Consider the following 54716-nt stretch of genomic DNA (forward strand, 5'->3'; position numbering starts at 1 on the left):
CCAGGCTGTTGAGCACCATCACCATGCTGGCCACGCCGCAGTAGGCGGGATTGGCCTGGGTGAGGAACTGCTCGGCCAGCGGTCCGTAGTCGGCGCGATCGACGCTCTGCATCAGCAGGGTCTGGCCCTGGGGCTCCGGCAGGGGGATGGAGATCCCCGGCTGGGCAAGGGCGGTGGGGCCCAAGGGCAGCATCGCCATCAGAGCGACACCGAGCCAGCTGCAGAAGGCCACGGTTGCCCGCCGCTGTCCTTTCTGGTGGAGACAGGACCTAGTGGAATGACTTAGTGATCGCGCCATTGAAATAGCGGTTGATCGCCTTCGAGGGCTCGGAAGCGAGGGTGCACGGGGCGGTGCGCTGGATTCTCACCAGCCTTGGCTGCAGATCATTGCTTCTTTTTCCTACGCCCACTGCACACTGCGCTGTACAGAGTCATATCAGACCTTGAGCCCACTGCGCCTGCCTAAAAGGGGCGTGGCGTTCAGCATTGAAATTGCTGATGTGAGCCGGCCTGTTTTGTTGCTGCTCATGTCCCTTCTGCTCCGGAGCCCACTCCGGGACGTTTGTGACCTTGCGGATGCAGCGCTTGTACCGGAGAGCTACTAGAAGTGATCTGAGTGGGCGACTAGAACTGACAGTCACAATCAAAGCCCTTCTTGATGGCACCAAAGGGCTAACAGGTGCTAGCCTTAGTCTTATTGGATGAAATCGACATGCCTTTGTCTGGAGCCGAACTGTTGAACAAGGTGAAGGAGCTAGGTGATGTGAGCAAATCCAAGCTAGTCAAGGCGGCCGGCTATGTCAGTATCAAGAAAGACGGCAGCGAGCGCCTCAACTTCACCGCCTTTTACGAGGCGCTGCTAGAGGCTAAAGGCGTCAGCTTGGGCTCAGCCACGGCCGCGGTGGGCAAGGGCGGCCGCAAGCTGAGCTATGTGGCCACGGTGCAGGGAAACGGAAACCTGCTTATCGGAAAGGCCTACACCGCTTTTCTGGATCTGCAGCCCGGCGATGATTTTGAGATCAAGCTGGGTAAGAAGCAGATCCGGCTGGTCCCGGTTGGCGCAGACGATGAGGAGTGAGGGAGGACTTCGCCTTTGACAAGGGCGGTGTTAAAACTTTTGGTCCTGTTGGGTTGGCGTGATGCACAACTTTTACTATCGTTCATTCCGATGACTTAGGGCAAATTGCAAGAAAACCTGCTTGTCAAGGACTGCCTGCGGCATCACGGCGGTGCCTTACTGTTCATGGCACCGGAGTGGAGCGAGGCCCAGCGAGGGGTGCCCTGCCAGATCGTGGATGTCTTTGCGCTGAAGGTGGTGACGGGTTATACCCGTGATCCACAAGGGAAGTTGCTGCTTGAGGCACATCCATCTGTGGCGGCTGGCCGTAGCTGGTCGCTGGCCAAGGCCTGTCAGTTGGCGCGTCTTGACGCCAGACCCGAACGGTGGGTGGTGCTGCAACGCAACAACAGAGCGTGGGGGCTGTTCTGGGCAGGCGGAGGACTGCACCGTTGCCGGCAGCAACTGCTTGAGACCTCGGAGTCGCCAGCACTGAGCTCCGCGCTCGTTCCAGTGACGCCAGAAGCGGTGCTGCGGTTGGTCCTCAATTTAGAAGTGGAGGACACACTCACTGAGAAAACCTTCCAAGCCGTTGTTCCTCCTGCCGCGGTGGGTGGTTCCGAAGTTCTTAAGGCCGTTCTATGGACGTCCCTGGCCTGGCTTGTTCTGCTGGGTCTGACAGCTGCCGGCTTCCTGGGAGTGCTGCGCGAGCAAGACCGCAAGCTGGAACTACTGCTGGAGCGGACACCAGCACCGGCTGCCAATCGCTAGTGACTACCTGGCCCGATGTCCACAGCTCGCTCCACATCAACGCCCTGTGCTGGGCAGCCCAACTGCACCGCCGCAAGGGTAACTGGTGTGAGTATTTCCAAGCTGAACGCCGTAAGCGGTCTGGTGTGGAAAGACGGTGGAGATGAGGGGCATGCGATCGGCGGCTAGCTGCACGATTCGATTTAGGACGCCGACCAGGACGAGGTAACGATTGCTGTGTGCTATGGCCAGAGGCTGGTAGTTGGTGCCTTGTTGAGTGGGGTGGTGGATCAGCTCCCGACTCACCAGGTGCTCACCTGCCAGCTGCATCAGGGCCTGTTAGCCTATGACGAGCACTTCATCCACCCCTGTCAGAGCTGGGACAGATGACATAGCTTTGCAGCAGTACCAAGTCCACCCGAAGAGGTCTGCCAACCGTCACGTGAGGCTCTCCAACGAGTGAGTGAACGGGACTGACGGGATTCGAACCCGCAACTTCCGCCGTGACAGGGCGGTGCTCTAACCGGTTGAACTACAGCCCCAGTCCGGCTTTTGGCCGATCTGCGTTGCGCATGCAACTCCTAAATTATCCGTGATCTCGGGCCCCGACGTCAACTGCGAGCAGGGGATTCAAGTCGGTATAGCTAGCTGCATATGGTGTTGGTGGTTTGGGGTTTGGGATTTGGGGTTTGGGGTTTGGGGTTTGCCGCATCAAAAGCTTGAGAAAACTTTAACTTGCCGGCCGAGCCTTCCCCGTAACAGAGCTGATTTCCGGCTGATATCGCTTCGCAAAGCTGCTCAGGCAGCCTGATTACGCGCTTTTGGTACGTTGTCAGCGCTATTGACAGCCTTCTTGGCTACACCTCTTGGAAACCTACTATGCATGCCTCTATCGCAGGTTTGAGGAGGTTCCCAAGCGGATTAACTTTTAGGTGACCACATGCAGCCCAAAGACGGCACTGACGTTTCAGTGCCTCTCAGCTTGTTCTGACTCAGGTCTCCCCATTGTTTGATCCAGCCAAACACTTTCTTGATCTCCCGGCGGGCATTGATCGACTTGGGATACTCCTCGTGGCGCGTAGCGGCGTCCCATGGAGCGGTGTTTCTGATTCAGGCCCCAGAACAGTTTCGGGTCCACAGGTATCGGGGGTGACGGAGATGCTGCTCAAGCAGTTCCTAGGTGCCTTGTCCGTGATGGAGGCCGCATGGGACGAGGTGCTGGCGTTTCTGGACTTCCCTGAGGAGCACTGGTGCAACGTCTGGAGCACCAATCCGCTTGAGCGCCTTAACAAGGAGATCAAACGCCGCACCAACAAGGGCACCTTCCCCAACTCTGCAGGGCTGATGCAAGTGGAGCGATACTTAAGAGGAATAGATCTGACTTGGCTCATTATGTTGTAATAAAATAAAAAGAATCTTGGAGCTAGTGGCGCGAACAATTCTCGAATTTATAGCACTTCACTTCATTCCAGACGAGCAAGAAGTTGCGTACTGTCTATATATTTATTAACATACTTTTAGGTTTTCTAATATAAATCCAATAGCTGTCAAAGGGATCTGTCAATTTAGCATAACGCTAATCAAACGTTACTACAGAGGGTGGCCACATCAAGACCTTGACCAGCGGGAGGTCAGCCTGCTAGTAGACTGAGCTTACCAAGAAATGAACATTATGCACGTTAGAGCTGCCTCTGTCGACACTACGGCAGGTCTGGGTGGGCGATTTGAAATATCAAAAACAAGTGTGAATTATTCGGCACTTGTTGAAAGTATTAGCCTTTCAAGCAGGTTTGGAGTTGAGGCAATCAGGTTACTGACTTTTCAAAGTGTCAAGAACTGGCAGTCGATTTGCCCATGGTTCATGCTTTGGAAGGAGCATTGCATGCGCTTCTTTGACCTTGAATTAGCCGATGAACTGCTAAAAGACTACATGCCCGATACTGAGGAACATCGACTCTTTCTGGCTCAGTCATATTGCGCAGTTTTGCTTGACCTGATTCTTGATAAGGCAAATTGTAAAAGTCAAGCAGGAAAACCCATATATTCAGGATCTTTGTTTGGATGGATTGCGATTGAGGACATTTCTTGTATAAATGAAATTTCGAAGAATCTCCCTCCTCACATATCAACATTTTTCGAAGGATCTGGCGCCACCATCAAGCAGTGCTCGGACATTCTGGCGAGTATTTATCAGGAGATAATGCCTCCTGCACTACGTCACCTACTTGGAGAGTACTATACACCTCCGTGGCTTGTTGATTATTGCATTGCACATGCCGAACACGCCAGAAAGTCAGCTACAGAGATAGTCTCTATTCTCGATCCATCCGTAGGCTCGGGGGGATTTCTTGCACATTATATAGCTGAGCTGCAGAATCAGGGGGTGGAGCTTCAGGTTGAATTGACTGGCTTTGACATTAATCCTTTGTCAATTCTATTTTGCAAGGCAAATCTGCTTATTGCAACATCGAGATCGCAGGGCAGAGCATTATCAATAGTATCTCATATGTATCTTAGTGATGCAGTGGTTGATCCAATACTTGATGGCGAAGGTCCTCTCTTTTGCTCTGTCAAGCGGCATCAAGCCAATATTCTCGGTCATTTAGTTACAGACGATCTCACTCTAAATGCATCTGTTGAGCTTATTGTTGGACAGTTTGATCTGCTGCCAAGGGTTAAGTGCTTATATGAGTTATCTGTTCATCATTATGTAAGTGAGATATTTTCAGCGACACGTGCAACAGTCTCAGATGTAATTATTGGAAATCCACCGTGGATATCATGGGATGGCCTTAGCTTTCACTATCGAGAGCGTGTAGCTCCACAGTGGGCAATGTCATCGTTATTTACCAGCAAAGGATGGAACGCAAAAGTTGCTGCAGGCAAGACAGATTTTTCATCATTATTTGTATATCGCGCGGCAGAGAGACATGCATCGACAAATGCCATAATGGTATTTGTGCTACCACTTTCTCTTTTTCAAAGTAGATTGTCTGGTGAGGGATTCCGTTCATTTGAAACTGCAGGTGGTCGTCGGTATCCAATCGTTTCATTGGATGACTTTGCCTCTGTCAAGATATTTCGAGATGCAGTCAATAGGACAGCTGTTGGAGTTTTTGCTGTTGACCGGGAATGTTCTTTCCCAATATTATATAATTATTGGTCGTCGGGAAAGGCGGATAATATTTCTTGTGTTCAAACTTTTGGCGGACCTCTCAATCCGGCCATTCATGATTCTCCTATTGTAAGGTTTGAAGAAGGCTGCTCAGACTTACAAGTACTTATTGGAAAGAGTGACTACCGCGCAAGAGGAGGCGTGAATACTGGTGGTGCAAACACAATTCTTCAAGTTCATGTATTGGCAGACAAAGGCTCAACGGTCACAATTCAGAATACTGGTAAATCCAGGAGAAGTTTCAGCAAAGTCATCACTTCCGAGGTCGAATCAGATGTGGTCTTCCCTCTTCTTTGTGGAACTGACATGAAGCGCTGGAAGTCAACACCTAGCAAAAGTATTTTATTGCTATACTCTGTCGAACAACCCAAAAAGGCTATTTCTGAGGCTCTAGTTCGAGACCATTATCCCAAAGCCTACGGTTTTGTCTCTGAGTTTCGAGACCTACTTACAGAAAGAAAAGAGTATCATCGGTGGGGATGCTCGGGGCCTTTTTTCGAGGTTTATCGGATTGGACCATATACATTTAGTCCAATTAAAGTCGTTTGGCAGCATACGGGATATTGTAAGTCGTTGAACATTTCAGTTATTGACGATAGGGGTAAAAAAGTAACTATACCAGATCAAAAAGCAATCATAATTTCTTGCAGCTGTCTCGACGAGGCTCATTATATATGTGCTTATTTGGGGTCGTCTGTTACGGCTGATGTATTAAACAAATATCTTGGGACAGATGCCTCCACGCATATTCTGGACTATGTATCACTGCGACATTATGATGCAAAATCAGACGATCATAGAGAGCTTGCTGAGTTATCATTAGAGGCGCATCGCCTTGCTGCCATAGATGCTTCCACCTTGGAAATAGAGCTCAAAATAAATAAAATCGTAAAAAGTCTAATGCAAATTTCTGTACTTTTTAATGAAGAGACCGACTAATCTCGTCCGTGAAGTCAACTTAGGCCTCTTAATGTCACTTCCCACTCTGAAAGTACTTCTCTTCCGAAAAAAATCTGGTCAACGTGCCGTGTGTGCAGCATATCAATCATGCGACATAAGTATGAGCGACCACAGTCCCACCACGTAAACCTATCGTCGATAAAAAGAAAATGTTTAATCCTCACTCCAAGATTCTTTTCTGCAAGCTCAATCTCGTAACCATCTAGCAAGGTTTCGTATACTCCATCTGCAACTCTGCTTCCAAATGTTGTGGTTCCATAATATTCTTTAATTTCCCAGACTGCTTTCGGATCTCTAGTGTCAGGTATGGCTCCATCAAATCTTCGAGAAAAGATTCCCTCAAGCCCATCCTTAGATGTCAACACAGAAAGCCTCCTTGCATCGTCGATAAATCCATTTGGCCCTAGTATACTCTCTGCAATCATCGCAACTAAGCAGGCAAGATATGCATGATGCCTTTTTATACCCTTTTGCTTGTTCATCGGAAGAGCTTTGGTTGGCTTGGTATTTTCTCTAACTTCCTGAAATGCAAGCTCAGCTTCTGCTCTATTCATAAAAAGAGGTGCAATAGTTGTATTTAATGTGTGCGCGCGCCAATTAATGTACATCAGCACCTCTTCAAGAAGATGATCCTGTGGAAGAGTAATAGCCTCTCTTCGGTACACATCTTCCAGATCAGTTTTTGTATATGTACGAAGTGACCCACTTCCGCGCTTGCTATACCCTGCTTGTTCTGACGAGAATTTTACGTTCGACCAGAACCGTGGGCATTTGTCAAGAAAGCGACTATCAGGCTTCATCTTAGAGTTTTTTGAAGAGTTCTGATGGGTGAACCCTGAGTGAGTGAGATATCTTCAGGAGGTTGTCCAGGCCAACGTTGCGCTGGCCTCGCTCAATGCCGCCTATGTATGAGGGGTGCAGACCTGTAGCGGCTGCTAAATCTTCTTGAGTCCAATTCATGGAGAGTCTGATCTCTCGGATTCTTAACCCGACTCTTTTCCTTTCATCCAACTCACACATCTCATTGGCCTTGGCAATTTAGTCAAGTCTTGACTATGGGTCCAGAGACTATGAGTACAGATGCTGGCCGGATAGCTTTTGTTCAATTTTTCGTTTTTACCGCAAAGCAAGATTGCCTGCTGCCTTTTGTCCAAATCGTCGAGTACGCGTAATATTATGTTGTCGAGTTATCTTGATTATTTCTTTGTGAACTGGATGACCGACTAATAAGCTTTTAATGTGCTAATAATGGTCGTTGCAATTCTTCCCGCCTTCAACTTTTAGGTCGCGAATGTGGTGACCCATCGCGAAAGCCAACCAGCAATATTTACCAATGACTGTGAATGCGCCCTTTGTATTAAGCTAGAGCAGCTTAATACTGGTAGTTGCAGACCCTCATTGAATCCCGGCAATACTCAGTGAGGTATTGCGGTCTTCATGATCCCGGCACCCTGCAACATCTTCGTGCGCGAAGCGTCTGAGGACATCCCAAGCGCAGGCGGATGGGATTTTGGCAAGTCGGTTGAACAGATTCAGCGATGACAGCTTTCCGCAACTTTTTAGCACCGTGAGGCGATCCTCAGCAGGGTGCGCGGCCTACTTGACTTGCTCACCACCGATCGGCGATATCTGCTGTAGAACGGGTAGATCGCTGGCCAGCTCGAAAGGCTGACTCCCTAGAGCCCCCGCAACCGTTACGTGCGCGGTGCGCTTGAATCGATAGCTGGTAATCATTCCTCATAAGCACTTGCCCACCGCTGCTGCCGATCAACATAATTTTGCGTCGCTTGGGCGTAATGGGTAAGCGCCCATGTGAGCTCAGATTGCCGAGGAATGCTTCGGGCGTCTTGAATGGGCCACTTTCAGATTCTTTCAGCCACTCGGCTTGCGATGGGACTGTCACTGCCCACAGAGGAAGCGGACTCCTATGTCGTTCTGAGTCCTGATCGAACTGACCGCTGGGTCTGGAACCTGTTCGAGAAGGCCATTGGCTGGTGCTTCCGATTGCACTTGGATCCCCAGTTCTGGCGGGTGTGCACTGGAAAGAAGCTGAGCTTGCCGATCAGCGCACAGACGGAAGCATTTACCCACATCTTCCACTCGATGCCAACCGACATTGTCTTCGATCAGCCCAGCTAGGCACGATGACTCGAGTTCGACAGCAAGTATAATTCGATACTTTGAAATGTTGGTATCGTGGCCAGTCCTTCAAGTTGGGTTTAGTGTGCCAGATGCAAGCTTATCTCCAATCGCAGGTGAATCAGGTAGAGGAATCTTCTTATTAAGCAGCCTACAGCTTCACCCTGACTTCGACTGGCCGCTGGATGATACCGTCACGATCCAGGGCTATGTGATTAGCTTCGCGACGGTTGATCTCAGCTGCTCGCATCAGCACATCCAAAGGCGGCTACTCACGCCGATCGAGGGTTGAACAAGTGCTTTCATCAACTGCTTCCAGGATTAATCGCAACAATCTCCGGACAGATCAGATCCGCCGCCTGCCGCGCCTCGCTGAGCACCTAGAACAACACCTTCGGCGATTCCTTGAGCAGCTCGATCCAGTGGTTGAGATAGGCGGCATGGCTCTCGATCTCGCTGCCGATCTCCAGCCGATCACCCAGCAGCACCGCCCCCAGCTCAGCCACCAGCTCCTCGCGGGCACAGCGCGCCTTCCCAAAGGCACCGCCGAGATCCCGCTTGAGGCGTGATTCATGGCCGGTGGAGTGGATCTGCTCATGGGCCCAGGTGGCGCAGAACGCCGCTGGTGAGTGGAAGCTGGCGCGATCGGGCAGCTGGATGCGATCGATCGCCGGCAGGTAGCAGGCGCGATCACCCCCAAAGCTGACCGGCACCGGCCAGGCACCCAGCACGGCCTCGGCGGCCTCCAGGCGCTCGGGCTCCGGCTTGGGCTCCACCCCTTCTGCGACCTTGCGGGCTTCGATCAGGGAGGGAAGTGCCTCGCCCTCGAGATCGGCAGCATTGAAGACCGCCACCGGCCGGTAGGTGGCCCAGCTGCGCAGGGTGACTTCCCCGGCCTCGCCTGGCTCCTCGCGACTATGGAGCTGGGGCCGCAGGATGTGAACCGCCTTGCTGCCCTTGCGGGGGAAGATCCCGAGCCTTTTGGCTTCGGCAAAGCCGCACCAGAACGGCAGTGCCGAACCTCGGATGTGCATTCCGAGCGTGAGCAGGATCGGATTGGCGCCGCGGTAGCGATGACCCGAGATCAAGTTGACGTGGTGGCCACCGCCGCTGCCATCCCAGGGCCGCCGCCAGGGGGCTGAACCGGCCTCCATCAGCTCGATCAAGGAGGCGACGATCTTTTCCTCCGCCGTGGGGCCAGTGAAGGATTTGCGTGAGCGGGATATGGACGCGGCCATGAAAGGCAAAGCGCGGGACGCCCGAGTGGTGCCCCGCGCAGGCAAGGGCGGCGACGGCGCCCAGCGCCGAGCCGCTTGCGTCAGCCCTTGCCCGTGGGGCGACCATGAGGAAGCCCGCGCGACCCCACCCCCAGCGCTCAGGTGATCCGCAGCAGATCACCGCTGCTCCACCCGCCTGTGCGCCGCACCCGTGACGGCACAGGCGGTGTGGTCTTCGTCATCTGCCGATCGAAGCTGCCCCGCGAGGGGGCCATGGCGACGGAGAAGGCGACGCCCGCTGCTCCAACGACCTGCTGGGGCCAGATGCCGGTGCGAGGTTTGGCGTGAACCCGGGCGACCTGAGCCGGGGCCTTCATCGACCTGGAGCTGATCATGGTGGCGGGCATGGTTGCTCTGCATTTGTTCAGGCTCCATTGCCACGGCCGCTGCTGGCTGCCCGGTGCTGGCAAGGGGTGTTGACGTCCTGCGGAACTGCTGATGCCTCCGGCCATTCGTGGCTCTGCCAGCCATGGATCTGCCAACCATGAACCGCCGCCACAGGGACCACCTGGCCACTGGCGTGTGACGGCCAGGATCAGTGGCGGCCTGGTGCAGATCAGCAACAACCAAGAGTCGCGGGTGATCCGCAAGGCGGAGGTGGAGGCCTACCTGCGCAAGGACAAGGCCTGGTGACAGGCGGGGCCTGAGGGGGCCAAGCCCAGAGGGGCAGAGCCCCAAAGGGGCCAGTGCTGACCGGCCCCTGGCGCCCTCAGGCCGCAGCCAGTGACTCTGTTGCCATGGCGGCCTGGACCCGCTCGATCTCCGCTTCATGGGCGGCCTCCAGTGCAACATCGATCTCTTGGATGCGGGCCAGGAACTGCTCCATCGCGGGGATCAGCTCTTCCTCCAGCAGGGTGATCTCTTCCTCGCCATAGGGGTGATCGATCCAGAGGCGGCGGATTGGCTTGCCCCGGTGGGTGCGCAGCAGCCGGGTGAGCGCCAGGTGGCAGCAGTGGACGAGGGCGACGGGATCCTCGCGGGAGAGGGAATCGAGCCAGAGGGACATGGGACCTGGCGCCGGAGCGCAGCGATGGGACGCCAGCAGCACCGCCGGATCTGGCAAGGGGCGCGAAGCGCCTCGCGCAGCCCTTGCCCCGGCGAATGATGCGCGATCCCACCGCCAGCCCCAAGGGGCAAGCCCTTAAAGGGGCGGGCCCCACGGGCGTGAGCTCCCCGAACTGCTCCCCGAATTTGGCCTGGTGCTCCCTGAATTTGGGCCGCGACTCCCCGAATTTGACCCCGCTCGGGGGCTTTGGGGCCGGCCTGAACCGGCCCGCTGGCACTGGCGCTCTGGGGCGCTCAGGACAGCTCGGCCCTGAGGGCGGCGAGGCCCGCCTGCCGGCGCCGCTGGACGGCCATGGCGCTCATGCCCAACTGCTGGCCGATCTGGCGGAGGGACTGGCCTTCCAGCACCGACAGCCGGATGATCGCCGCCTGGCCTGCCGAAAGCCGATCGAGCAGGGCCTCGATACCCACGCCATCGGGCTGGCCCGACTGCTCGGGCGCCTCCAGCTGATCGATCCAGAGATCACCGCTGGGCATCGGGGTGTGCAAGCTCTGGTGGCTCCAGGGATGGCCGCCTTTCTCGTGCTGACGCCGCGGGACCCGGACCAGGCGGCCGTGATCTCGGAGGTGGTGGAGCAGGGCGCCTTTGATGCACCGCCTGAGATAGCCGGCGGCAGAGGCCGGCTCGCTGACCTGCCGGCAGGAGAGCCAGAGCTGCATCCGGGCCACCTGGCGGGCATCCTCCAGCTCGATCACCCGGCTGCCAGCAGCGATGCCGCGGGCGATGGAATCGGCGAGGGGCAGGAACTGCTGAAAGAGGGCATCGGCCTGGGATGGGCTGCGGGCCATGACCTGATCGCGTAGGACGCGCGACCCCAGGCCTCAACGCAGGAAGAGGCCAAGCTGAGCAAGGCCAAGCAGCAGGCCAACCCACCAAGCCCCACCGATCTCTCCTGGCACCCCAGACCCTGCCGCCATCGCTGGCTGAACGTCTCCAGCCGATCGAGTGATGCCTTGGTGGGGCCTAAGGCCCTGGCGGCCTGTTGCTGTCGCTCAAGGCCTTGCCGCCGAGCAACGCCAGCAAGGTGTTGAGGGCAACGCCGAATGCGGTGTGGACCGCGTTGTCGAAGCGAGTGCAGAGCCCCCCCTGGGGCACCAGTTGTTGAGCGCTGCGCCAGGCGCAGACACCCGCGCCAAAGGCGTAGAGCGAGACCTCAGCGATCAGCACCACAGCGACCAGCCGCAGCAGGAACCGCTCGCGGTTGAACGGCCGCTCCTCCACCGGCTCAGGGCTCCTGGAAGACACCGACATAGACGGTGCCCTTCTTGTAGAGGGGCAAGACCTTGTCGCGCAGGTCGATGTTGTGGAGCCGCACGCAGCCGAGTGTCGGCAATAGTGGCTGGTTGGCGGCCCAGGCACCGGGCCAGCCGCAACCGGAGCCGCCGCCGTGGAGCATGATCCCGGCCCGGCCGACCGTCACCTCCTGGTTCTCCAGCTCCACCAGATCGAAGCTGTACCAGCCGTAGGACATGGCGGTATCGCTGCAGGTCGGGCTGGGGTTTTGCTCGTAGTCGGGATAGAGCTGGCCGAGCCGATACAGCCCCGGTGGGGTGTCGGTGCTGGTGTGTTTCCAGTCGTTGTCGGCACCCTGGCCCCGGGCCAGACACGGCACCTTCCACAGGAAGGCACCGGAGTGGTCGTAGGCCTTCATGTCCTGGTCCCGGTCGTTGACGAGCAGATAGGAATCGCCTGGTTTGACCGGTGCGGCGATCTTGGGACCCACCAGGCCGGCTTCTTCATCACCACGGGGATCGAGGCCTCCGCTGGGAGTTGGGGGAGCCGGTGGAGCCGGTGGCTTCTCGCTGAACTTGAGGGCCCAGACGGCTTGCTCGTCGAGCACGACCTCGCTGCCTGGGAGATCTGCAATGGCGGAGTGGAGGAGCCAGACACCGGACACCTGTTGGTGTTCCCCCTTGAAGGCTTCCCAGCGGTCCTGGAACCGCTCGGGGGTCATGGTGCTGGACATGGCGGCAAGGGGCTCTCAGGTCCAACCCATTGCCATGTGCGATAGCGGTACGCTTTGACGTACGTGCCTGACGCTCTGCTCTGGTGGCCAGCATTTCCGCGACAGAAGCTCGCAAGCGGTTGTATGCCCTGATCGACGAGGTCGGCGACTCCCATGAGCCGGTGCAGATCACCGGCAAGCGCGGCAATGCCGTGCTGCTCTCGGAGGCCGACTGGAATGCCATCCAGGAAACCCTGCACCTGGTTTCGATCCCGGGGATGCGCGAGTCGATCCTCGCTGGGTTGGCCACACCGGCAGAAGAGCTCAGCGAGCAGCCCGGCTGGTGAGCTGGAGCGTTCGCTTCACCAGGCAGGCGCAGAAGGACGCCCGCAAGCTCGCTGCCGCCTCACCTGCCTTGAAGGCCAAGGCCGAGCAGCTGCTGCAACTCCTGGCAGAGGATCCCTTCCGGCAGCCACCGCCCTATGAGGCGCTGGTGGGTGATCTGCGCGGAGCCTTCTCCCGTCGGCTCAACATCCAGCACCGGCTCGTCTACGAGGTGCTGCGCGAGGAGAGGATCGTGAAGGTGCTGAGGCTGTGGACGCACTACGAATAAGCCCGGCCGCAGCCGGGCCGGAGCTGCGCTCAATAGGGCAGCTGCTCCAGCTCCATCCAGGCCGGGAAGCTGGCGGGCGTGAGCAGCTGGCGCTCAAAGAGGATCTGCTCGGCGAGATCCGCGAGCCGGGGCAGTGGCACCAGGGCCGTGCGGCAGCAGAAGCTCAGGCGATCCAGCGAATCGGAGCTGTGGCGCTCCAGAGCGGAGCGGCGGAAGGAAGAAGCCATCGGGGCGTTGAGAAGGACGCCATGGGAGCGCGGGGTGGGGTCAAGGGCGGCGTAGCCGCTTGCGTCAGCCCTTGAGGCCACCCCGCACCATGAAGCGGCCTGCGCAACGCCAACCCACCAGGAGTCATCGCGTCAGGGATTGGACCGGCCAGGGGCCGGCCCGCCGCATCAGTGGCGCGAGAGCTGTTGCATGCGGGCTTTGTGCTCGGCCAGCCAGGCACCGACCGGATACTTGATTTGATCGGCAGCCATCTGGGCCTCGATCTTTGGCCTGAGGGCTTTCATCGCTGCCTTGCGCTGGGCCAACACCTGCAGGCGGATGGCGAGCTTGCCGGCCTGATCGGCCGCTCGATACTTCACAAGCTGCGGGTAGCAGAGGCTGCCGGTGAAGGCTTCATCCACCGGGCAGTGGAGCCGGCCGAGCGGCTCGGCTTTGCCCTCCAGCCACCCAAGGGCACTGCGGCCTTCCCATTCGGTGAGGGGCCGCATGGCCAAGGGCTCCTGGCAGGCGCACTCTCCGGGCCAGCGCGCTCCCATGCGCAGGCCGATGGCGGGGCCATGAATGACCGGCCGATCGAGGAACGGCCAGCGCAGGGAATCGAGCTGGCGTTTCTTGGCCCACTGGCCGCCATGGGCAACTTCAACCGGGCCGACCCGTGTGAATTCCAGCTCCTCTGGCGGGCAGCCGACCAGGCAACTCAGCAGGGTGTGATCGAGATCTGGCGTGGGGCAGACGACAAGCCGGATGCGCGAGAAGGCGTGGCTCGGGCGCTCCTCGCGGGAGATCAACAGCAGATGGATGGACACGGCCGGATAGGGCGATGGACCCGCAGCGCCACCACGGCGAGGGCAAGGGCGGCGTAGCCGCTTGCGTAGCCCTTGCGCCGCCGTGGACACTGCGGATCCCCTGAGCCCCAACCCTTTTGGGCCAGGGGTTTCACGTCCTGGCCTGTGACGGTGACATTGGGGTACCGCCGATCACTGGAAAAGCCCCCCTGGTCTCATCCGGGCCTGCTGGAGCGCCGGGTTCAGATGGCCGCCTGTGGCAGCTCCCCATCCACCAGAAACAACTCCCTGGCAAAGCGATGGATCCGCCCATCGTCATGACTCAGGAAGGAGGCGTGATCAGCGCAGATCTCGCAGGTGATCTCCACCTGATCAAAGGGTGTGGAGCCGAGGGCCGCCGGGGTGAACACCCCCACCTGGACCAGCGGCTCTCTTGAGCGAGCGCTGAGGTATTCAAACGCCTCGATAGCGGCCTCGCGCATCCAGTTCCCCAGCCGTTGGCTGGCTCCGTAGTGACGCGGGTCGCGTAGTGCCGCCTGGGCGCCTGCGATGGCAAGGTTTTGCAGCTGCAGTCCGCGGCAGGTGTCGATCTCCACCGAGAACAGGGCCTGGCGGCGGCGAATCGGTGCAGTGGGGGCGGTCACCTGGCCCTCCCAGAACAACAGGGCGTAGTACGCGCCTTCCACCAGCGATCCGGAGCGGCTGCGTGAGCCATAAAACATCCCCCTGTGCTCCCGCCCCCCAAAGCGCGAACCATGGAGCAGGGGCGGATAGCGGAACGGGGTGGTGAGCAGCGGATGGCTGGGCGTGGGCGGTGAGAAGGAGGGCAACGGGGGCTTGCTGGATTCCACCAGGCCCTCCAGACGCGCCAGCTGCTCGAGGTCATCCACCAGGGGGCCAAGCGTGTCGATGCCCTGCTGCTGCACCAGTCGCAGCACCGTTCCCTTCAAGGGCACAACCGCGGCGGCCTGGGCGATGGCGAGCAGATCCATCGCGCTCAGATCCGGGCGCGCATGGCATCGAGGTACTGCACGATCTCGACGAGCGCCTCGGTGCGCTGCACCTGCTCGGCCGGCACGCCGCCGGTGTGGCGATTGGCGGTATGAAACCAGTGGCGCATCTGAGCAGGGTCGTTGCCCACCAGCACCGCCAGGCTGCGGTAGAGGCGCACCACCAACAGTGCCAGCTCGCCGGTCTTGGAGAGCGGCTCAATGCCTTTGCCACGGACAAAGAGCGAACGGTCGCGACCCAGCACCCGCGCCAGGGCGGAGCGGCTCAGATCCAGTTCTTCCGCAGCCCGCACCACCGCCTGGAGCAGAAGCTGGGCGTCAGTGAGCGGATCCGCTGAGGCGGCGACTGGTGGCGAGCGATCAACAAGGGGCATGGATCTGATGCATTTGCATCAAACCTAACCCTCTTGAGTCAAAATCGACAGGCTTTCTGCTTCTGCTTCGCCGCCCAAGGCCACCCAGATCAGCCCGAAACGGCAAGAAGCTGAGCGCTGCTTCTGGTCACTGGCAGAGCCAGGCGAAGCGGACGATCGAGGTGCCTGCCATGGCGACTGAGTCACCAACCCCCGTGCTCGCCCATGGCAATAGGTGGTGACGTTGCTGGGGTCAGGCCCCGGGAGTGACCATGGGCCTCACGTTGATCGAGGCGATGAAGCACGAAACCCGAGTCGATCGGCTCGCGGTGACCAAGACCTTCACGGAAGGTCAGCTGCTTCGTCGTTTGCCGTTCCGCAACCTCTCAGGCGGCGCCCTGCAGTTCGCCAAGGAAAAGAAACTGCCCCGCGTCGGCTTTCGTGCTGTGAATGAGGGCTACCGCCGTGATTACGGGGCGGTGGCGCAGGAGAGCGAGTTCGTTCACCTCTTCGGTGGTGATCTCGATGTGGACCGCTCGATCGTTGATCTCAACGGCCCTGAGGCCCGTGCTTCTCAGACGGAGCAGAAGGTGCGCTCGATGCGGCTCACCCTGGAGGCGGCGATCATCAACGGTGACGCCACCTTTGATCCACGGGCGTTCAACGGCCTGAGCAAGCGGCTGGTCCCTGGCGGGGCTCAGACCGTCGACAACATCAGCGGCACCGTCAAGCTCACCAAGCTGGAAGCGGTGGTTGATTCGGTCAACGCCCTCGGCGGTGAGAAGGTGCTGCTGACCAGCAAGGCGGGCCGGCGCCAGATCAGCTCAGCCTGCCGCGTTGCTGGCGGCGATCTGTATCAGGTGATCGACGGCCGCCACTGGTTCGAGGACACCGAGATCCTGGTGGTCGATCAGGACGCCCAGGGCCACGAGGTGCTGGGCTTCGGGGAGGCGGCCAACACCACGTCGATCTACTGCGTGGCGCTCGGTGATGAGCTGATGACCGGCATCCAGGGCCCGTTCGAGGGTCGCTACGGCATCTCGGTGCGGGACTTCGGCGAAGTACAGGATGCTCCGGTGTTCCGCACCCGCGTCGATTGGTACGTCGGTTATGCGGTGGTCAATGACAAGGCGATCGCTCGCCTCTACAACATCGGCCCAGCTGTGGCCTGATCCCCCTCCCCATTCACCTTCTGAGAGGACACGACCATGGCCCTGCAGGGCAACAAACTGATCGACGCCGCCACGACGCTGGTTGGCTGGGTCAACTACAACGCCACTGACCCCTTTGAGCGCACCCGCGTCAGCGCTGAGGTGGTGCGGCTGACCACGCCGCTTGATGCGGCTGGAGCCTTCACGCTGCTGGCGAGCCACCCCGGTGCCGTTGCGGCGGTGACGGTGGTGCTGCAACTGGCGCCGCTGCTCAAGGACGGCACCGTCGGCACCTGGGTGACGGCGGCCACCGTGGCGATCCCCGCCGCTGGTGGTCAGGTGGAGGCCCCGATCGCGGGCGGCAGTTTGGCGGTGGCACCTGCTGATGCCGCCAACGTCGAGCTGCCGGCCTTCTTCTATGCCAAGGCCACGTTGACGCCGTCGACCCCGAACGGCGCCCACGTCAGCCTCACCTACTGAGGCGGCCATGAGCGACCTTGAAAAAGGCAAGCCGGACCCGCCGTCGCCGCCGGCGCCCAAGCCCCCCAAGAGGAGGTACAAACCGACCAAGCCAGGGCGGCCCTGGGCCCCGCCGCAGCCGGAGGTGGAGGGCACGGATCCAACGGTTCCGACCGCACCGACACCGGATCTACCCCCCGAGCAGCCCACTGATCCACTGACCCCCAGCGATCCGACCGTGGAAGTTGAACTGATGGACTCTGATCCTGTGCTGGAACTGCCGCCTGAGGGGATGCTGCGCATCTCCAAATCGGGTCGACACGATCAGTTCGTGTACCCGGTTCATTCCGAGCGCTGGGCGGCGGACGGCTGGAAGGTGCATCCGCCGGTGAACGTCGATCCGAGCACGGGTGCGGAGGATCGTGCTGAGCCTGAGGTGCCCGAGGCGCCTGTGGATCCTGTTGTGCCTGTGCCGCCCGAGGCGCTTGAGGTGCCCGCAGTGGAGCCACTTCCGGGAGCCATCCCGGATGCACTCGAACCTGTAGTGCCTGAGGTGGCGCCTGCCGATGCGACTGATTTCGCGTCGATGACGAAGGCTCAGATCGTTGCGGAGGTCGAGGCCACCTACGGCGTCGCCCTCGACCCCTCTCAGACCAAGAGCGAGCTGGTAGAGCAAGCCGAGACGCTGGCGACTGAGCCGACGCCCCAGCCGGTGCCTGGCCTTGATGTTCCGGCCACAGAGCCCGAGCCGATGGTTCCGAGCGATTTGCTGGGCTGAGCCCTGCGGCACCGCTCTGCGGCCTGGCAAAGGGAGATAGCGCCACCCTCGTGCGAGGAATCGCCTGTTCATGCCTTACCCCTTGCCTCCAGTCGATGAGAGCGGCCGGGTGCGGCTGCTCCCCCCGTATGGCTGTCCGGGTCAGGAGGAGTGGGTCTTGCACCATGAGGCCGACCGCTGGCTGCAGCTGGGCTTTCGGGTGGGGACGGTGCCAGCCCAGGCGCTGGAGTTGTTCTGGATGCCCTCAGATCGGCTCTGGAGTGATCCGATCGGTTGTGCGCCGATTGCGCTCACGATCGACCCGCTGATCAAGGCGCCCCAGCCGATCCAGGTGAACTGGGGCGATGGAAGCATCGAGACGATCGGCTGGGATGCCCTCTCGCGGGAGGTGCCGATGCCGCGGCATGTGTACCTCGATCGTGTGGATCTGACGGTGATCGTGTCGATCGGCCTGACGGTGGCCAGCTTGCCTGTGGCGCTGCTGGGTTGCCCGGTTCCGCCGAGCGTGGTGCAGCAGGGGCTCTCGGGCGGCGGCGATGGGAGCGGCGGCCTGGCCGGTGTGGAGCCCCTGGTGCCGGGCGACGGCCTCGACGGGCGTGCCTACAACGGTTCGCAGACCGAGCTGTGGCGTCTGCGCTTGCATCCGGACGGCGGGCTGGCGCTGCTGCCGAGCCCTGTTGACGGCAAGCCGGCGCTGGCGGTGATGTACGGCAGCGGCGCCGCCAGTCGCGGCACCCGCTGGTATTCCGGTGATGGGCCGCCGCTGAGCGCGGCGCTGAATCCGCCGCCGGCTCCGGGCGATCTCTACCTCGACCGTCTCACCGGCACGGTCTATGAGCTGATGAGTGGAGGCGGCCTCTGATTGTTGGACTGACGCAAAGACACCGCTCCAGAACGGGACGGGTCAGGCAATAGATGGGTCAGGCCCGTGTTGGTGGGGTCCCGGAATCATCAGTGGCAATAGAGCTCGTAGAGCCAGGAGCACATGGGCTGGGATTCCACCGGTGATTCGATCAAGGGCCCCTCTGGCGCAGCTGGAGCTACTGGCCCTGCTGGCCCTGCTGCTGCGTGGGGTGCGATCACAGGCACCCTCAGCGATCAGAGCGACCTGCAGCAGGCCCTGGCGCAAAAGCTCGATGCCGCTCGGCTGACGGTGGGGCCCACCCCGCCGCCTGCTCCCTCCAGCGGTGACCTCTGGATCGACACGAACTGACCATGGCGATCACCACCCGCGACCAGCTGATCGCCGCGCTGGCGAACTCCCGCCACGCGCTGTTCGATAAGGCTTCTGTGGCGAACGCCGTTGCCGGTCGCTTCTACTCGCTCTGGCGGGCCACTGGCCAGCCCGGGCAGGGTGCGATCCCGGCGGCGCAGGTGGCCTGCACCAAGGCCTTGCTCGGTGCCCTGCCCTTCGACAACCAGGTGTTGCCGGTGGCGAACTACCTGGCCTTGGTGGATGTGGCCACGAGCTTGGCGACGGCCACGCTGGAGATCCACGATCGCCTCTGCCATCAGGGCGGCCTGGTGGGCAACGTGGCGACGTCTCAGACCACCAACCTGCCGCTGACCCTTGCTGGAGTGTCTGCTGAGCGCATCGGCCCGGCGGATCACAGTCAGATGCAATGGTGGCTCGAGTGGTACACAGACACGGGCGGAACGGGGGTGAACGCGACCGTGGCCGTGACCTACAGCGATGACACCACAGGCAACATCGTGGTGGCGCTAGCAGCCACCAGCCGCGCCAGCGGCCTCTATCAGATCCTCCCCGAGGCCGGTAAGACCGGCATCAAGGCGGTGAACAGCGTCATCCTCAGCCTCACGACCGGCACCGCCGGGAGCTTCGGGGTGACCTGCACCCGTTACCGCGCCGGGTTCTTCACGGTGGTGGCGAACAAGGCGGAAGTCTTCGACTGGGCGGGCCTGGGGCTGCCTCAGATCGCCAATGATGCTTGCCTGGCCTTGATCACGCTCTGCACGACCACGACCACTGGAGTGGCCAAGGGTGTGGTGCGCTTCTCGGCTGGCTGAGCTGTGAGCCGTGAAGTTCGAGATCGTGCTTTGCCCTTCACGGGTGGCTCCGATCGCTGGGACCGGGGCCCGGCGGGGCAGATCATCACCGATGAATTCTTCTGGGCGGTTGAGCCGCCGCCGGGGGGCGATGGCTTGCTCTCTTTGTGGAGCAGCGGCGCCTGGCTGCGTCGGCCGGCGAAGGTGTGGAGCGGTGGCGCATGGGTGGAGAAGCCGGCGAAATGCTGGAGCGGCAGCGATTGGTTGCTGACCTGAGCCTCAATAGCCCCCTGCAGCACACCACCCCGTGGCCTCGGCCTTCCGCGATGCCGCCTCGGCTGACTTGCAGCCCTGGCTGGAATACCCCACCCTCGCCTTGATCAATGCCGGCTCGTCGATACCGCCCAGACCTTGGTTCCAGCCTTCGTGACTATGCGCATCTAAGCGAATGGAGAGATCAGCCAATTCCTGAGTTACCACGTCCTCCTGCTCAAGCTGCCGCCGTCCTGGCGGGAGCTTCATGCCCGGAGGCAGAAGCTGCTGCAGCATGTAGCTTCTGCTCAAGAGGGGCCGCCCCGGCTGGTGATCACCACATCCCATTGGGAACAGATTGTCCAAGCATGTTCAGTGATGGTCGTAGCGTTCTCTTCTGATGATATTCACTGACACGCACCTTCGCCAAGCCGCAAGATGACAAGGCTGTAGATGCACGCATAAGGCGGCGGCTTTGGCGCATGGCGGTGTTAGTCAACATTCTCTTCATTATTGATATATTCCTCAAGGCGGTTCCATTTGAAGATTACAATATTAGAGGGTATCGGAGATCGACTGCCTTTGTGAATCATCCTTCGGACTGTCATAATCCAGCGCGATGTTTCTGGAGTGTCGGGGACCACCAACAGTCCCCAGCGCCCAGTGCATGATGCTGCAAGTAGACTGCCTAGGAAGTATTTCGATTTTGCATTCTCGACTTCAATTGCAAGACCGACCATTGGATTGGGGTTGGCTTCCTTGCGCCACCCTTTATCAAAGTCAACGGTCGCAGGAAATTCGCAAACGCCTAGCAAGTCGTTTAAGGCACTGTCAAGATCACTTTCGTGCTGACGAAATCTACAAATATCGGAGCAGGCAACTTCGTGACTCCTGTTGCCCTTTGATGCTATCGGCTCGATTGTTAAATCTACAATGAATGTGCGCTCCTCTGCATCGTCTAGGTGGTCAAACACGTTGAGCTTCCCAATTGGTCTCAATCCCTTCGAGAGGAAGTGCCGCCTGAGTCGAGACGTTATCGCGCGTTCGTTTAGCGTCATTTCAATAGCCTAACGTCCCCGATGACCTATCCCTACTTGCTTCTGGCATCCGAGCCTGCTCCGCAGGCGAAATACTAGAAGTGCCGCAGGCATAGGGATTAGGTCCATCGGTCTGTTCGCTTCTGTTAATTCACTTGAAAATAGTCTCTGGCTCTAACCCCGATGTACCATGTCAAAGTCTTGTTGACGGAGAATCCGATGATGACACCCACGCCAAATGGAATAGCTTTCTCCAAACCCTATCGTGTAAAAGTAATTCCGACTCTTTTAAAAATCTCTTTGACCGCAACTAAGGTGGAGCCCTGTAGATATTTCTGAACCATCTTGGTAAATGCTTTTGACCCAACCTCCTTGGTACCCTTTTGCGTAGCTTGATTGATAGCCCCGAGGCCTGCGATAATGTAACAAAGCCGTCTCTCCTCTTCCGAGAGGATATCGTGATTGTAGATATGAGCGAGGGACATCACCATCTCGACCTGAAACTTCATGCAAAGGGCGATATCGGCAGTTGCACCGCCGGCGACAGCGGCAACTGTTCCGATACCGGGGACAACTCCAGCAAGGGCAGTTGTGCCTCCAGTGAATGCCGCCATGTAGCTGTAGTTCTTGATGACCTTGTTGGCTACCATTTCCTTGACGTCCTCCTCATCACGTTCACCCTGATACCGTCTGCGGTATTTTCTCAGTATCGCGTCTGTCTCCTTTTTTATGTCTTCAGGTTTAGCCAGGACAAACTCTACTGCTTTTAACAGAGTCCATTCCTTTTTTGGGTTATTGCCATTGGGCTCTCCGCCCTCTGGTGCCGTTGGTGCTGTTGGTGTGCTCATATTGTTAGCGAACTTGTTATTGGATGGTTTCCGTGAACCGCCGCTGAGTGTTCACCCCTTTCCGTGAACCACGGCTCAAGGACATTGGGCGCATGGCAAGAACCTAGCCGCATCATAGGCTTTCAGATTCACCTATACAAGCTTTACCGTGGTTCTCGGACCCGAGAACCACTTGATCCTGGAGCTACACAATGTCTGCGGGCTTATGACCCCAAGCGGTCCATGATCGAGAACAGGCATAGATCTTGTTCGTGCTCACGGCATGAGGGCACATCAGATGCTGGATACTGCGGATGTCCTGCTCGATCTACGCAGGTGCTGGGCAGCTTTTCATTTGTCCCTCAGTGGCCCAGATCCTATGAGTGTTCGTGCCTTCTGGTTGATGGAAAGAACGAGCTATCAACTCTGCTGATCAGCAGAGAGAGATTCGGGTAGCGGAATCATCAATGGCAATAGCTGGTGACGTGACGCGGGACCTCGCCCTCAATGCCCTGGAGCAACACCGGCTCGCTGCTTGGCCCGCAGGGCAGCCCAGGTCCAGCTGGAGCGGCCGGAGCGGCGGGTGCCGCTGGTCCCCAAGGTCCGTCAGGCCCGCAGGGAACGCCCGGCACAGCCGGTGCAGCCGGGGCAACCGGCCCAGCCGGCCCAGCCGGAACGGCTGGAGCTCCTGGAGCAACCGGTCCGGCCGGCCCGCAAGGCGCGGCGGGCACCGGCATCAACCTCAAGGGTTCGGTGGCCACCTACTCGGCGCTGCCGACCACCAACCGGCAGCAGGGTGATGCCTACCTCGTCGCGGACGAGGGCGACACGCTCTACTCCTGGGACGCTACCGGCAACGTCTGGGTCAATGCAGGCGCAATCCAAGGCCCGGCCGGGCCGACGGGCCCCGCTGGAACGGCTGGTGCTCAAGGTCCGGCTGGCGCCGCTGGAGCTCAGGGCCCGGCTGGTACGGCTGGAGCAGCGGGCATCCAGGGCCCGGCTGGCGCGGCTGGCACCACCGGTGCGGCGGGCTCCCGCGGCACCGGTGGTTTGTGGGCTCCGGGCCGCCACCGGCCAACATTCCCGGCCAGATCGACGGGGACATGTACCTCGATACGGTCTCGGGGACCGTCTACAAGCTGACGGTGAGTGCTGGCACTCCGGTTGGCAGCCTGCCGGCGATCGGCGGCGCACTCGAGGGCGGCTACTACGGCGGGTTGATCTCGACTACGGCGAATGGTGTGGCGACCCATGCGCTGATCATTTCGCCCAAGTCCACCGGTCAGGCCCTGAAGGTGCTCAAGACCGCCAACACGGCCACCGCCGGGGCCACGAGCACCTTTGACGGCCTGGCCAACAGCAACGCCGCCAATGATGCGGGCCATCCCGCTGCCCAGTGGGCGCGGGCGCTCACGATCGGCGGCTACACGGACTGGTATGTGCCGGCGCTCTACGAGCTGGAGATCCTGTTCCGCAAGTTCAAGCCCGACAACACCGACGGCAACACTGGAGGGTTCGGCGCCAATGCTTACGCGGTGCCGGTGACGACGGCCAACTACAGCATGTCGATCCCGCCGCAGACCGTGGTGGCGGGCTTCTCCATTGGTGGTGCTCAGGCGTTCTTCGAGGGGAACATGTGGACCTCAACTGAGGATCAGGCCACCACTGCGATCTGCCAGGACTGGTATTACGGCTCCTGGGGGCCGATCAGCAAGAGCTTCAGCCAGACGACACGCGCCATCCGCAAGATCCCTGTGGTGCCCTGATGGGTTGGGTGGCGAGGATCGACACGCCTCGGCGCGTGGAGGAGCAGCGGGTCACGGCGACCGTTTCGGCGCCGTCGGTTCTGGATCTGACTTTTGTGGAGCTGGGCACTGATGGCCGCTTCCTGGCGGTCGGTTGTGACATCGCAGCCTGGATCACCTTTTATGCGAGCGCGCAGGCGCGGAACGCTGATACGGCGCGGCCGATCGTGGAGGATCCGCCGCTCTCAGCCGGGGTGCTCCTGGATCTGAGCTTCGATGGCGTGAATCCGTTGCTGCTGCCCGCACCGGGCTCGACCTACTCCAACGGTGAGACGCCGCTGCAGGCGCGGCTTTTTGCTCGGGTGAGGACCGCGCTGAATGTGGCCCATGCGGCGACGGTGACGGTGCGGGCCCTGGTCGAGCACGACACGGCGGGCAGCTGATGGCGGCAACGATCCGCGATCTCAGCCGGCGTGGTGACGAGCCAAACGCCCTGGGTGTGCTGAGCGCCATGGCGGCGTTGGTGGACACGGAGCTGGCCACCTGGATCAGTGCGGCCAATTCTCAGAACCTGGGCCAGTTGCTGAGCCTGCTCACCAACAGCGCGGGGGCGCCGGGCTTCCTCGGTTGGACGATCAAGGCACGGCTGGCTGCGCTGAGCGGTGGCTCGCCGGTGGAGCTGATGAGCCAGTGGGTGTTGAACACGACCACGGCGGCGGTGACCGCCCAGGTGGGCCTGGCTGCGGGCCATGCACCGGCTGGCGGCCTGGGTAATCACGGGTTGCTTTCCGGTGGCCGGGGCACGACGAACACAGCGGGCACGGTGACGCTGCCCATGCCGATTGGTGCGGCGACGGCCTGGAGCCTGAAACCGGGCCAGGAGTTCTTCGCCTTCTCGTTCTCTCAGCACAGCTTCACGAACCGACAGGCCCTGGCGCTGCTGATCGCCAAGGACGTCACCACCGGTGACTGGCACCTCTCGAACACCGACATGGCCGCTGTGATCAACACGGTGGCCTGGAGCCGCAACCTGCCGCAGCTGCTGCTGTCTGGGAGCTTCCGCCAGGAATGGTTCAGCAGTGGACCGCCGTTTGTGCTCAGTCGTCCGGCGCAGTGGATCCCGATCACGCCTGGTGTGGGCTACGTGGTGCCACTGCCGCCGGTGCAGTGGTGGGATCCGGTGGTGTTGCCGGAAGACCTGGCGATCTACAACCGCACCTTCTCCAACCTTGGCTACTTCAAGGCGGCTGATGGCAGCGAATGGCTGCAGCTCGGTCCCGCCCGCCTGGCGGTGCGGGTTGTTAATCCCACCTGACCTGAGACGCCATGGGCCTCGCCACCTCAGCCCAGCAATGGGCCTCCTGGAACTGGACCAGCAAGGCAGTCGATAGCCCTGGGCTGCGGCTGAGTGAGGCCTTCTCGGCGTTTGCGGCAGTGGTGAATGCAACGCCCGGAAATGCCGGTGTTCCGTTGTCGATCGTCAAGGATCACAATTCCGCGACGGGTGCAACGAACTTCGGGTATGTGTGGCGCCTGGGCCATCCGGTCAATCCGGTGCTCTTGAGCTTCTACAACACCAGCAAAGTGCAGGGCTACAACGCAGTGTCGAGCTCAGCCCTGTTGAGGCTGGGCCTGGAGAGCGTCTACACCAACGACAGCAGCAACGGCGGCTATGGCACGTTCGCGACGACCTTGTTCAGCGTCAACGCGGGCCTGTCCCATTACGCGCCGGATGGATCGCCCGCGATTGATTACGGCGCGATGTTGCTGGTGCTGCAGGACACGGCGCCAGGCCGTGAGTTCTTCTGCTACTCGATTGCACCGATCGGCGCGGACACCTACACGCAGAACCACACGATGGTTCTGTTCAGGTCACCGGCAACATCAGGCTGGAATGTGTTCTTTAACCGCTCAAACGCCTATGTCGGCATGTTCTATTCGCAGAACAGCTACATCTGGAACAACAACACGATGGTGGCGTCGTCTGTGATTCCGCCTCCGCCCACGGGCAGCGAACAGCAACTCATTCGCGGTTGCGGGTTGTATGCGACCACCACCAGCGGTGTGTTCGCTCCTGGCACCATCCAGCCACGGGTTGCGCTGCCGGATTGTCTCTGGCTGGGCAGCAACCAGATCAGTGATCCGCGCCGCCTGGGCCGGGCCGCCTCTCCGGCCGGCGGCGGCACCTTCTACCAGCTGGCAGCGGCGTACAGCGGTGCCACCGATCTCTGGTTCCTGCAGCCAACCGGGACGCCTGCGGCGTTAGCGGGCTGGAGCACGGTGGGCTCGTTGCCGTGGACCACGGTCCCCGATCGGTTGAGCTTCTGCCCGCTGGCACCGTTGCAGCCCCTGGCGATGGGGCCCGCTGCTGCTCCTGACTTCCTCACGGACTGGAGCACGGTGGCGGTCGGTGCCGCTGGTGTACGCCAGCACCCGTTCTATGCCAAGCAACTGCAGGGCAGCGACGGGGGTGGTGGCGGCGGCAGGCCCAGCAGTGGGGTGCTGTGGCCCCGTGGCAACGGTTGAGAGCTGCGGCCCTGCGGTGACATGCGGACTGATTCGGATTCGCTGTGAGCGCCGTTACCTGAAAGCGGGTGGCAAGGCGCACGAGCTGCCGAGTCCTGATCACCGGGTGTTCGATGTGCCGCCTGGGATGGCGAACCAGATCGCGCGTTGGTACCGGCAGCAGGGCTGGGAGGTAATCGAAGAGCCGATCTGAGACCCGGCAGATGAGGTGGATGTGCACGGGATGTGCACAACGGGCCTAAAATGGTCAAAAAGAAGGGCTCCCGGAATCTCCGAGAGCCTTTGGTATAACTGCAGTCGGGGCGACAGGATTCGAACCTGCGACCTAGTGCTCCCAAAGCACCCGCGCTACCAAGCTGCGCCACGCCCCGATTTACCCATCATAGGACTCCCCTGCTGCTGCCCCCCCCCCCGTGACACCGCAGCGCCTGCCTTGCGGATCATGAGGGCTGCATCACGGCCCTGTTGGCTGTGCTGATGGCCGCCATGGCGGCATGCAGGCCAGCCAGCTCGTCTGCCTCAAGTTCGAGTTGCTCCACGGCTTCCCAGCCACCGGCGCTCAGGATCACCGGGGCAGCGACCACACCATGGAGATCCAGCCATTCACCGGCCAGCAACACCTGGGCGGGAAGAATGCGCTGCTCGCCCGTAACCATCGCGGCGATGATTTCGGCAACCGCATGGGCGGTGGCAATTTCGGTGGTTCGGCCTGCCGTGAAGTGGATGAAGAAAGGCTTCACGACAGCGCGCAGGTCTGCGGAGAGCGTCTCTACGAGGTCATAGGCCTTCTGCACCTGCCCGCTGCGGATCAAGCCGAACATCTCCATCCTGTGAGCGCGCAGCTCCTGGGGAAAATCGGCCAGGGTTCGCCCGGCGCGGATGCGATGCACCAGGGCTGCCACCGCCTCGGTGGCCACACCCTGGACCCGCAGCTGGCTCCACAGAGGCAGCGCATGATCACCGTGCTGGCCAAGCATCAGCGCCTGCACCTGGGGCCGCCGCACCCCCAGATCAACGGCCAGCTCGGCACGCACGCGCAGGCTGTCAGACAATGCTCCTGCGCCGATCACGTGGCGGCGTCCGAGCCGTTCGGCGAACACCTGCACCCCGAGTTCCACCGGGTTGGACTGGACAATCACTGTGGGTGGGGGGCCGTTGCGGGCGGCCATGGCCTCGGCATAGAGCTGATAGATCGGCAGATTCGCCTTCCCCAGGGCGGCACGGTCGACGGCTGCGCCCAGATCGCTGGACACCGTGACACCAGCCAGCATCACCACCAGATCAGCGGACAGATCGGCAGGGTCGACCACCACCTCAAGGGCTGGGGCCCCATCGACGAACGCATCATCCAGATCAGCGCGCAGGCCCCACAGCTCATCCGCGCTGCGCCCGCCTTGATGACCCACCAGCTGCAGCCGCCCCGTGGCAGGCAGAAGTCGGCGATCAAGCAGCTGGCTGGCGAGTTGGCGGCCACAACTTCCAGCGGCGCCAACAATCGCGACATCCATGCCTGGATCATCTCCTTGTTCCCCTCCAAACTACTTGCAGCCCCAGGCAATTACAGAAACGGCACGGTGGGGTGCAACCGGCTCGTCAGCGGCGAGGAGCAATTCCCCAGGCTTCCTGCAGCTCCTTCAGAGGTTGATCGGCCACGGTGAAATAGTCGATGGCCAGGAGATCCCGGGAGCATTGCCTGCCCCGCTTGAGGGCGGCCACAACCCGCTCAGGAACCCCAGGCGCCGACACACAGTTCTGCTGCCCACCGGCCACCACACTGTCGAACAAGCCGCCTTCGTACATGGCCATCACGCCGAGAAACCAGAGATTGGCTCCCGGCACTGAGCTGCTGGCGGCACCAAAGGCGGCATTCTCCACCTCACCCACCACATCCACCTGGTAATCACCCAGCACATGCAGCCAGTCGTGATGGGCGAGGGCCGCGTTGGCGCCACCCAGTTCGCCGGGGGTGGTGAACCTGTTGTTCTGGTAATGCCGCCAGACGGCAGCACCAAGGCTCCCCGGCGGGGCTGACGCCAGGGCACGCCAGCGGGCCGCCAGGGCCGCATCCGGCTCGAACGTGAAGGTCCAGGCTTTGGGGCCATGCAGCTCCAGCAGCTGCTCAAAGCCCGCCGCCTGGCGGTCTTCCTCCCCCATCCAGAAGAGCCTGTAGAAATCACTCTGGGCCTGCGACCGGCTGTTGAACGCCACATCGCGGGCCATGACCAGGCTGCGGTCATCGACACCCAACCGTGCCGCCCAGCGTTCGATCGACCGTTCAAGCTCTGGCGGCACTGGATTCACCAGCATCTCGGCGAGCACCAGCAGCTCGACCAGCTCCCGTCGTTGCTGTGGCTGCGGAAACAGATCAACCGCCGCCTCCACATCAATTGCTTCCAGCTGTTCGAAATCCAGGGTTTCTCCCAGCAGCTCCTGGAAGATCGGGGCGAGAAAGCGGGGCTGGAAGGCTGTGGACCAGCGATGGCCGATCCGACAGGCACCGGCGATGGCTGCGGCCAGGAGCGGAGCCTCTGCCGGGCGGGTATGGACGAGAAACATGGCGTCAGGGTCGAGAGATGTGATCTGAGCCAGAAGAAGGCATCAGGTGGTCACCGAATGGCTCAATGCAAGCTGGCGCAGATCCGATAACAATGGCGGCTGAATCGGACTTTTGGCGAGATGGCAACACGGTTCTAAGCGGCGTCATCCGAGATGGACTGAAGGATCGTGCCCACGTTGGTAGACGTGGCTGAAGTTATGGCGGGCCGGAAGGCAAGCAGGCTGCGGAAAGGGAGGCTGCCGAAGCGTCATGGACAGGCATCGGTTGACATGATCACAGCAGCAGATTCTCTCGCTTCATCAAAGATGTCCACCTCCTATTCGTACAGCCTCGGGCTGGATGGAGCAGTTCAATGGGCGGCCTCAGCGAGTCTGAGGAGCCGCGGACTTTTGCATTGGTTAACCCAGCTCGAAGTGATGCCATGGGCTGATGGATGACGCTGGATGATCCAGACGAACCGGTGGAGCGTGGCTCGGATTTCAGACGAACTGGGCACCCAGGTCGACGCCCTCCACCAATGGTTGTGGGCCTGGTGGTTGCAAGCCGAGATGGTGGAGGCGTTCTCACCGGGACTGGAGGGCTTGAATGCTGCCGACCAGATCTTCGTGGTGCTGGAGACCGCTGGCCCCAACGTCATTGAGCCCCCCGCCTGCGGCAGCAGGGGGGCCTTCCCTGAGCAGCTGAACCGTTGGCGGCAGGCGTTCCTGGATGCCAACACCAAGCCTGGGCTGAGGTGGCCGAGTAGCAGGAGCACGAAAGGCTCCGAGCCCAGGGCCTGCGGGAGATCAAAACGTGCTAGTCGCTGCATTCTCCGCAGGAGTAAGAGGCACTGCAGCGCAGGGATTAAGCCCTGGCCAAGGAGACAGAACGGGGGGTCTGACGGACAGGCGGGAGGCCTACACCATCGGAGAGGCCTGCGGCACCTGTCCGGAGGACGCGGATGGCTGACCAGCGCTGCGTGCCGGTGGAGCGCGATCGAGTTGACCGGCGGAGCGAATCCCACTGGTGCCAGCCGGCTGAACGCCTATGGCGAACAGGGCCTGTCGCTGCGCACCCGTCCGCCGTAGGCCTTGCAGCAGCAGCAACAGATCGTGGCGGTACTGGCTGATCAGGCCACGTCTGCTCCATCGAAGAAGACTGCTTCCACGGCCCAGAGAGCAACCCCCAGCGGTTGTTGCGCCTGGCAAGGCAGCGCCATTGCCGCGGGTGTGCGCGGCTACCGAAGATGCCACGATCGGCGTTTCGCCCCAGGGCCAAACCCTCCCTGTGGTGTGGTCGTGGGGCAGCCTCCAATGCCCCGGTACGGTGCGGACTATGGGGCTGCATCCCTACCTGGCGGTCGACGTCTCGCAGCACTTGACGAAGCCATAGGCTAAGCGCGGGGGGGCACTTGGTGGCCGGGGAAGATGAGGGGGACTTGGTTGACATCGCCATCGATCAGATGCGGCACCGTGGCTGAAACAGCGTCATGGTCGCTCCCGGCGTCGGGGCTGGGCTGACACTGGCCTGAACAGCCAGCGCTGATCCTCCACGCCCCCCCCTGGCAAGGCCTGGACCCACGCGTTTCGCTGTGCTGCGGGGGGCCACCCTGGAAACACGGCTGGAGGTGATGGTGGTGCTCAGATCCTTCACCAGATCTGGGGGGATCGAACGACCACCTCACTTCGAGCCCCTGATCCGAACGCTCAGGAGCCGACCTGTCTGTTCCTGCCGGCCCATTGCCAGCACACAGGAGGCTGATGGGTCGGTGGCACGGTTCTGGCTTGGTGTCAACACCGCCCCGTTGGTATCACGTTCGTGACGCTCCCCCCTAGGGCCAGAGCGGTGCTGCCATGGCGATCGGCCAGCAGCGAGCCGAGAGCCGCGGGAACGCCCGTCAGCTCCATCCAGGCTGCTGGAGCCGAAGCCCCCCTGCTCGCTCAACCCGAAGACGTCTGTCTCAACAGGCCACCGGAAGGTTCCAGGCCGAAGCTGGCGTTGCCCGTGATTCAGGCGGCTTGAGGGCAGCCGAGACGTAACAGCCCCCCTGGACGTCACCCAACGAAGCGGTGGCCGGGAGGAGACCACTCCCATGCCGTCACGGGTGCCAGGCGCAGCTCAACCAGAGGCCCATGGGCGTCGGCCCGCTGCCCCATGCAGCCGCACAGCCCCATCGTCCTCAGTCTCGATCCCCAGCCTGGAGTCCTCAGCTGGCATCAGCCGTTACCGCTTCGCGGGCCTGCAGCTACTGGCCCCAAGGGATCAGGCTGATCAGCTCCAGGTCGCTCCATCTGCCCGCTGGCCCTCCGGTCGCCAGGTCCCCAGCACCGCCAGGAATCGCTGCTGATCCACCCCCTTGAGCAGCCGCAGAGCCTGTTGGCGGGATTTACCCTCCCGCCAACCTCAAGTGACAGACGCAGGCCCTGACCATGCCCCCCAACCTCGAGCAGCTGGGCCGCGTTCTGTTACGTGGACTCCGCATCGGTGCCAGCACGATTTCGATTCTGGAGCTGCTGCGCAGCGACTGGACCGGCGGCATCAGCGCTGGGGTGGCCTGGCTGGTGTTTCTGCAGGTGGAGCGCCGGCTGTCGCCCGAACCGACGGACACCCAGCGTTGAGAGCGGCCTTGAGCGCTTCGCCGCCAGCCGTCGCCGGTGTCAGGCCGCTGTCTTCCCGCCAGAGATCCGTTTTCTCCCGCTGCAGCCACTCCTCGGCTCCCCTGGAGCTGCGCTGCCCGTTGAACAGCGCCCTGCTGAAACCCAGCGAACCGCCATGCCGGCGCCCATCGGATATGGAGCGAACTTGGTCCCCAGCGCCAGCTACTGCCCTTGGTGGCTTCGGCCGACAGGATGAAGGCATGGGGATCAGTGGAGCTGGTGGGATCACCGCCCTGGAGGTCTTGGTGGTGCCCCCGGTCCTCCTTCGCGCCAGCTCCGCTCCGCTGGCTCGCGGGTGGCCTGCATCGGGGGCTCCACGGTCGGCTGAGCCAGGGGAGTGGCCCGTTGATGGAATCAGCCTGACGGGGCCCTGCACCTGAGCGGCCTCCCGATCGTTCCTGTTCAACTGTTGTCGAGGCACTTACTCAGCTGATCGAGCACGTGCCACCCCACGTTCCACCACCGGGTCGAGCTCTTCAGGTGCCGGGGTCACCGGCCCCAGGCTGTCGCCGGCAGTCAGCGGATCGACTTGGGTTGGCAGGATGGCTGAATTCACCGCGAAGGCCCGTGCGCTCCGCCCCAGCAAGCCTGTCTGTGGCGGCTGCGCTCGCCCTGAAGTGGCCAACGGCTGGCAACTGCGCTCCCTGGCGGGAGGAGCCGAGCGTGGCGGCTCTGTTCCAGCAGGCGAAAGCGAACGGCACGTTCGTACGGCTTGATGAGCGCACCGGTCAGCAGCGTGGGCACAACCAGCTCCGCGCTGAGCAGCGCTTTTCGCCGGCCTCCACGTTCAAGATCCCCAACTCCTTGATCGGCCTGTCGCTGGGGCCGTGAGGAACGTCGACGAACTGATCCCCTCCACCGGCGACGCCAACCCGTTCCTGGGCGAGTGGCTGGAGCCGATGGGGCTGCGCGGGGCGATCAAAGTGTCCAACGTGCCGATCGATCAGGAGCTGCCCGCCTCATTGGCCTGTCGCGCATGCACGCTGCGATCCAGTGGCTTGGCTACGGCAACCGGCAGATCGGAGGTGACGTCACCAGCTTCTGGCTGCGGCTTCCCCTGGCGATCAGTGCGGTGGAGCAGACCCTTTTCCTCTCCAGGCTGGCCCACCAGAAGCTTCCCTTCCCCAGGGGTGCCCAACAACAGGTCACCGAAATCACCCGGGTCGACCCGGCCCGGGCTGGAGCCTTCACGCCAAAACCGGTTGGCAGAACGACCCTGGTGCCGGTTTGGGCTGGTGGGTGGGCTGGGTGCAACGGGGCGATCAGATCACGCCCTTTGCCCTCAACATCGCCATGATCGGAGCAGCCGATGGTCCCAGGCGGGAGCGACTGGGCCGCGCCAGTCTGCAGGCCCTGGGAGTGTTGCCAGGCCCGCCGAGGGGGCCAAGTTCCGGAGCCATGAAGCCCTCTTCATGAAGCCCCGTTGCCCCCGACGAAGACCGTTGTCGACCCGCCGGAGCCTTTGCCATCGATGGTTGGTCGGCCGCTGGTGAGTGCATCGACAACCGGGAGGCTCCAGAGCGTGGATGACCTCCACCTGAGCTGCAGCCAGGGGCGCGCTGACGATCCGTTCCTGCAAACACCTGAGGATCACCCAGTCAGAACCTGGTCGGCTTGATCGGTGTGGTCGTTGCACCCCCGCGCGGTGCCACCTCGGCAGGGGGAATCGGGCGACGATCAGTTCTCGGGCTCTCCTGGCTGTGCCGTGGGCTCCATGGTGATGCCCAGGTCACGGCAGGTCTGGAGAGGATCCACGCCAGGGGCCAGGCCCAATGCCTTGCGCAGCGCATCAAGCTGCCCCACCGACTGCAGATCGATCGAGCTGGCGACCTGCTTGCAGGCCAGCTTCTGCAGGGCCTGGGTATCGGGACGGCCACACCCGGTCAGCAGCGCCACAACGGTGAAAGCACCAACAGTCATCCCCCTGATCATGGCCAGCGATGCGGAACCGACGCCAACGTAGAAACAACGACCCGCCGCTGCACCAGGACGGCCTCGAACCGGTCTTCCCTGTCATCAGCATGGAAACCCAGGGCCCTTTGGGAGCCCCGATGCCATCACTTCTCCGCCCGTGCCCCCCGAGGAGATCCTTAGGATCCGTCCTCCGCCGCTGCCAGCACAGTTGTATGGCCCGACGTCTGCTTGCCCTGGCCATCGCAGCGCTGGTGCCAGCCCCGATGCCCTCGGCCGCGGCAGAACCTCCCCAGGCTGACTCGCCCTCCCAGGTGCCGGCAGCAGCGCCCAGCCCAGCCGAGAGCGCGGCGCAAACCGAGGGCCTGGCGGCTGAGGCCCAGAATCCGATCGCCAACCTGGTCAGCGTTCCCTTTCTGTACAACTACACACCTGGGATTGGGCCCAACGGCGAGCAAAGCCTCAATGTGCTCAACATCCAGCCAGTGGTGCCCTTTGCGCTCAGCAAGGACCTCACCCTGGTGACCCGCTCGATCCTGCCGGTGCTGAGCCAGCCCACCGCAGCGGGCACCCGGAGCGGCATCGGCGATCTCAATCCCAGCTTCTTCTTCGTGCCCAAGGGCAAGGGCCCCTGAACCCTCGGCTTCGGCCCCACGCTGGTGTTGCCCACGGCCAGCGACAGCAGCCTGGGCAGCGGCAAGTGGTCGGCGGGGCCGGCGGCGCTGGCGGTCTACAGCCAGGGCCCCTGGGTGGCGGGAGCGCTGCTGAACAACGTGTGGTCGTTTGCGGGTGCCAGCGACCGGGGCCCGGTGAGTGCCTTTCTGCTGCAGCCGTTCATCAACTACAACCGGCCCAACGGCTGGTATCTGGTGACCTCGCCGATCATCACCGCCAACTGGCAGGCCGCCGCTGGTCAGCAGTGGATCGTGCCGGTGGGGGGCGGTGTGGAGCGGTTGTTCCGCGTGGGTGGCCGGCCGATCAATGCCTCCCTGCAGGCCTACGCCAATGTGCTCAAGCCCACCAACGACGGCGACGTGACGATCCGGGCCCAGGTCCAGTTCCTCTTCCCCCAGCGCGAGGGCGGACCTTGGGTTGGGGAGCACCGTCCTCGCATCCGTGGCGCTCGGGTTTGTCAGCGCTGGCGGGTGGGTCAGAGCCCCCATGACCGGCCCAGACAGATCTCTGGCGCCGCTCCCCAGGCTGCAGCCGACGCCCCAGGCTCGGAGAACCCCAGCAACGGTTGGGCTCAGGTGTGGCTCAGGCCCCATTGCCGGCCCCTTCCCGCCCTGGGCATCGAACTGGTGCACCACCGCCGTCTGGCCCTGTTCCGCCAGCTGCCGTCCAACGGGTTGGCTTGCTCCGGTTCGAACCGTTGCGCGGCGCGGGCCTCCGCACCGAGACGCAGCGGATCCTGGCGCTGCCGACGGCGAGCCATGGAGGAAACCCTTCAGCGCCTGTCCAGCATGGAACGTTTCGAAGGCTCACTGGCAAGAGCCTCTTCCTGCAAGCCAGGCCTCAGCCGCTGAGCCACTGGCGCAGGAAGGTATCGCTCCACGCCGCTGCCGTGGCCCAGTTCTCCGCCTCGCTGCGGCCGGAGCTGAGGGTGGGCTTGAAGCTGTCGTCACCGCTGGGAATTCAGCGCAGCCAGAGTGGTCGGCCGGGCGGGTGGAAGGGGTAGCCCAGGCAGAGGCAGCCGCGCACTGCGGCGCTGGTGGCCAGTTCATCGGTCAGCAGGCAGGCCACCCGCCCACCCATCGACTTGCCACCGATGAACAGCGGCCGCTCAGGCCCCTCCGCCTTCTCCAGCTGCACCTGCTGGCGGAAGGACTCCTGCAGCACTGGCATCCGGTCGGGACCCTGCCGTGGGTTCAGGATCCGCTGCCGGGCCATGGACGGAAACTCGAAGCGCACCACCCGCCAGCCCTGTGAAGCCAGGCCGTCGGGGATGGCGGCCATGAATGTACGGACTGTCCATCGGCGCGCCGTCCCCATGGGCCAGCAGCACGGTGGCCGGCGCAGCGGCGGGACCGTTGATCAGGCGGGGCGCGGAGGTTGGGACGACACCCGTCATGGCCAGAGGCTGCTTGCCCCCGCCTAAACCGCCGGGGCCAGGCCTACGGGCGCCAGACGTCGGGCGTCGAGCCTCCGGTCGCGGCCGTTGTGCGCCTTGTCGACCGCCGTGACCCGCAGGGAACCCTCACGCTTGTGCCCCACAGAGGCCAAGGAGCGGGTCTTGGGCCACCGCCGGGGTGCTTCGCCGGCGCCGGAGAGGCCCTCGATGGTGTCTACACTGCCGCGCACGACGGCGGCCGCCTCTGGCCCGAAGCGCTCGGCGATCAGCGGGGCGAGGCAGGCCAACGGCTTGCCCTTGCGGGCCTGACGGCGGAGCAGCTGGGCAGTCCTGTGCAGAGCCCCGTGATGGCGCTCGCTGAGCGTGGGGGATTGGGTCTTCATCGTCTTCATCATCTGCGGCGAGTCATGGTTTGGCTTTGGCCTCCGCCTTGCGCGTCGCGAACCTGATCGGCCTCCCAAAGGAGATCCATTTCGGCTTCTGGGAGGGGCATCGGCTGGGTTCACCGCCTGCTCGCACAAAGGGCCCGCCCGCCAACCCAGGAACGGGCGGCGCTGGCCCGCTGGCCTGACCACGTCTGCGCTTTCCTGGTGTTCTGCACGCCGGCCCCCCCGCGCCAGGTCGCTCCAGCTCGAACAGCTCAGCCTGCCGCTGGTCGTCATTCAAGGCCAACAGGCCTGTGGGGCGGCCCCAGGCACCCTGGCAGGAGTCCCACCCCCGCGGAGCCTCAAGCGCCCTGTGGTGCATTCCAGCTCTTCACCGCCGGGAGGCCCCGGTAGTGCGACAGCACAGAGAGCGTGGAGGTATCGAGCAGGAAATGCTGGCCCTGGCCGGCAGAGAGGCCGATCCAGCGGGCAACGAACACCCGCAGGACATGTCCATGGGCGAACAGCGCCACGGGCCCGCGGGCGGCCCGCACCCTGGCGATCACCCGATCCACGCGTGCAGCGACCTGGGCGGGGCTTTCACCGCCGGCAGCGCCGTCACGGAACAGCAACCAGCCGGGCTGCTGGAGCTCGATCTCCGCGGCCGTGAGGCCTTCGTAATCGCCGTAACTCCATTCGGCCAGATCGTCGTCGACCTGAACCCGCGCGCCCAAGCCAGCCAGCCGACAGGTCTGCAGCGCCCGCTGACGGGGGCTGGAGAGCACCATGGCCAGCTCCATCCCAGCCAGCACCGGGACCAGGCGCCGGGCGGCCTCTTCGCCGTGGGCGGTCAGGGGGAGGTCCGTGGTGCTCGTGTGCCGGCCCGAACGACTCCAGGCGGTTTCACCGTGGCGGATCAACACAGCGTCAGCGGGCGAAGGCTCCTGGGCAGCAGCCATGGTGTCTCTCGGGAATGGCCATTCTCCCGTGGGTGTAAGTCGACAGGGCCTTCGCGGCCTTCGAGCTCCTGGAAGCGATCCGGTTGGGCCGCTCGCCTGCGCAGGCGGCCGGGAAGGACAACCCCAGCAGGAACGGCCAGGCGGTTGCGTCTTCCCAACACCCTTCCAATCGGGTGAAGGGTGGTCAGCGCTGGCCTGGTTGGGCCCCCGCGTCGGACGCAACTGGTCTTGAATCCCTTTCAGGTCCGTGCATCAGCCCTGCGGATCCGGGCATCTGCGCCCATGGATCAGGCGGCTACGGATCTGGCGCCCACCGACCGGCCACCGCTGCGGAGGGGGCCCGCTGGCCAGGCGGGCCCGAGGCCCCCAGGCCGTGACGTGCTCCCCATGGGTTGACCAGGGCTTTCTTGCCTGCCTGGCAAAAGCTCATGGGCCCAGGCCCCGTCGGGCTGTTGCCTGCGGCAGGGAGAGGCCTTCCCACCTGCTGGTCCGCAGCCAGGGGCCTGGCCGGCGGGCCGTTGATTGATTGGGGTCCCCAACGACACGGCCAAGGCGGCACCAACCAGCTCTGTGCCTGGTGCCGCGCTGATCGAGCAGGGTGAAGGGCTGATCACCGACCCGCCCATTGAGGCCGCTGTGCCCGAAGGCCTGGGTGCCCCGTTCGCGCTGACGCCAGGGGACCCAACCCAGCCGGGGCCGACCCCCAGGACGTGGCTCTGGGTTCCTGGATGCGCTGCCGCAGCTAAGAAACGGCGACCGTTTGTTCGTCCTGCCAGCCGCTGATCGCTCGAACCTTCCCCGTCCAGCTGCCGGACGGCATTCTCCCGTTTGCTCAGCACGCTGGGCTGGCGGAGGATGCAAGGGCCGATCAGGCAGAGCCGAGAGCCGAAACGGAACGGGGGCCTCAAAGGCAGCCCACCCCGGATTCTCAGCGGATGGGGACAGGATGGTGAAACGTTGAGGCTTGTCGTTGGATGCCGATACGTGCCAAACCCCTGCGCGTGTCGGCACCCCGCAGGTTGGGGCTTCCCCTGGCTGCAGGGCTGCTGCTCATGGCCCCCGGCTGTTCCGCCCCACCGGGACCGCCACCGGGCGGTCTGCTGCCGGTGCGGACAGAGCCCGTCAGCCTGGGGGACTTCAACAACCAGCATCGACACGGTCAGCAGCCTCGAGGCCCTCGATCTGGTCCAGCTCTCCGCCCAGGCGAGCGGCAGGATCGAGCGGGTTCTGGTGGGCCAAGGCAGCCAGGTCCGCCAGGGTGACCTGCTGCTGGTGCTGGATCAGGAGCAACAGAGGGCCGATGCGATCAGTCTGCGGGCCAAGGCCGCCAGTGACCAGCTCAACTACCAGCGCTACGAGTCACTGGCGCGCCAAGGGGCCGTCAGCCCCATCCAACGCGACCAGTTTCGCCAGGAGTCGAACGCCTCCAGGGAGGCCCTGATCGCCAGGGAGGCCGACCGCCGCTTCCGCAACCTGTGTGCCCCGATCAGCGGCACCATCGCTGATCTGCGGGTGAAGCAGGGTGATGTGATCGCGAGCGGTGACCCCTTCACCAAGTTGGTCCGCAACGACCGGCTGATGGTCAGGGTGGAGGTGCCCACGGTCTACGCCGAGCGGGTGCGGCCAGGCCAGACCGTGCTGATCAGCGATCCCGCAACCGACCGCCCCCTGGCCCGAGGCCAGGGGGCGGTCGCTCGATCCGATCGTGAGCGAGGGGAGTCAATCGCTTCTGGCCAAGGCTGAATTCGACAACCAAGGCGGACGGTTGCCCAGTGGCGTCAAGGTGCGCACCCAGCTGGTGTTGGAGCGGAGCCAGCCGCTGTCGGTGCCCTTCAAGGCCTTGCTGCAACTCGCCGGCCAGAGTTTCGTGTCCATCCCAGGAAGCCTCACCGAGCTGCGCGCCAACCCCGACAGGGCCGACCTGGCCTCCCTGGCCAGGCGGCCGCCCTCCACCCAGGTGGCCCTGCAGCGTCCTGTGTTCTTGGGTCCGCTGCAGAACAACCGCTATCCGGTGCTGAGCGGCCTCAGAGACGGAGTGAGCGTGATCACCTCGAACCTGATCAACCTCCGCCACGGTCTGCCGATCAAGCCCAGGTCCTAGACCGCCGCCTGCCCCATGGCGCTCTCGAACCAATTCATCCGTCGGCCCGTGCTCACGGCGGTGTGCAGTCTGCTGATCGTGATCGCCGGCTTGCTCTCGATCCCCCAGCTGCCGGTGGAGAACCTGCCGGACATCGCCCCCCCCCCACCGTGCTTGTCTCGGCCAACTACACCGGTGCCAATGCGCTCAGCGTTGAGCAGGGCGTCACCTCGGTGCTGGAGCAGCAGATCAATGGTGTCGAGGGGATGGAGTACATCACCTCCAGCAGCGCATCGGATGGCAGCGGCGCTATCACCGTGGCTTTCGCCAACGGCACCGACAGGAACAGTAACCAGGTGAACGTGCAGAACCGGGTGGGCCTGGTGGAACCCCAGCTGCCGGAAGCTGTGCGCCAGTCGGGGGTCTCGGTGAACAAGGCCTCCACCTCGATCCTGCTCGTCTACATCTTCGGCAGCACCGATGCCGGAAAGCCCTACAGCGTCGAGACGATCAGCGGCCTGCTGGACCAGGGCCTCACCGACGAAATCAAACGGGTGAGCGGGGTGGGGGATGTGACCTACTTCGGAAACCGCCAGCTGGCCGTCCGCCTCTGGCTCAACCCCAGCAGTCTCACCGTCAATGGCCTCACCGCTTCCGATGTGGTCGACGCGCTGACCAGCCAGAACAGGCTGGTGCCGGCGGGCCAGATGGGCGGCTCGCCGGCTGCAGCCCAGCAGGAATTCACCTTCAGCGTCGAACTGCAGGGCCGGCTCACGTCGGTCTCGGACTTTGAGAACCTGATCGTGCGCAGGACCCCCAGTGGAGCGCTGGTGCGCCTCAAGGATGTGGGCCGGGTCGCGCTGGGCGGCGAGAGCTATGCCGTCAGCAGCACCGACATCAACGGCGTTCCATCGGTGGGCATGGCCGTGTATCAGCTCAGCGGCAGCAATGCCCTCGAGGACTCCACCGGCGTCAAGAACGTTCTGGAGAGCTTCGCCCGTGGCCTGCCGGTGGGAGTGAAGATGGAGAAGGTCTACGACAACAGCGATTTCATCGACGCGTCGATCGACGGTGTGGTTGCGGCGCTGCGGGAAGCGATCGTGCTCGTGGTGCTGATTCTGTTCCTGTTCCTCCAGGACTGGAAAGCGACGTTGGTGCCCATGATCGCGATTCCTGTCACGTGATCGGCACCTTCGCCGTGGCCAAGCTCGTCGGCGTGTCGCTCAACCAGCTCACCCTGTTCGGCCTTGTGCTGGCGACCGGCCTGGTGGTGGATGACGCCATCGTCGTGATCGAGGACACCGTGAGCAAGAAGTGCGAGGGCCTCAGCGCCCAGGACGCGGCGCGGGCGACCATGGACGAGCTGTTCGGCGCGATCCTCGCCACCTCGCTGGTGCTGATCGCGGTGTTCGTGCCCGTGCTGTTTTTCCCCGGGGCCACCGGAACGATCTACAAGCAGTTCGGCGTCACGATCATGGTGGCGATCGCCATCTCCACCTTCAACGCCCTGACCTTTTCGCCGATGCTCGCAGCCCTTCTCCTGGACCGCGAGGACACCGCACCCGACCGCACCGACTACGCCATCGGTGGCACCACCTTGGCCTTCATCTTCGCGGTGCTGCTCAGCGGCGGCGGCGTGGTCGTGACCCTGGTTGCCCTTGTGCTCGGAACCCTGCTGGGCTACGGCCTGGGCAAGGTCACCGGCAGGCCATTGCTGGTGCCGCTGGCCACGGCCGGTGGCGTGATCGGTATGCTGATCGGCGGGGTGGACCATCCGCTCACGGTCGGGCTCTGCACCGCCCTGGGACTGCTGGTGAGCTGGTTCACGCCAGAGATCTTCAACCGCTTCAACCTGATCTATGCCGCGATGGAGCGTCAGTACCACAGCGGTCTGGACTGGGTGCTCAGCCACCGGCGCCGGGTGATGGCCCTGTTGCTGAGGGGAGTTGTTCTCACCGGGGTAGCCTTCACGGCCATTCCCACGGGCTTCGTGCCGGTGGAGGACCAGGGCTATGCCCTTGGCATCCTTCAGCCTCCCGAAGGCGGGTCGCTTGAGACCACCGAGCGGATCAACCAACGGGTGGCCGAGATCCGGCGCAGTGAGCCGGAGATCGCCACGGCGGCGATTTTCAGTGGGGCTGGCTTCGAGGGCAACACCCCCAACCGAGGCTTCTTCTTCTTTGGACTGAAGCCATGGGAGGAGCGCCGCAGAGCCGATCAGAGTGCCGCGGCGAGCGTGGACCGCCTCAATGGAACGCTGGCGGTTATCGAGGATGCCCGCATGATCGTCGTGGAGCCTCCACCGATTCGCGGCTATGGATATTCGGGAGGGTTTGAGTTCCAGTGGCTCGATCAGAGCGGCGGCACCCTGGACCTGGCCAGATTTACAGGGGCCGCGGACGAGCTGATCGGAAAGGCCAATGGCGATGAAGCTTTCGGCGTGGCCTTCACCCAGTTTTCGGCGGCCTCCCCGAAGGTCCGGGTTCAGGTGGATCGCGATCGCCTGGCGGCCCTGGGTGTGGATTTCGGCGACGCCATGGAGGCCTTCAGCGTGACCATGGGCAGCAGCTACGTGAATGACACGATCCAGTCAGGCAAGGTGCGTCGTGTCGACGTTCAGGCAGACCTGGGCTTCCGCACCAGCCCCGAACGGCCTTCCTCGCTCTACGTCAACAACCGAGCCGGCAAGCCGATCGTGTTCTCGGAAGTCTTCCGGGTGGAGCCCAGCACCGGCCCTGCCGTCATCCCCAACTTCAACCTCTACCGCTCGATCAAAGTCGAAGGAAAGGCGGCGTCTGGGCGCAGTTCCGGTGAGGCGATCAAGGGCATGCAGACCCTGTTCCGTGGCCTGCGGATCAACGGCCTTGGTTACGACTGGACGGGGATTTCCCGTGAGGAGCTCAAGGCCGGCTCCCTGGCACTGGCGATCTTCGCCCTGGGAATCCTGGTGGTGTACCTGGTGCTGGCGGCCCAATACGAGAGCCTCAGCGATCCGCTGATCGTGCTGATGACCGTGCCCACCGCGATGCTGGGTGGCCTGCTGTTCCTGACCCTGCGCGGTGAGGTGCTGAACGTCTATGCCCAGGTGGGTCTGGTGATGCCGATCGGCCTCGCGGCCAAGAATGGAATTCTAATCGTGGATTTGGCCAATCAGCGCCTGGCGGGGGGGCTGGCTGTCCTGGAGTCGGCGCGGGAGTCGGCACGCTCCAGGCTGCGTCCGATCCTGATGACCGCGATCGCGTCGCTGCTGGGATTCCTGCCCCTGGTGTTCTCCACCGGAGCGGGTGCCCGCAGCCAGATTTCCCTGGGCACGGTGGTGTTCGGTGGTCTCGCCGTGGCCACCGTTCTGTAACTGTTCGTGGTGCCGGTGTTCTATGTGGAGCTCAAGGGCTGGCTGGGGCGCCCGGCTGAATCGAGCACTGCTGGGGAGATTTGAGGCCCCGGTGGCTTCGGGAGTGAGCCCGCTCCTCGCCGCTGCCCATCCACGGCTCGGCCTTCAGTGCTGTCCGGACTGACCACGGGGAGTGCGCCCACGGTTCGCTCTTCGGGCCGGCTGGCGGGCTCCCTTTCCCCATCCCCGGGGTGCACTCGGATGGCCCGGTTCAGCCAGGCCCTCTCCATCCTTCAGCACCTGTTGAACGCTGGGCCATCGGGGGCGCTCCCTCCCCCTGGTCTGCGCAGCGTGGCGGGCCCTGGCGGGTGCTGAATCCGGTGCTCCGGGGCCCCGGCACGCAGCTGCGGTTGCCATTGAGGGAACGACGTCGGATTCACTCCAGAGGACGCACAACCTCGCGTATCTGGAGACAAAGGAGCGCTAACGGCTACCCCCAGAGCGGTTCAGTGCTCGTAGCCGTTCCCCCCAACCGTCCGGCCGGAGTGCTGCCACCCAGGGGCGAGGGAGCGGGGGTAAGACCGGATGTCAGGACTGGGATGTGACGGTGCCGGCAGGCCCCATACCGGCCCAGAGCATCGGTGTGGGCGAAGGGCCTAGCCTCCGCCAGTGGGTCGGGGTGGGGCTGTGTTCCGTGAGCGCTGCCGCCAGATCGACTCGGCGGGCTCTGCGTCCCCACCGGCTGACCGCTGCCGGGCCCCCCCGATCGGTGCGCCGATGCGCTCCGGTGTCGACGACCCCCCTGCTCACTCCCCAGCCTCCCGCGCCATGACTGACGCTGCCACCATCGGGCCAGCCTTCCCAGCGGCGTCCCCAGGGGGCCGCATTGCCGAGGAATCGTGGCGCTGCGGTGACGGGAATGTGCGATCCAGCGCTGGGGCAGGGGTTGGTCGCTCCGCCTTCAGGCCAGGGCCGTTGACCGGCACCGTCCTGCACTGGTCCTTCGGCCGCTTCGTGGCCTAGGCCCATGACCCCTGTCTGGCCTTGGCGCTCGATTCACCTGGTCCTGGCCCTGCTGGGGTTGACGGCCATCGGCGGCTGTGCGGGTCTCCGGCTGCCCTGGCCCGGAGTGTCCGGTGCTCCCAAACCGGACTGGTCGGTGCAGACGCTGCTGCCCACTGGGCTGGCCCGCCAACCGGAACCCGTGCTGCAGCGCTGCGCCACTCGGCTTGGACTCAAGCCCGAACGGGCTGCCCTGGCCCACCCCACCAACTTCGGAGATCGCCAGGCGGCCGATGGGTTCGCGCGTGCGGTTCCGCACCAGCCGCAGCTGATTGTGCTGCACGAAACTGTGTTCGACGGGCCGCGCACGGTGGCCTTCTTCCAGACGCCCCACCCCAACGACGCCGACCAGGCCAGCTACCACCTGGTCATCGAGCGCGATGGGCGGCGCCTGAGGATCGTGCCTGATGGCAAGCGGGCCTACGGGGCCGGTCGATCGGCGTTCGGGGATTTCAGCGTGCGGATCAAGCCCACCTCGCTGGGGTCGATCAACAATGTGGCGCTGCATCTCAGCCTGGTGTCACCCGCCGATGGCCTTGGCGATGGCGCGGCCCACTCCGGTTACACACCGGCCCAGTACAACGTTGCCGCTGCCCAGGTGCTGCTCTGGCAGGCCCGGTTCGGCCTTCCCCTCAGCCGCCTGACCACCCATGCGGCGGTGGACCGCAGCCGCAGCCGCTACGACCCCCGGAGCTTCCGCTGGGATCGATTCATGGCCGCCTATGTCGCTGCCGCCCGTCGTTGTGCGCTGGAGAGCTACGACAACGGCCGAGCCAGCCCTTGAGCGTGCTCGCGCTTCAGTGAAGCCCAGCCAGCGGGTTGGGGGTGCGGTTGAGATGAATCCCCAGGTAGGTGGCCTCCTGGCTGAGGGCCTGTTTCAGGGTGATGTTGCCGGCGGCGGCGGCGGCGGCGTAACGGACGAGCAGCGAGTCCCTAAGAGCTTGGTCGCGGGCGGGGCTGGAGGTGGATTGGGCCATGGGTGGGTGGGCGGAAGCGCGGATGATGGAGCCGCTGATCAAGCGTGGGTCACTTTCGAAAATACTAGCCCTTGATCTGTCTGTAGCAGATGACACCAGTTTTGGCGCGTGTCAGCGACTGGGCACCTCTGGCGGGGCGCTGGTGCGAGTCGGCGCTGGTGGGGGTGCCCCATCCAATCCGCTCAGATCCCAACTCCGATCAGGAAGGTTCGGGGATCCCCTCGGAGCGCCGGCGGACCAGGGGCCTCCGCCTGAGCAGCCCGTGGTTGCGGTGGCCATGGTGCAAGGGTGGAGTTCCAAGCGAAGCAACCCCATGGCGGACGCGCCTTATCTCGTTTGCCTTGCACTCGCCGAGCAAGCTGGCAAGAGGCTTCTGCCTCTGGCCGGTCAATCCCAGCCAGGGGCCACCGCAACGGCAGGCACGCCGGGGGCCCTGGCCAAGGGCCTTGCCCTGGAACTCCTGATCAGGTTGTGGCAGCGTACCGATCAGGGAGCGATCGCCCGGGTCTGCGGGATGGAAAGCCTGTTGCTGCTGGAACTTCCGCTGGAGTGGATGAGTGCGGAACTGCCCTCGCTCAAAGCGGCCTGGATCAATGGTGGACCCACGGAGGACCTGCTGAGTGGCCTGCAGGAGCACATGGTTCAGGGATGGTGTCTTTCGATGGCGAAGTATGAGGAACCGCGCTTTACCCCATGGCCTGCGAAGATCTGACGCCGCAGGTTGATCACAGCCGGAAACTCACCGAGCGCTGAGGTGGTTGGTCTTTGGGGATCGCTACCATGGGATCTGTCTATTCGTCGCTCCAGCAGCTCCTGATTGTGGCTGGCCGCTCGGCAACGAAGCCGCAACGATTCAGACAGCAGCGAATCCAGTCCTGAGGACCTGGGGGTCCTTTTCTGAAAGCCGTACGGCTTGCGTGGCAACACCATTCCACGGGGATGAATCAATGTAAGCCTGGGAAAGAATCTGTTCTCCACGTTCCCAGGCACATCTTCGCGAGAGAAGCTCCAGGTCGTCAAACCATTTGGTTCTGGTCATCTGCCCACCATGCAAGCGAATGTGATAAACATAGGCATTAATGATGATTCCGGGTGCCATGCAGGTGACGGCCATCATCATGCCAATGTCTTCGCCTTGAGGGAGCCCCATCCAGCCACCGGCCCTCTTCATGAGATTCGCTTCGACAAGCAAAGTGGTGGGCCCCAGCGGAATGCTGGCCTTTGGTGTTGGCCAGGCGCGCCACACATCCCCAGGGGAACTGGGACCTGCGGGAACGATGCCTGGATCAATCTTGCTGTCATCTGTGCAATATCCAGCCGACCAGAGGGCACCCTGTTGACCCTTGAGGGCAGCGAGTCGTTGATCAATGGAGTGGGGATAGAGCCAGTCGTCGTCATCGGCACTGGTGATCCATTGTCCCCGTGCCATGGCCAGGCCTAGATTGCGCGCTGAGGCCTGGCCGATCGGTCGCTCCGTGGCGATGATGGTGGCGCCGTCGCACAGGCCGGCAGGGAGATCGACGCGTAGGGCTCCATCAACAACAATGACATGCTCGACGGCGCAATCGTTGTTTTTCAGGCTTTGATTCAACTCCCCCAGCATGCTGAGCCGATCGGGCAGCAGCCTGGTTGGAGTGATTACACTGACAGTCATCTAATTGTCTAAAACTTGCTCTTTTCTTCGACTCGATGAAGGCTTCACGTGTGCCATCGCCTGGGTTTGGTGATGGCGTAAACAACGATTATGGGAAAGATTCCAGTTGCGTTATGCCAGGGCCAGCTTGCCACTCTCTAGGGGTGAACCAATAGGATACCAGTAGGGAGCTGGACAAGAAAATCCTTGGGAATTTTCACTGTCCATGCGATTAGTTGCCCCCTGGGATCGTTGCTTCCACGGCGGCGCGAGCACGTCGAGGCTGAATGTTCATGGTTTCAGCGCGGCCCGGACGTTTCCTCACTCGATCCATGGGGTGGGGTAGGGCTGATCGGGATGATTCAGCTGTATTCGCCAGGAATGTCCTGTTTGGTGATCGTCACCCGCCCGATTGTCTGGCCTGAAGCGCGCAGCAGTTCATCGCCGGAGAAGGGGTAGCCCAAGGCGGCTGCAATCTGAGCCACGTCGTCGGCGGTTGAAGCCGCCAACACCTGCTGGCGCAGGGCTGGATCGTCCTGTACGCGCCCAAGAAAGTCCTTCAGCTGCTGGTGGGCCATGGCCGCGGGCCGCCTCGGTTGGTTCAAGCATCGCGCAAACCCAGGGGCGGTGCCGCCCTGCCCCGCCTGGAGGGGGCCTGGCGTTCCGGTTCAGGAGAACGGCGACCGGCTCCGGGGCGCCGTCGGCAGCGAGATCCTGGCGCAGGCTGACCTCCGCGCAGGCGTTCGTAGGCCACCCCATCGCCGTCGCCATCGGGGTGGTTGTGCCCTTGGCGCAGCAGTTCCTGGGCCAGGGCGAACGAGCCGATCTGTTGGCAGCGGTGGCCAGCGCCCGGGGCCATCGGACGCGCCGGGAGGGCTGCCGCCCCACCTCCAAGGTCGACGCTCGGGCGGCCCCTGGAGGTGGGGCGCCCCTGGCGGAAGTCCCAGGGCCGGGTGATGCCGTTCGTTATCTGCCAGACCCCGTGGCGGTGGCGGCTGGCCCGAAACTCCGCATCGAGGAACGATCTGGCGTTGCAGGCGCCCAGGTACCGGCGATAGGCAAACGCCTGGCCGTCCTCCACCATCGCCAGATTCAGATTCACTGATCCGATCACCTCAGCCACGGTGCGGCCTAGCGGTCAATGGCCTTGGGGATCAAGCGCACCGGGCGGCCAATGGGGAGCCGGGCCAGCAAGGATTGGCGTGCCTGCTGGCCGTAGGGCCCCTGGGCCAACTCAGGGGCATCGATGCAGGCCAGGCGCACGGTGATCGGCTTGCCACCCCTGCCCACGCGGATGGTGTCGCCGTCACCGACTGAAAGCACCACCGCCTGAAACGCCAGCTCAGCTGAGGCCGGTCCCGGGAGGAACAGTCCGAAGGCCGTCAAGGCTCCCAGCAGCGGTGAGCCCTGCGCCATCCCACCACTCTGCCGAGACGGCCCGGCCATCAAAGGCCGATCGTGCGCCCCCCCCTCCCTGCCACTCAGCTCAGCATCGGCAACCACAGGAGGGTTGGTCCAGCACCCTCCCCAGGACGAGCCCATCCACCGCCCTGGGGATCAGCTGCCACAATTCCATCGCCCGCTGGCCCGATCGTGAACCGCTGACGGTTCCACCGGAGCGCTGGGCCAGGCGGGAGATGCCGTGCCCCACCCCACCGGTGGCAAGGTGACCAGGAGGGTATCCGCAGGGGCTGGACGAGGCCGGATCCAGGTTCCCTGTGGGTCTGGCCAGTCGTCTCAGGTCGCCTTCTGGGCACCGGTGCTGGGTGGGTCGGCATCGAGACGCGACAGGGGTTGTGCCCGGGCCTGTCAGCGATGGGCGGACCCCATCGATGGCGCCTGACCCGTTACGCGTTGGCGGGGTCGACTTGCCGCCTGCGCTGGCTGGAGGCTTTCCAGGGGCACCAGGTCGGCTGACCATCGGCAGCACGGAAGGTCCGGGCCTCGGACCACTCCGATCAGCACGTCCGCTTCAACCCCCGCAACACCATCAGAGCTCCTGAAACCAGTAGCTCCCGGCCTTGATCGCTAAGGTTTGCCCATCGTTTTCAGGGCCTGATGGCGATCCCGGTGGGCGAATCCCGGATGCACGTCATCCGTTGGATTCTCACGACGGCCTGGCTGCTGATCATCGCCTCGCTGTTCTTCGACCCCTGGAGCCCCGCGCTCACCGAGCCGGGCCACCCCTGGAGCCCGCTGCGCCTGAGCGAGGCCTGCGTGCCTGTGCAGGACCGTTGCCTGGTGGAGCAGCCCTATCCGCTGGGCACCACGTTGTTCTGGGGCGCGGTGGTGCCATCGGGGATCTTCATCCTGCTGGTGTTCGGCCATGAGCTGTGGCGCCGCATCTGCCCGCTCTCCTTCCTCTCCCAGATCCCCCGCGCCCTCGGACTGCAGCGCCAGATCGCCAAGCTCAACCCCCGTACCGGCGAGCGGCGCCCCCAGCTGGCCAAGGTGCCCGCCGATTCCTGGCTGGCCCGCCACTACTCCGGCGTGCAGTTCGGCTGGCTGTTTGTGGGCCTCTGCGGCCGCCTGCTGTTCTTCAACGCCGACAGGCTGGTGCTGGCCGCCTGGCTGCTGGGCACGATTGCGGTGGCGATGGCTGTGGGCTGGTTGTATGGCGGCAAGGCCTGGTGCCAGTACTTCTGCCCGATGGCACCGGTGCAGAGCGTGTTCTCCGCCCCCTCCGGTCTGCTGGGCAGCAAGGCCCACCTGAGCGAGCAGCCGATCACCCAGTCGATGTGCCGCACCACCCTGCCCGATGGCAGCGAGCAGAGCGCCTGTGTGGCCTGCCAGCAGCCCTGCATCGACATCGACGCCGAGCGCATGTACTGGGCGCGGATCACCACGCCGGCCTTTGCCTTCGAGCGCTACGGCTACGTGGGGCTGGTGCTGGGCTATTTCTTCTACTACTACCTCTACGCCGGCAACTGGGACTACTACTTCTCGGGGATCTGGGTCCGCCAGAGCGATCAGCTCGCCACCCTGTTCAGCCCCGGCCTGTTCCTGTTCGGCCAGGCCATCGCCATCCCCCGTCTGGTGGCGGTGCCCCTGGTGCTGGGGCTGTTCACCTGGCTGGGGGTGGTGGGGGGGCGCTGGATCGAAGCCGGGGCACGCGCCCGGGAACGGCGTCGGGCCGCCCGTTCCGGCTCCGCGCCGCTGCCGCCGGAACAGCTTCGCCACCGCCTCTTCGTGGTGGCCACCTTCCTGGTGTTCAATTTCTTTTTTCTGTTCGCGGGCCGGCCCCTGCTCCGGCTGTTGCCCTCCTGGGTGCAGTGGCTGTTCGATGCGGTTCTGGTGGCCGTCAGCACCTTGTGGCTGGTGCAGGCCTGGCGCCGCAACCCCGAGCTCTACAGCCGCGAGAACCTGGCGAGCCGCTTCCGCAAGCAGCTGGAACGGCTCCAGCTCGATGTGGGCCGCTTCCTCGATGGCCGCACGCTCGGCGATCTCAACGCCCAAGAGGTGTATGTGCTGGCCAAGGTGCTGCCGGGCTTCAGCAGTGAGAAGCGGCATGAGGCCTACAAGGGCGTGGTGCGCGAAGCCCTCGAGGAGGGTTACGTGAGCGTGGCCACCAGCCTGGAGGTATTGCAGCAGATGCGCCGCGAGCTCGGCATCTCCGACGACGAGCACGAGCAGCTTTTGGAGGAGCTGGGGGTTGAAGATCCCTCGCTCCTGGATCCCGACAGGCGCCGCAGCCTGGAGGATCAGGTGCGGTTGAGCGGCTACCGGAAAGCGTTGGAGCGGCTGATGCGGCTCCAAAGCCGTGCGAGCACTCCGCAGGGGAGGAGCGATCGGAGCGATCCCGGGGCCATCGGCTCCCTCCGGCGCACCTTCGCGATCACCGCTGCCGAAGAGGAGAGTGTGATCGGGGGGTTGTCGCCCCAGGCCAGCGCCGCACAGAAGGCTGAGGTGCTGCTCCAGCGCCTGCCGGAGCTGATTGAGGCCTATCGCGCCCTTCAGCAGCCCTCCAGGGCGGACCAGTCAGTGTTGCGCAGCCTGCTGAGTGAGCACATCCGCCACCGGCAGGAGCTGAGCCTTCGGGCCATCCTCACAGCACTGGCCACCCTGCAGCAGGATCCCGCCGTGCCGGCCCTGGTGGCCCAGTTGCAGCGGATGGCGCCGCTGAGCCTGCTCCAGCTGCTGGAGCGGGAGCCCTGGCGGGAGCGGCTGCCGGCGGAGGTGCTGGAGGCGCTCACCCAGCCGGGCGCGGCGGCTCCGTCCTGCTCCTTGGAGATTTCTTTGCCTGTCTCTCTCCATCACCTGGAAACCCTGGTGCAGGACCGCAACCCGCTGATCCAGGCGGCCGCCCTGGTCCTGATGGCGCAGTTGGACCGGGTACGCGGCCAGGCCTTGGCCCTTGCGCAGCGTGAGGGGGGGGTGCCCGCCCTGCTGCAGCGGACCGCTGAGCGGTTGCAGGCCTTGGGGGTGGGGGGCGATCCGCCCCGTCTGGACACCTTCGAGGAGCTGGAAAAGCGGGTGTACCTGGCCACCAGCGCGGCCTTCCGCGGCCTGCATCTCGACACCCTCGATGCCCTGGCGGACGCCTCTGAGCTGCGCCACTACGGCGCTGGAGCCATGATCACCGAAACCGGCGACACCTGCCGCGAGCTCCTGCTGCTGATCGAGGGCGAAGCCCTCGTGCACTTCCGCGACGAAGCGGGGACACGGCCCGAGCGACTGCAGCCGGGTCAGATGCTCGATGAGCTCGAGGTGCTCACCCACAGCGCCAGCGAGAACACAATCACGGCGGCATCGGCGGGGACGCGCCTGCTGGCGGTGCCGGTCGATTCGTTCGATGCTATTCTGGAGCGCGACCAGGACTTCGCCCGGAGGGTGCTGGAACTGGAGACCCGCCAACTCCAGCGCCTGATGGGTTCGGTGCCCACCGGCTTCAACCCAAGCCACTCTCGAAGCGTTGAATGATCATGGACGTGCGCTGGCGACCGATGGCGCAGGAGTTCAGGCGCTCCATGGGGAGAGCTGTCTTGCTGAGCGGCGGGGCCCGCAGGTCAGAAGGCGAAGGCCGGAGTCAGCAGGAGGCGTGGGATAGCTGAGCGAAACCCTGCTCTGGCGTCAGCCCCAGCTGCTGGGCGCTGAGCGACCAGAGCTGCCGGGCCAGGGTGCCTGAGCAGGCCTCGGCACTGGGCGTGCTGGCCTCAAAACGCAGCCGGCCCGGGCCCAGCACCCGGTTGCTCCAGTAGTGGAAGCCCGTGGCCTCCGGCGGTGAGGCGGTGGCCAGGCCCGCCAGCAGGGCGCCAGCCCGCGAGGGCGTTTCGGTGAGGCGCAGCAGGTCGCGGGCGACCAGGGCGAACAGGGTCTGCGCCACGGGATTCCGGCGGCGGCTGTAGCGGAAGAATCCGCCCTTGCTGCGCGGGATCACGAGCCCCGGGCTCCAGGCGAACACCTGCAGGGGGGTGCCCTGCTCCCGCAGGCGCCGCCCCACCTCCCGGGCCATCAGCAAGTTGCAGAGTTTGCTGTCCTTGTAGGCCTTCTCGGCATTGAAGATGCCGCTGCCATCCAGCATCGGCGCCCCAGGGCCCTGACGGAGCCCAGCAAGATCGCCCACCCCGGCCGGCGGGCCCACCGCTCCGCCACCGTTGCTGGGGTCATGCACCTGCGAGGCAGTGACCACCAGCCGTGGTGCCGAGCCCCGCAGCAGCAGAGGCAACAGCCTCTGCAGCAGGGCCTGGTGGGCCAGGTGGTTCACCGCGATGGTGAGCTCGAACCCCTGGGCTGACCAGAGGGGTTCAGCTGCGCCGCTGTACTGCAGGCCGGCATTGAGCACGAGTGTGTCGATCGGTGCGTCTTCCACTAGCAGGAATTCAGCGCAGCGCTCGACGTTGCTCAGATCGGCCAGATCGCAGATGGGGGGTTTGGAGTTGGCCGCCCAGGCGCTGGCGCAGGGCCGCGGCGGTGGCGCCATCCCGGCAGGGCAGGGTCAGGCGGTGACCGGCCTGGAGCAGCAGGGCCGCTGCCCCAAAGCCGATGCCAGAGCTGGCGCCGGTGAGCAGGATGTGCCGGGTTGCCCCGGCCTCGCGTGCCTCAGCTCCCATGGCACCTGTCTTTGGAAGCGGCAATTCTGTCGAGCTCTCGCCGGCGGCCGATGGGGTGCTTCCCGGCCGCTCGATGGCCACCCTTGCCGTCAGAGCGGCCGTCCCTGCCGTTGAAGCCCTTCGGTACGCTGATTCCGGGGAGTTAAGTGGTAGCCATCGTTCGGGATCTGCTGCTGGCCGTCGGTCTACCCATGGCCTTGCTGGTGATCGGCACCCAGCTGCTGGAGCGCAGGGGAGAGCGCCTACCGTCCAGGCTTGGGCGGTTGTCCGAGCACTCCTCGCTGCTCTGGACCATCGGCACCGGGCTGATCCTGGCGCTGTCTCTGCTGCGCTGGTTGCTGCAGCGCTGAGGACGGCCAGGTCCTGGTGACGTTCGAATCAGGCGGATTCAGCGTCGCTCTGGATACCAGGTGCGATACCACTGCCGCATCTGCCCAATCTCTGCGCTTTGCACCTGCACCATCGTTTGCTGCAATTGGCGCAGCTCGGGGTGCCGGGTGTTCGTCTGAGCCATCGACGCCATCATCACGCCCATCTGATGGTGGGGAATCATCTGCTCGATGAAAGCTCGATCGAAATCCGCGGCCCTGAGCAGCGCGACCAGGTTCGTACCCCCGTGGCCCATGGGGCCACCTCCCATCCCCATCCCCATCCCCATCCCCATCCCCATCCCCATCCCCATCCCCATCTCCATGGGGCCCTTGCCGCCCTGCCAGCCCCATCCCGAAGCGGGCCCCCAGGCCGGCACGGCCTGGCCAAACCACTGCCGGTACCAGGCGCGCATCTGGGCATTTTCCTTCGTCTGACTGGCGTTGATGCTCTTGGCGAGGGCCTTGATCTCGGGCCTGTGCGCGCGGGTGAGGGCGAGATCGGCCATGGCGATCGCCCCGTCGTGATGGGGAATCATCATCACGATGAAGGGCCGGTCCGAGGAAGCCATTCCCATCGGACCGGCAGCACCCATGCCTCCACCAGCGTCAGGTAGCCCTGAATCCCCCCTCCAGCCCTGGGACAGCGAGGGGAAGCCCGAGACCAGCCCCGCGCTGAACGCCCCTGCGGCGGCCAGGGCCACGACCGTCGCCCTCCAGGTTCTTCTCCGTCTGTGAGTGTGATCCACCTGAGCCTCACCTGCGGGTTGCACATCCGCTTCCAGGCTGGCCAGGTTTGGAGGATGTGGGTGGCCCATGAGAGGAGATTCAACCTTCCATGAACGGGGTCCGCTGAGCCGTGGATCGGAGCTGATCCCCCCCAGGGAGTGATCCGCACCGTTGACCGACGTTGCCAGGGCCGGTTGCTTGACCTCGCCTGGGAGCTTGGGGCAGGAGAAAGGGCCCGTGCTGCCGCCGCTGGTGCTGGAGAGGCGGTCGGCCATGACAGATGCTCACGGCGCTCAGCCCCCAGCACTGGTGCGTTGGGGGCTGGTCAGTTGTGGACAGCTGCTTGCACTGCAGGTGTGGCTCAGCCCATCGGTCGTCGCGCAGGGAGGCGGGAGTGAGGCTTGAGCGATCGTCGAGCCGCGACAACGGGCCGAGATCCCTTCGGGCGTGGGGCTCCGGTGATGGCCTGATGGTTCATGGTCAGGGGGACGGCCGCGGGAGTCAGGGCTTGTGCCAGAGGCAGTCTTTCCTGGCGGTGGCGACGGAATCCTCGGCGAAATCGATGGCGACCCCATCCGCTCTGCGGAGGTAGGAGAAGGCGACGATGAGCGCCCCCTGGCTGGTGATGGTGTAAGTGGTGTGGGATCCAGCGGGCGACAGTTCCTCCCAGATACTCCTGATTGCGGAAGGGGGCCCATGGGGTCTCTGCCCGGTGTCCTGCAACCAGAATCGCCAGACGGCGATGGAACCGCTGCCGGATCGGGTTGTGGAGCCCAACGGAGACGAAGCAGCGGACATCTGTCGCCGCTGCTCAGGCGGCGGGGCCCAGCCCACCAGCCGGCTCAGGCAGGTGGGCTGGGTTGATCAGGGCGCTCACCAGCGGGCAACGGCAGGCTTCATCGCGGAACTCCGAAGGATCGGGTCACGGTGCTCCCGTGCAAGACCAGCGGAACCGGCATGATCCGCTCCAGGGCGAGAAGCATCACACTCCGATCCTGATGGCGAGGAGATCATGGAAGTCGATCTGCGCCATGCCTTTGGGCACAGCCATCAGAACACCCCATCCCCATGGATCCGCGCTGACCTTGAGGCGTGATCTTCATCAGCGGCTCCGGCATCAGCATCACCCTTGGGCGGGACAGGCTTTTTCAGATCTGAAGATTGGGGCAGATCACGTCGTCATCCTGAAGCGGATCGCTCTGCCAGTTCCCCAGCAGCGTTTGCAGCTCGACCCGCAGCAGGCCCAGCTCCTCGATGCGTTCGTCGATGCGCCCGATCTGGCGGCTGAGTTGCTGCCGGATGTCGTGGCAAGGCAGTAGCCCGGCGTCGTGGGGAGCGAGGCACGCCTGAATCTCCTCCAGGCTCAGGCCCAGGGCCTTGAGGCGGCGGATGAAGGCCAGGCGCCTCAGGCTTTCCTCACTGAAGAGCCGGTAACCACCTGAGCTTCGGCCCACGGCAGGCAGCAGGCCGAGCTCTTCGTAGTAGCGAAGCGTCTTGACGGGCAGGCCACTGCGGGCCGCCAGCGCACCGATCTTGAGGGCCTGGGGCGGGGACGGGACGATCACGGGAGTTGACTCTCCACCTGAGAGGAGACTCTAAGGTGGTCAAAATCCGCTGGTGTTGCTCCCGATGCTGTCGCCCAAGCTGCCTCGTTTCTGGAACCTCTCGGTAGCGGCTCTGGTGCTGCTGGGTGCCAACGGCGCTCGGGCCCAGGCCAATGACATGTTCCCCACAAAGATCGGCGCTGAGACGCGCGCCAAGGAGCTCAAGTGCAGCGGCACCTTCGCCATGGGCCGTGAGTGGATGCCCTGCGCCAGCTTCGAGGCCTACCAGAAGGCCGTCTCGAA

The 54716-nt window shown here is 63.4% G+C and carries 59 protein-coding genes, 2 tRNA genes and 3 pseudogenes (1 of these 64 running past the window's edge); 31 read left to right on the forward strand and 33 right to left on the reverse strand.

From position 1 onward, the window contains the following. On the reverse strand, window positions 1-232 hold a 232-nt coding region (locus KBY88_RS05110), incomplete at its 3' end, for a phytochelatin synthase family protein (protein ID WP_254938845.1). Between the two features lie 480 nt (window positions 233-712). Between KBY88_RS05110 and KBY88_RS05115 the strand changes: the two genes are divergently transcribed. After that, a complete protein-coding gene (locus KBY88_RS05115) occupies window positions 713-1078 on the forward strand; it encodes an AbrB/MazE/SpoVT family DNA-binding domain-containing protein (RefSeq protein WP_254939126.1) in 366 nt (121 codons plus the stop codon). A gap of 105 nt (window positions 1079-1183) precedes the next feature. Then, complete coding sequence (locus tag KBY88_RS05120) at window positions 1184-1828, forward strand: hypothetical protein (protein WP_254938846.1); 645 nt, start codon at window positions 1184-1186, stop codon at window positions 1826-1828. 447 nt (window positions 1829-2275) lie between these two features. Here KBY88_RS05120 and KBY88_RS05125 read toward each other — a convergent pair. Both KBY88_RS05125 and KBY88_RS05130 read right to left on the reverse strand, forming a co-directional pair. Next, window positions 2276-2349 (reverse strand) — tRNA-Asp (locus KBY88_RS05125). Window positions 2350-2741: 392 nt separating this feature from the next. Then, a pseudogene (locus tag KBY88_RS05130) lies at window positions 2742-2884 on the reverse strand (IS5/IS1182 family transposase); the annotation flags it as partial. An 81-nt stretch (window positions 2885-2965) separates the two neighbouring features. Here KBY88_RS05130 and KBY88_RS05135 point away from each other — a divergent pair. Both KBY88_RS05135 and KBY88_RS05140 read left to right on the forward strand, forming a co-directional pair. Next, window positions 2966-3208, forward strand: coding sequence for a transposase (locus tag KBY88_RS05135; RefSeq protein WP_396102588.1), 243 nt, complete (start codon window positions 2966-2968; stop codon window positions 3206-3208). A gap of 262 nt (window positions 3209-3470) precedes the next feature. Beyond that, on the forward strand, window positions 3471-5921 hold the full coding sequence (locus KBY88_RS05140; RefSeq protein WP_254938848.1) for an N-6 DNA methylase: 2451 nt from the start codon (window positions 3471-3473) through the stop codon (window positions 5919-5921). 14 nt (window positions 5922-5935) lie between these two features. Here the strand turns inward: KBY88_RS05140 and KBY88_RS05145 are convergent, their stop codons facing one another. The 8 genes from KBY88_RS05145 to KBY88_RS05175 all read right to left on the reverse strand — a co-directional run bounded on the left by KBY88_RS05145 (window position 5936) and on the right by KBY88_RS05175 (window position 12390). Further along, window positions 5936-6742: a DUF7687 domain-containing protein gene (locus tag KBY88_RS05145; RefSeq protein ID WP_254938849.1), complete on the reverse strand. Its 807-nt coding sequence runs from the start codon at window positions 6740-6742 to the stop codon at window positions 5936-5938. Between the two features lies 1 nt (window position 6743). Beyond that, entirely contained in the window at window positions 6744-6962 is a 219-nt protein-coding gene (locus KBY88_RS16250; RefSeq protein WP_396102591.1) for a helix-turn-helix domain-containing protein, read from the reverse strand. 1499 nt (window positions 6963-8461) lie between these two features. Continuing rightward, window positions 8462-9319: an ArdC family protein gene (locus KBY88_RS05150; protein WP_254938850.1), complete on the reverse strand. Its 858-nt coding sequence runs from the start codon at window positions 9317-9319 to the stop codon at window positions 8462-8464. Window positions 9320-9456: 137 nt separating this feature from the next. Then, entirely contained in the window at window positions 9457-9693 is a 237-nt protein-coding gene (locus KBY88_RS05155) for a hypothetical protein (RefSeq protein ID WP_254938851.1), read from the reverse strand. A gap of 374 nt (window positions 9694-10067) precedes the next feature. Beyond that, a complete protein-coding gene (locus KBY88_RS05160; protein WP_254938852.1) occupies window positions 10068-10364 on the reverse strand; it encodes a hypothetical protein in 297 nt (98 codons plus the stop codon). A 293-nt stretch (window positions 10365-10657) separates the two neighbouring features. Further along, window positions 10658-11212 (reverse strand): sigma-70 family RNA polymerase sigma factor, encoded by a 555-nt coding sequence (locus KBY88_RS05165; protein WP_254938853.1) that lies wholly within the window; start codon window positions 11210-11212, stop codon window positions 10658-10660. Window positions 11213-11387: 175 nt separating this feature from the next. Beyond that, window positions 11388-11645: a hypothetical protein gene (locus KBY88_RS05170; protein ID WP_254938854.1), complete on the reverse strand. Its 258-nt coding sequence runs from the start codon at window positions 11643-11645 to the stop codon at window positions 11388-11390. 4 nt (window positions 11646-11649) lie between these two features. Beyond that, on the reverse strand, window positions 11650-12390 hold the full coding sequence (locus KBY88_RS05175) for a L,D-transpeptidase (protein WP_254938855.1): 741 nt from the start codon (window positions 12388-12390) through the stop codon (window positions 11650-11652). Between the two features lie 83 nt (window positions 12391-12473). On the opposite strand from KBY88_RS05175, the gene KBY88_RS05180 reads away from it, so the two are divergent. Beyond that, window positions 12474-12716, forward strand: a complete 243-nt coding sequence (locus tag KBY88_RS05180; RefSeq protein ID WP_254938856.1) for a type II toxin-antitoxin system Phd/YefM family antitoxin — start codon at window positions 12474-12476, stop codon at window positions 12714-12716. Continuing rightward, entirely contained in the window at window positions 12713-12982 is a 270-nt protein-coding gene (locus KBY88_RS05185) for a Txe/YoeB family addiction module toxin (protein ID WP_254938857.1), read from the forward strand. Before KBY88_RS05180 ends, KBY88_RS05185 begins: the two co-directional genes overlap by 4 nt. A 29-nt stretch (window positions 12983-13011) precedes the next feature. Here the strand turns inward: KBY88_RS05185 and KBY88_RS05190 are convergent, their stop codons facing one another. From KBY88_RS05190 to KBY88_RS05205, 4 genes are all read right to left on the reverse strand, one after another. Next, complete coding sequence (locus KBY88_RS05190; RefSeq protein ID WP_254938858.1) at window positions 13012-13209, reverse strand: hypothetical protein; 198 nt, start codon at window positions 13207-13209, stop codon at window positions 13012-13014. A 168-nt stretch (window positions 13210-13377) separates the two neighbouring features. Then, window positions 13378-14016, reverse strand: a complete 639-nt coding sequence (locus KBY88_RS05195) for a hypothetical protein (RefSeq protein WP_254938859.1) — start codon at window positions 14014-14016, stop codon at window positions 13378-13380. 221 nt (window positions 14017-14237) lie between these two features. Continuing rightward, a complete protein-coding gene (locus KBY88_RS05200) occupies window positions 14238-14987 on the reverse strand; it encodes an RES family NAD+ phosphorylase (protein WP_254938860.1) in 750 nt (249 codons plus the stop codon). A 5-nt stretch (window positions 14988-14992) separates the two neighbouring features. Next, window positions 14993-15379, reverse strand: a complete 387-nt coding sequence (locus KBY88_RS05205; protein WP_254938861.1) for an MbcA/ParS/Xre antitoxin family protein — start codon at window positions 15377-15379, stop codon at window positions 14993-14995. Window positions 15380-15630: 251 nt separating this feature from the next. Here KBY88_RS05205 and KBY88_RS05210 point away from each other — a divergent pair, with 251 nt between their 5' ends. The 7 genes from KBY88_RS05210 (at window position 15631) to KBY88_RS05240 (ending at window position 20029) form a co-directional block, all read left to right on the forward strand. Continuing rightward, on the forward strand, window positions 15631-16530 hold the full coding sequence (locus KBY88_RS05210) for a major capsid protein (protein WP_254938862.1): 900 nt from the start codon (window positions 15631-15633) through the stop codon (window positions 16528-16530). Between the two features lie 36 nt (window positions 16531-16566). Beyond that, window positions 16567-16989, forward strand: a complete 423-nt coding sequence (locus KBY88_RS05215) for a hypothetical protein (RefSeq protein WP_094556729.1) — start codon at window positions 16567-16569, stop codon at window positions 16987-16989. 7 nt (window positions 16990-16996) lie between these two features. After that, on the forward strand, window positions 16997-17746 hold the full coding sequence (locus KBY88_RS05220) for a hypothetical protein (RefSeq protein WP_254938863.1): 750 nt from the start codon (window positions 16997-16999) through the stop codon (window positions 17744-17746). A 70-nt stretch (window positions 17747-17816) separates the two neighbouring features. Beyond that, on the forward strand, window positions 17817-18608 hold the full coding sequence (locus KBY88_RS05225) for a hypothetical protein (protein ID WP_254938864.1): 792 nt from the start codon (window positions 17817-17819) through the stop codon (window positions 18606-18608). A gap of 123 nt (window positions 18609-18731) precedes the next feature. After that, the gene (locus KBY88_RS05230; protein WP_254938865.1) at window positions 18732-18959 is read left to right on the forward strand and encodes a hypothetical protein; all 228 of its coding nucleotides are present in this window, start codon (window positions 18732-18734) and stop codon (window positions 18957-18959) included. Window positions 18960-18961: 2 nt separating this feature from the next. Further along, entirely contained in the window at window positions 18962-19774 is an 813-nt protein-coding gene (locus KBY88_RS05235; protein WP_254938866.1) for a hypothetical protein, read from the forward strand. A gap of 3 nt (window positions 19775-19777) precedes the next feature. Next, window positions 19778-20029, forward strand: a complete 252-nt coding sequence (locus KBY88_RS05240; RefSeq protein ID WP_254938867.1) for a hypothetical protein — start codon at window positions 19778-19780, stop codon at window positions 20027-20029. A gap of 3 nt (window positions 20030-20032) precedes the next feature. Here KBY88_RS05240 and KBY88_RS05245 read toward each other — a convergent pair whose 3' ends face one another. From KBY88_RS05245 to KBY88_RS05255, 3 genes are all read right to left on the reverse strand, one after another. Next, a complete protein-coding gene (locus tag KBY88_RS05245) occupies window positions 20033-20302 on the reverse strand; it encodes a hypothetical protein (RefSeq protein WP_254938868.1) in 270 nt (89 codons plus the stop codon). Window positions 20303-20496: 194 nt separating this feature from the next. Continuing rightward, window positions 20497-20979 carry a hypothetical protein gene (locus KBY88_RS05250; RefSeq protein ID WP_254938869.1) on the reverse strand — a complete coding sequence of 161 codons (483 nt, stop codon included), beginning with the start codon at window positions 20977-20979 and terminating at the stop codon, window positions 20497-20499. Between the two features lie 323 nt (window positions 20980-21302). Continuing rightward, window positions 21303-21890, reverse strand: a complete 588-nt coding sequence (locus KBY88_RS05255) for a hypothetical protein (protein WP_254938870.1) — start codon at window positions 21888-21890, stop codon at window positions 21303-21305. A 1082-nt stretch (window positions 21891-22972) separates the two neighbouring features. Between KBY88_RS05255 and KBY88_RS05260 the strand changes: the two genes are divergently transcribed. The 4 genes from KBY88_RS05260 to KBY88_RS05275 are packed head-to-tail and all read left to right on the forward strand — an operon-like array spanning window position 22973 to window position 26140. Then, entirely contained in the window at window positions 22973-23635 is a 663-nt protein-coding gene (locus tag KBY88_RS05260) for a hypothetical protein (RefSeq protein WP_254938871.1), read from the forward strand. An 8-nt stretch (window positions 23636-23643) separates the two neighbouring features. Then, on the forward strand, window positions 23644-24057 hold the full coding sequence (locus tag KBY88_RS05265; protein WP_254938872.1) for a hypothetical protein: 414 nt from the start codon (window positions 23644-23646) through the stop codon (window positions 24055-24057). Then, on the forward strand, window positions 24057-24929 hold the full coding sequence (locus KBY88_RS05270; protein WP_254938873.1) for a hypothetical protein: 873 nt from the start codon (window positions 24057-24059) through the stop codon (window positions 24927-24929). The genes KBY88_RS05265 and KBY88_RS05270 overlap by 1 nt, the downstream gene beginning before the upstream one ends. An 11-nt stretch (window positions 24930-24940) precedes the next feature. Beyond that, the gene (locus KBY88_RS05275) at window positions 24941-26140 is read left to right on the forward strand and encodes a hypothetical protein (protein ID WP_254938874.1); all 1200 of its coding nucleotides are present in this window, start codon (window positions 24941-24943) and stop codon (window positions 26138-26140) included. A 297-nt stretch (window positions 26141-26437) separates the two neighbouring features. Here the strand turns inward: KBY88_RS05275 and KBY88_RS05280 are convergent. From KBY88_RS05280 to KBY88_RS05290, 3 genes are all read right to left on the reverse strand, one after another. Further along, window positions 26438-26511: transfer RNA gene (locus tag KBY88_RS05280), tRNA-Pro, on the reverse strand. Between the two features lie 69 nt (window positions 26512-26580). Further along, entirely contained in the window at window positions 26581-27648 is a 1068-nt protein-coding gene (locus tag KBY88_RS05285) for a lactate/malate family dehydrogenase (protein ID WP_254938875.1), read from the reverse strand. Window positions 27649-27733: 85 nt separating this feature from the next. Continuing rightward, window positions 27734-28696, reverse strand: a complete 963-nt coding sequence (locus KBY88_RS05290; RefSeq protein ID WP_254938876.1) for a hypothetical protein — start codon at window positions 28694-28696, stop codon at window positions 27734-27736. 2409 nt (window positions 28697-31105) lie between these two features. Here KBY88_RS05290 and KBY88_RS05295 point away from each other — a divergent pair. Both KBY88_RS05295 and KBY88_RS16255 read left to right on the forward strand, forming a co-directional pair. Beyond that, complete coding sequence (locus KBY88_RS05295) at window positions 31106-31294, forward strand: hypothetical protein (RefSeq protein WP_254938877.1); 189 nt, start codon at window positions 31106-31108, stop codon at window positions 31292-31294. Window positions 31295-31921: 627 nt separating this feature from the next. Continuing rightward, a pseudogene (locus KBY88_RS16255) lies at window positions 31922-32749 on the forward strand (penicillin-binding transpeptidase domain-containing protein). 261 nt (window positions 32750-33010) lie between these two features. Here KBY88_RS16255 and KBY88_RS05305 read toward each other — a convergent pair. Further along, on the reverse strand, window positions 33011-33253 hold the full coding sequence (locus KBY88_RS05305; protein WP_254938878.1) for a hypothetical protein: 243 nt from the start codon (window positions 33251-33253) through the stop codon (window positions 33011-33013). Between the two features lie 206 nt (window positions 33254-33459). On the opposite strand from KBY88_RS05305, the gene KBY88_RS05310 reads away from it, so the two are divergent. After that, window positions 33460-33879, forward strand: a complete 420-nt coding sequence (locus KBY88_RS05310) for a hypothetical protein (protein ID WP_254938879.1) — start codon at window positions 33460-33462, stop codon at window positions 33877-33879. A 24-nt stretch (window positions 33880-33903) separates the two neighbouring features. Continuing rightward, complete coding sequence (locus tag KBY88_RS05315; RefSeq protein ID WP_254938880.1) at window positions 33904-34770, forward strand: hypothetical protein; 867 nt, start codon at window positions 33904-33906, stop codon at window positions 34768-34770. 109 nt (window positions 34771-34879) lie between these two features. Here KBY88_RS05315 and KBY88_RS16155 read toward each other — a convergent pair whose 3' ends face one another. The 3 genes from KBY88_RS16155 to KBY88_RS05330 all read right to left on the reverse strand — a co-directional run bounded on the left by KBY88_RS16155 (window position 34880) and on the right by KBY88_RS05330 (window position 36639). Next, window positions 34880-35200 carry an alpha/beta family hydrolase gene (locus tag KBY88_RS16155; protein ID WP_315858103.1) on the reverse strand — a complete coding sequence of 107 codons (321 nt, stop codon included), beginning with the start codon at window positions 35198-35200 and terminating at the stop codon, window positions 34880-34882. A gap of 138 nt (window positions 35201-35338) precedes the next feature. After that, entirely contained in the window at window positions 35339-35698 is a 360-nt protein-coding gene (locus tag KBY88_RS05325) for a hypothetical protein (protein WP_254938881.1), read from the reverse strand. Between the two features lie 344 nt (window positions 35699-36042). Then, a complete protein-coding gene (locus KBY88_RS05330; protein ID WP_254938882.1) occupies window positions 36043-36639 on the reverse strand; it encodes a histidine phosphatase family protein in 597 nt (198 codons plus the stop codon). Window positions 36640-37494: 855 nt separating this feature from the next. On the opposite strand from KBY88_RS05330, the gene KBY88_RS05335 reads away from it, so the two are divergent. The 6 genes and pseudogenes from KBY88_RS05335 (at window position 37495) to KBY88_RS05355 (ending at window position 43896) form a co-directional block, all read left to right on the forward strand. After that, entirely contained in the window at window positions 37495-38382 is an 888-nt protein-coding gene (locus tag KBY88_RS05335; protein ID WP_254938883.1) for an efflux RND transporter periplasmic adaptor subunit, read from the forward strand. A gap of 22 nt (window positions 38383-38404) precedes the next feature. Then, complete coding sequence (locus KBY88_RS05340) at window positions 38405-38740, forward strand: efflux RND transporter periplasmic adaptor subunit (protein ID WP_254938884.1); 336 nt, start codon at window positions 38405-38407, stop codon at window positions 38738-38740. A gap of 15 nt (window positions 38741-38755) precedes the next feature. Then, a pseudogene (locus tag KBY88_RS16390) lies at window positions 38756-38824 on the forward strand (hypothetical protein); the annotation flags it as partial. A gap of 65 nt (window positions 38825-38889) precedes the next feature. After that, window positions 38890-39903: an efflux RND transporter permease subunit gene (locus tag KBY88_RS16395; RefSeq protein ID WP_514130635.1), complete on the forward strand. Its 1014-nt coding sequence runs from the start codon at window positions 38890-38892 to the stop codon at window positions 39901-39903. After that, complete coding sequence (locus KBY88_RS05350) at window positions 39900-42071, forward strand: efflux RND transporter permease subunit (RefSeq protein WP_514130636.1); 2172 nt, start codon at window positions 39900-39902, stop codon at window positions 42069-42071. Before KBY88_RS16395 ends, KBY88_RS05350 begins: the two co-directional genes overlap by 4 nt. A gap of 1006 nt (window positions 42072-43077) precedes the next feature. Continuing rightward, window positions 43078-43896: an N-acetylmuramoyl-L-alanine amidase gene (locus tag KBY88_RS05355; protein WP_254938885.1), complete on the forward strand. Its 819-nt coding sequence runs from the start codon at window positions 43078-43080 to the stop codon at window positions 43894-43896. A 13-nt stretch (window positions 43897-43909) separates the two neighbouring features. Here the strand turns inward: KBY88_RS05355 and KBY88_RS05360 are convergent, their stop codons facing one another. Next, entirely contained in the window at window positions 43910-44089 is a 180-nt protein-coding gene (locus KBY88_RS05360; RefSeq protein ID WP_254938886.1) for a hypothetical protein, read from the reverse strand. A gap of 313 nt (window positions 44090-44402) precedes the next feature. On the opposite strand from KBY88_RS05360, the gene KBY88_RS05365 reads away from it, so the two are divergent. Beyond that, a complete protein-coding gene (locus KBY88_RS05365; protein WP_254938887.1) occupies window positions 44403-44801 on the forward strand; it encodes a DUF8680 family protein in 399 nt (132 codons plus the stop codon). Between the two features lie 141 nt (window positions 44802-44942). On the opposite strand, the gene KBY88_RS05370 is transcribed toward KBY88_RS05365, so the two are convergent. From KBY88_RS05370 to KBY88_RS05385, 4 genes are all read right to left on the reverse strand, one after another. Next, a complete protein-coding gene (locus tag KBY88_RS05370) occupies window positions 44943-45743 on the reverse strand; it encodes a glycosyltransferase family 2 protein (RefSeq protein ID WP_254938888.1) in 801 nt (266 codons plus the stop codon). A 341-nt stretch (window positions 45744-46084) separates the two neighbouring features. Continuing rightward, entirely contained in the window at window positions 46085-46300 is a 216-nt protein-coding gene (locus KBY88_RS05375; protein ID WP_254938889.1) for a Nif11-like leader peptide family natural product precursor, read from the reverse strand. Window positions 46301-46323: 23 nt separating this feature from the next. Then, window positions 46324-46845, reverse strand: a complete 522-nt coding sequence (locus tag KBY88_RS05380) for a thermonuclease family protein (RefSeq protein WP_254938890.1) — start codon at window positions 46843-46845, stop codon at window positions 46324-46326. 8 nt (window positions 46846-46853) lie between these two features. Then, window positions 46854-47138 carry a thermonuclease family protein gene (locus KBY88_RS05385; RefSeq protein WP_254938891.1) on the reverse strand — a complete coding sequence of 95 codons (285 nt, stop codon included), beginning with the start codon at window positions 47136-47138 and terminating at the stop codon, window positions 46854-46856. A 642-nt stretch (window positions 47139-47780) separates the two neighbouring features. Between KBY88_RS05385 and KBY88_RS05390 the strand changes: the two genes are divergently transcribed. Next, window positions 47781-50642: a cyclic nucleotide-binding domain-containing protein gene (locus KBY88_RS05390; protein ID WP_254938892.1), complete on the forward strand. Its 2862-nt coding sequence runs from the start codon at window positions 47781-47783 to the stop codon at window positions 50640-50642. A gap of 106 nt (window positions 50643-50748) precedes the next feature. Here the strand turns inward: KBY88_RS05390 and KBY88_RS05395 are convergent, their stop codons facing one another. Beyond that, window positions 50749-51642: an SDR family NAD(P)-dependent oxidoreductase gene (locus KBY88_RS05395; RefSeq protein WP_254938893.1), complete on the reverse strand. Its 894-nt coding sequence runs from the start codon at window positions 51640-51642 to the stop codon at window positions 50749-50751. A 276-nt stretch (window positions 51643-51918) separates the two neighbouring features. Between KBY88_RS05395 and KBY88_RS05400 the strand changes: the two genes are divergently transcribed. Beyond that, window positions 51919-52122, forward strand: a complete 204-nt coding sequence (locus KBY88_RS05400) for a hypothetical protein (protein ID WP_254938894.1) — start codon at window positions 51919-51921, stop codon at window positions 52120-52122. 38 nt (window positions 52123-52160) lie between these two features. Here the strand turns inward: KBY88_RS05400 and KBY88_RS05405 are convergent, their stop codons facing one another. Then, window positions 52161-52736 (reverse strand): DUF305 domain-containing protein, encoded by a 576-nt coding sequence (locus KBY88_RS05405; protein WP_254938895.1) that lies wholly within the window; start codon window positions 52734-52736, stop codon window positions 52161-52163. Window positions 52737-54017: 1281 nt separating this feature from the next. Continuing rightward, complete coding sequence (locus KBY88_RS05410) at window positions 54018-54434, reverse strand: heavy metal-responsive transcriptional regulator (protein ID WP_254938896.1); 417 nt, start codon at window positions 54432-54434, stop codon at window positions 54018-54020. 64 nt (window positions 54435-54498) lie between these two features. On the opposite strand from KBY88_RS05410, the gene KBY88_RS05415 reads away from it, so the two are divergent. After that, window positions 54499-54716, forward strand: partial view of a DUF3721 domain-containing protein gene (locus KBY88_RS05415; protein WP_254938897.1) — the 5' portion only. It continues 10 nt past the right edge of the window; the window shows 218 of its 228 coding nt (coding positions 1-218); it begins with the start codon at window positions 54499-54501; its stop codon lies off the right edge, out of view.

This window comes from Cyanobium sp. Morenito 9A2 (assembly GCF_024345575.1).
Classification (GTDB): domain Bacteria; phylum Cyanobacteriota; class Cyanobacteriia; order PCC-6307; family Cyanobiaceae; genus ATX-6F1.

Coding starts and splice junctions, on each gene's coding strand:
- KBY88_RS05115 (WP_254939126.1), top strand. CDS start 713: ATGCCTTTGTCTGGAGCCGAACTGTTGAACAAGGTGAAGGAGCTAGGT.
- KBY88_RS05135 (WP_396102588.1), top strand. CDS start 2,966: ATGCTGCTCAAGCAGTTCCTAGGTGCCTTGTCCGTGATGGAGGCCGCA.
- KBY88_RS05140 (WP_254938848.1), top strand. CDS start 3,471: ATGAACATTATGCACGTTAGAGCTGCCTCTGTCGACACTACGGCAGGT.
- KBY88_RS05145 (WP_254938849.1), bottom strand. CDS start 6,742: ATGAAGCCTGATAGTCGCTTTCTTGACAAATGCCCACGGTTCTGGTCG.
- KBY88_RS16250 (WP_396102591.1), bottom strand. CDS start 6,962: ATGTGTGAGTTGGATGAAAGGAAAAGAGTCGGGTTAAGAATCCGAGAG.
- KBY88_RS05150 (WP_254938850.1), bottom strand. CDS start 9,319: ATGGCCGCGTCCATATCCCGCTCACGCAAATCCTTCACTGGCCCCACG.
- KBY88_RS05155 (WP_254938851.1), bottom strand. CDS start 9,693: ATGATCAGCTCCAGGTCGATGAAGGCCCCGGCTCAGGTCGCCCGGGTT.
- KBY88_RS05160 (WP_254938852.1), bottom strand. CDS start 10,364: ATGTCCCTCTGGCTCGATTCCCTCTCCCGCGAGGATCCCGTCGCCCTC.
- KBY88_RS05165 (WP_254938853.1), bottom strand. CDS start 11,212: ATGGCCCGCAGCCCATCCCAGGCCGATGCCCTCTTTCAGCAGTTCCTG.
- KBY88_RS05175 (WP_254938855.1), bottom strand. CDS start 12,390: ATGTCCAGCACCATGACCCCCGAGCGGTTCCAGGACCGCTGGGAAGCC.
- KBY88_RS05190 (WP_254938858.1), bottom strand. CDS start 13,209: ATGGCTTCTTCCTTCCGCCGCTCCGCTCTGGAGCGCCACAGCTCCGAT.
- KBY88_RS05200 (WP_254938860.1), bottom strand. CDS start 14,987: ATGGATCTGCTCGCCATCGCCCAGGCCGCCGCGGTTGTGCCCTTGAAG.
- KBY88_RS05205 (WP_254938861.1), bottom strand. CDS start 15,379: ATGCCCCTTGTTGATCGCTCGCCACCAGTCGCCGCCTCAGCGGATCCG.
- KBY88_RS05210 (WP_254938862.1), top strand. CDS start 15,631: ATGGGCCTCACGTTGATCGAGGCGATGAAGCACGAAACCCGAGTCGAT.
- KBY88_RS05215 (WP_094556729.1), top strand. CDS start 16,567: ATGGCCCTGCAGGGCAACAAACTGATCGACGCCGCCACGACGCTGGTT.
- KBY88_RS05220 (WP_254938863.1), top strand. CDS start 16,997: ATGAGCGACCTTGAAAAAGGCAAGCCGGACCCGCCGTCGCCGCCGGCG.
- KBY88_RS05225 (WP_254938864.1), top strand. CDS start 17,817: ATGCCTTACCCCTTGCCTCCAGTCGATGAGAGCGGCCGGGTGCGGCTG.
- KBY88_RS05230 (WP_254938865.1), top strand. CDS start 18,732: ATGGGCTGGGATTCCACCGGTGATTCGATCAAGGGCCCCTCTGGCGCA.
- KBY88_RS05235 (WP_254938866.1), top strand. CDS start 18,962: ATGGCGATCACCACCCGCGACCAGCTGATCGCCGCGCTGGCGAACTCC.
- KBY88_RS05245 (WP_254938868.1), bottom strand. CDS start 20,302: ATGCTGCAGCAGCTTCTGCCTCCGGGCATGAAGCTCCCGCCAGGACGG.
- KBY88_RS05255 (WP_254938870.1), bottom strand. CDS start 21,890: ATGAGCACACCAACAGCACCAACGGCACCAGAGGGCGGAGAGCCCAAT.
- KBY88_RS05260 (WP_254938871.1), top strand. CDS start 22,973: ATGTACCTCGATACGGTCTCGGGGACCGTCTACAAGCTGACGGTGAGT.
- KBY88_RS05270 (WP_254938873.1), top strand. CDS start 24,057: ATGGCGGCAACGATCCGCGATCTCAGCCGGCGTGGTGACGAGCCAAAC.
- KBY88_RS05275 (WP_254938874.1), top strand. CDS start 24,941: ATGGGCCTCGCCACCTCAGCCCAGCAATGGGCCTCCTGGAACTGGACC.
- KBY88_RS05285 (WP_254938875.1), bottom strand. CDS start 27,648: ATGGATGTCGCGATTGTTGGCGCCGCTGGAAGTTGTGGCCGCCAACTC.
- KBY88_RS05290 (WP_254938876.1), bottom strand. CDS start 28,696: ATGTTTCTCGTCCATACCCGCCCGGCAGAGGCTCCGCTCCTGGCCGCA.
- KBY88_RS05295 (WP_254938877.1), top strand. CDS start 31,106: ATGCCCCCCAACCTCGAGCAGCTGGGCCGCGTTCTGTTACGTGGACTC.
- KBY88_RS05305 (WP_254938878.1), bottom strand. CDS start 33,253: ATGACTGTTGGTGCTTTCACCGTTGTGGCGCTGCTGACCGGGTGTGGC.
- KBY88_RS05310 (WP_254938879.1), top strand. CDS start 33,460: ATGGCCCGACGTCTGCTTGCCCTGGCCATCGCAGCGCTGGTGCCAGCC.
- KBY88_RS16155 (WP_315858103.1), bottom strand. CDS start 35,200: ATGGCCGCCATCCCCGACGGCCTGGCTTCACAGGGCTGGCGGGTGGTG.
- KBY88_RS05325 (WP_254938881.1), bottom strand. CDS start 35,698: ATGAAGACCCAATCCCCCACGCTCAGCGAGCGCCATCACGGGGCTCTG.
- KBY88_RS05330 (WP_254938882.1), bottom strand. CDS start 36,639: ATGGCTGCTGCCCAGGAGCCTTCGCCCGCTGACGCTGTGTTGATCCGC.
- KBY88_RS05335 (WP_254938883.1), top strand. CDS start 37,495: ATGCAAGGGCCGATCAGGCAGAGCCGAGAGCCGAAACGGAACGGGGGC.
- KBY88_RS05355 (WP_254938885.1), top strand. CDS start 43,078: ATGACCCCTGTCTGGCCTTGGCGCTCGATTCACCTGGTCCTGGCCCTG.
- KBY88_RS05360 (WP_254938886.1), bottom strand. CDS start 44,089: ATGGCCCAATCCACCTCCAGCCCCGCCCGCGACCAAGCTCTTAGGGAC.
- KBY88_RS05365 (WP_254938887.1), top strand. CDS start 44,403: ATGGCGGACGCGCCTTATCTCGTTTGCCTTGCACTCGCCGAGCAAGCT.
- KBY88_RS05370 (WP_254938888.1), bottom strand. CDS start 45,743: ATGACTGTCAGTGTAATCACTCCAACCAGGCTGCTGCCCGATCGGCTC.
- KBY88_RS05375 (WP_254938889.1), bottom strand. CDS start 46,300: ATGGCCCACCAGCAGCTGAAGGACTTTCTTGGGCGCGTACAGGACGAT.
- KBY88_RS05385 (WP_254938891.1), bottom strand. CDS start 47,138: ATGGCGCAGGGCTCACCGCTGCTGGGAGCCTTGACGGCCTTCGGACTG.
- KBY88_RS05390 (WP_254938892.1), top strand. CDS start 47,781: ATGGCGATCCCGGTGGGCGAATCCCGGATGCACGTCATCCGTTGGATT.
- KBY88_RS05395 (WP_254938893.1), bottom strand. CDS start 51,642: ATGGCGCCACCGCCGCGGCCCTGCGCCAGCGCCTGGGCGGCCAACTCC.
- KBY88_RS05405 (WP_254938895.1), bottom strand. CDS start 52,736: ATGGGTGCTGCCGGTCCGATGGGAATGGCTTCCTCGGACCGGCCCTTC.